This is a genomic window from Serratia montpellierensis (assembly GCF_020858655.1).
Lineage (GTDB): Bacteria > Pseudomonadota > Gammaproteobacteria > Enterobacterales > Enterobacteriaceae > Serratia > Serratia montpellierensis.
Genome location: NZ_VOSN01000001.1, coordinates 1 through 55995, shown reverse-complemented (window position 1 = coordinate 55995; position 55995 = coordinate 1). Strand labels below are relative to the sequence as shown.

Genomic DNA, 55995 nt, shown 5'->3' with positions numbered 1-55995 from the left:
CGTGAGGTTTTTGGCGCGGCGGCTTTGGCGGTCTGAGTGCCGAGCAGGGTAAAGCCGGCCTGGGCAACCGCGTCCTGGATCCGCAGGCTGATGTCGGACTGCGCGTCGACCACCAGTTTCTCGGTCGCAAACAGCACGCGCGCGCTGTCGACGCCGGGAAGTGCGGTGACGGCATTTTCGATTTTCTTGGCACAGCTGGGGCAGTCCATGCCGGTGACTTTCCAGCTGAAACGTTGGCTACCGGAAGGGGGGACGGCGGCCTGCCTGTCGCTTTCCTCGTCCGGATCGTCGGGCGCGGCGGTGCAGCAGCTGCTATCGCCATGATCGTGATGGTGGTGGGCGTGTTCGGCCTGTGCGGCGGCGTTTTTCGGCTCGCTGCTGCAGCCATGCTGAGTTTTGCTGTGGCTGTGGTTGCAGCCGCATCCGCCTTCGGCGTGGTGATGTTCCTGATGATTATGATTTTGCTGATTGTGCATAACGTCCCCCTTCGGGCTGTTAAACGGGTTTGCTCAGCTGACTCTACACCCTGGAGTCAACTCCAGAGTCAAGCGACGGATGAGAATTATTGCTAACGGCGTTCGAGCCTATAAAGGGGTATTCATTCAATAATGAATAATGCGAATTTAAATCTATAGGCTTTTCTTATCCTCTATTTGGGTGAAAAGGCTCACTGCCGTTAGTTTAAATAAGAAAATAATATTCCTATAGAAACTAAAAAGTCGCCCGACCTAATAATAAAGAGTTATTAACCTATAACGCTTTAGCAAAATTTACCTTTTTGCCCATCGCAAGCCAGCATGATTCGCTTGTGTCTGCAGGCCGCATTGTTATTGAAGTTTGGTGCCAACTTATCCTCGTTAAGTTTCATTTGTTTTGTAAAGAAGCCAAAAAAGCAGCATAACAAACTTTCGTTGAGACAATAAAAGGTTGATTATTTTATGTTCAGTTTCGTGACCCTGCCTATAATTGGAATCGATTACCATTTTTAATGGTGATCTTATTTGCTGATATATATGCATTAATTCTACCTAACACACTGCCGGCAACGGCGCATAAGCCCCTTCCAGCAAGCTTAAGGTTCATTAACCGTGGCTTACGGGGAGGTTATGTCTATCTGTCTGATTGATAACGATCAGATAATGAGTGGAATCGAACCAATGCAATCTACTAAAAAGGCAATTGAAATTACTGAATCCAACTTCGCGGCCGCCAAAACCGGCTACGATGCTGTAGCCGACCTGCTGCATTATCATGAGCGTGGCAACGGGATTCAGATTAATGGCAAGGATTCATTTTCTAACGAGCAAGCTGGGCTGTTTATTACCCGTGAGAACCAAACCTGGAACGGTTACAAGGTATTTGGCCAGCCGGTTAAATTAACCTTCTCCTTCCCGGACTATAAGTTCTCTGCCACCAACGTCGCCGGCGACACCGGGCTGAGCAAGTTCAGCGCGGAACAGCAGCAGCAGGCTAAGCTGTCGCTGCAGTCCTGGGCCGACGTCGCCAATATCACCTTTACCGAAGTGGCGGCCGGTCAAAAGGCCAATATCACCTTCGGCAACTACAGCCAGGATCGTCCTGGTCATTATGATTACGGCACCCAAGCCTATGCCTTCCTGCCGAACACCATTTGGCAGGGCCAGGATCTGGGCGGCCAGACTTGGTACAACGTCAACCAGTCCAACGTGAAGCATCCGGCGACCGAAGACTACGGCCGCCAGACGTTCACCCATGAGATTGGCCATGCGCTGGGTCTGAGCCACCCGGGCGATTACAACGCCGGTGAAGGCAACCCAACCTACCGCGACGTCACTTACGCGGAAGATACCCGTCAGTTCAGCCTGATGAGCTACTGGAGCGAAACCAACACCGGTGGGGATAACGGCGGTCATTACGCCGCTGCTCCGCTGCTGGATGACATTGCCGCCATTCAACATCTGTATGGCGCCAACCTGTCGACCCGCACTGGCGACACCGTGTACGGCTTTAACTCCAACACCGGTCGTGACTTCCTCAGCACCACCAGCAACTCGCAGAAAGTGATCTTTGCGGTCTGGGATGCGGGCGGCAACGATACCTTCGATTTCTCCGGTTATACCGCTAACCAGCGCATCAACCTGAACGAGAAGTCGTTCTCCGACGTGGGCGGCCTGAAGGGCAACGTCTCGATTGCCGCCGGGGTGACCATCGAGAACGCCATTGGCGGTTCCGGCAATGACGTGATCGTCGGCAACGCGGCCAACAACGTGCTGAAAGGCGGTGCGGGTAATGACGTGTTGTTCGGCGGTGGTGGGGCGGATGAACTGTGGGGCGGTTCCGGACAGGATACCTTCGTGTTCACCGCTGCCAGCGACTCTGCACCGGGTGCTTCGGACTGGATCCGTGACTTCCAGAAAGGGATCGACAAAATTGACCTGTCGTTCTTCAACAAAGAGGCACAGAGCAGTGATTTCATCCACTTCGTCGATCACTTCAGCGGCGCGGCCGGTGAAGCGCTGCTCAGCTACAACGCTTCCAACAACGTGACCGATTTGTCGGTGAACATCGGCGGCCATCAGGCGCCGGACTTCCTGGTGAAAATCGTCGGTCAGGTAGACGTCGCCACCGACTTTATCGTGTAACACAGCAACGAAACGCCCGGCGCAGTCTCGGCCGGGCGTGATGTGGGAGCCCGGTATGAAAGGTACTTTAACGCGCACCGCCCTGGCGGCGGGCGGCATGATGGTGACGAGTGCGGTCATGGCCGGCAGCCTGGCGCTGCCGACCGCGCAGTCGCTGGCGGGGCAATGGCAGGTTGCCGACAGCGAACGCCAATGCCAAATCGAGTTTTTGGCGAATGAGCAAAGTGAAACCAACGGCTATCAGCTGGTGGATCGGCAACGTTGTCTGCAAAGCGTGTTTGCGGCCGAGGTGGTGGGCTGGCGCCCGGCGCCGGACGGCATCGCCCTGCTGCGGGCGGATGGCAGCACGCTGGCGTTCTTCTCGCGCGACGGCGATCTGTATCGCAATCAGCTGGGCGCCGATGATGCCTTAACGTTGAAAGCGTTGGCTTGATGTGGAAACGGGTTCGGCGTGCCGAACCCGCGGCAGGTCGTTACAGGTAGAGTGAGCGCACGATCAGGAAGTGGCCGGAGAAGTAACAGAAAGCGACGATGGCGTCCGCTGCGCGGAAGGTGAAACGGTAGCGGTTGATCAGCCAAACCACGTTGGCCAGTAGCAATAGCGAGGTGCCGGTCAGCAGCGAGAAGCCGAAATCGGTGCTGCGCAGGAAATATTGTTCGCCCGCCAACCAGACCATCAGCAGCGTCATCGCCACATAGGTGACGATTGGCCAGCGCATCTCTTCCAGCCGGGTCCAAAGGGTGGCCAGCAGCAACGCACCTATCGCCAGCAGCGCCAGCGGCAGCGGCCAGAACAGACTGAACGTCATCTGGCTGGCAAAGCTCAGGGTATACAGCAGGTGCGAGAGGAAAAAGGCGCCGATGGCGTACAGCACCCGCTCGCGCGGCAACAGGAGCAGCGCGTCGCCGATCAGCGTCGCCAGCAGGCCGAGTACGATCAGATAACCTGCCGCGCTGAGCACCGGCGCCTGCCAAGCCAACAGCAACAGCAGCAGCAGCGTGACGGGTTTGAACACCCAGCGTTGCCAGCGCGGCCCACGGTATGAGGCGTCGACGAACAGCCAACCGGAAAAGAATACGGCAAGGAACGGCCAACTCATTGATGTCTTCCTTATGTATGAGGGAGCCGCAACCACCGGCTCCAAACTGTCACCCATGTCACTTCTTATTTCAGTGTAGGTAGCCTGCCGACGATCGACAATGCTTTCTTGAGAATGCTATGTTTACGCCGATTTGGCCGTGAAGGAAATGGGAAACCGATGAGCAAACCACCGTTATTTTTTGTCGCCGTGATTGCGCTGATCGCCGTACTGGCCACGCAACGCTACTTCAAACAGCGCCAGCAGGAGGCGGAAAACGACCGCGCGCCGATGCGCAGTCTGCAGGTGACGGTGAGCGACAAACGCGCGGTGCCGGTCACCAAGACCCGCGCGCCGCAGCGCGAGCCGTTGGTCAATGAACCGATGAATTACGAGGTGGTGTTCAGCCCGGTACAGGGCGGTGAAGACATCCAGCTGCGGCTGAAGCAATGGCAGTACAACCCGATAGAAAAAGGCGCGCAGGGCACGTTAAACATGCAGGGCACGCGCTTCGTCTCGTTCACCGCTCAGCCGTAGCGGTCACTTCTTCTTGATGGGCGGCTGTTTCTTTTGCCAGGCCAGCAGCTCGAACACGCCAAAGATAAAGATCTTGGCCTCTTGCCAGTAGCTGATCGGCTGATCCTTCGGCTGGGTGGATTTCAACAGCACCAACTGCAGGCCGTGCATCACCACCATAAAGAACAGCGCCACGTCGATGAAATACTTCAGCGGCTTGGGAAACGGATGGAACAGGTTAGAGAGCAGGAAGCCCCACACGCACAGCATCAGCAGGCGGCCCAGATTAATCAGCATGGTCGGTTTTCTCTTGCGAACGAATATAAAGGCGATAGGCCACCTGGCCGGCGACCTTTTCCCGGTGCAGCTGCCAGCTGGCAGGCACGTCTGCCGCGGCGCTTTCCGCCTCGGCTTCTACATAGATCCAGGCCTCGTCGGCCAGCCAGCCTCGCTGCTCCAGCAGCAGGGCGGTCTCCGCCAGCAGGCCTTTGCGGAATGGCGGATCGAGGAACACCACGTCAAACGGTTTGCCCTCGCCCGCCAGCCAGCTCAGCGCGTTGGTGTTGATAACCACGCCTTTGCCCTGCAGCAGCGCCAGATTTTTTTCCAACTGCTGCGCCACCGGCCGTTCGAATTCCAGCAGCGTGGCGCTGCCGGCGTAGCGCGACAGCGCTTCCAGCCCTAATGCGCCACTGCCGGCGAAGCAGTCCAGACAGCGCGCGCCCTGAATCACCGGCGCCAGCCAGTTGAACAGGGTTTCGCGCACCCGATCGGTGGTGGGGCGCAGCCCCGGGCTGTTCGGCACCGGAAGCTTGCGACCGCGCCATTGGCCGCCGATGATGCGGATTTGTCCGGCTGCGGCCTGGGGCGGTTTTTTGGCCGCCGCCCGTGGCGAGAGTCTTGTCATAAGCGTTGTTTGATTTCTTTTACGGCGCGGGGCCGCAGAGGTTAACGAAAAGTTGTCCCTATTCTACCGGTGACGGGCGTCGGGGGAAACGGTAAAACTTTGTTGTCTGATTTCACACCGGAAAGCATGCCGGATGCGTGTTGCTACGCGAGGGAAAGTGATAGACTCGGCGGATTATTGTCAGCATATATCCTTCAGGTATGTAGGGTAAGCGAGCCTTCGGTACGGAGTAGAGTCATAACATGGCAAAAGATAAGAAACGTGGGTTTTTCTCCTGGCTGGGCTTTGGCCAGAAGGAAAAGGAAGAAGAGCAACAGCAACCTGAGCAGCCGGTAGAGCAGGCAGAGCCTCAGGCCGCGGAGACGCCGGTTGAACCGGCCGCCGCCAAGCTGGATGACAAGCTCCCCGCCCAGGAATCTGAACCTGCCGCCTCCGTCGACACCCCGGGAGAGTGGGATAACGGTCAGGCCGGCGAACAAATCGCGGAAAACCTGCCGGCGGCGGGCGAACACCCGGCGGCGCAAGCGTTGGCCGAAGAGATTGTCAGCGTGACCGAGCAGGTAGTGGCGCAGCAGCAGCCGGTGGTTGAACCTGAGCCGGTCGTTGAACCTGAGCCAGTCGTCGAGCCTGAGCCGGTCGTTGAGCCTGAGCCGGTGGTTGAACCTGAGCCGGTCATTGAGCCTGAGCCAGTCGTCGAACCAGAACCCGAGCCGGAAGAAGAAGAGCTGCTTGAACCTGTGGTGCCGGCCGCTGCGCAAGAGCAGGAGCGCCCGACCAAAGAAGGCTTCTTCGCTCGCCTGAAGCGCAGCCTGCTGAAGACCAAGCAAAACCTCGGTTCCGGCTTTATGGGGCTGTTCCGCGGTAAAAAGATCGACGACGACCTGTTCGACGAGTTGGAAGAACAGCTGCTGATCGCCGATGTCGGCGTAGACACCACGCGCAAGATCATCACCTCCCTGACCCAGCACGCCAGCCGCAAGCAGCTGAAAGACGCCGAAGCGCTGTACGGCAAGCTGAAGGAGGAAATGTCCGAAATTCTGGCCAAGGTTGATCAGCCGCTGGATGTCAGCGGGAAAACGCCGTATGTCATCCTGATGGTCGGCGTGAACGGCGTGGGTAAAACCACCACTATCGGCAAGCTGGCACGTCAGTTCCAGGCGGAAGGCAAGTCGGTGATGCTGGCGGCGGGGGATACCTTCCGCGCCGCGGCGGTGGAGCAGCTGCAGGTGTGGGGTGATCGCAACCGCATTCCGGTGGTGGCGCAGCATACCGGGGCGGACTCCGCTTCGGTGATCTTCGATGCGGTGCAGGCCGCCAAGGCGCGCGGCATCGATGTCTTGATCGCCGATACCGCCGGCCGTCTGCAGAACAAATCGCACCTGATGGAAGAGCTGAAGAAGATCGTCCGCGTCATGAAAAAACTGGACGACCAGGCCCCCCATGAGGTTATGCTGACGCTCGATGCCAGCACCGGCCAGAATGCGGTCAGTCAGGCGAAATTATTTAATGAGGCCGTGGGCTTAACCGGCATCACGCTGACTAAACTGGACGGTACCGCCAAGGGCGGGGTGATCTTCGCCATCGCCGATCAGTTCGGTATCCCGATTCGCTATATCGGCGTCGGGGAAGGCATCGAAGATTTGCGGCCGTTTAAGGCTGACGATTTTATTGAGGCACTTTTTGCCCGAGAGGATTAATACGGATGATTCGCTTTGAACAGGTCAGTAAAGCTTATCTGGGCGGACGGCAAGCGCTGCAGGGGGTCGATTTCCATCTGCGCCCGGCGGAAATGGCGTTTCTGACCGGCCATTCCGGCGCGGGGAAAAGTACCCTGCTGAAACTGATTTGCGGTATCGAACGGCCCAGCGCCGGCCACATCTGGTTTGGCGGTCACGACATCAGCCGTTTGAAAAACCGCGAGGTGCCGTTCCTGCGTCGGCAGATCGGCATGATCTTCCAGGATCACCACCTGCTGCTGGATCGCACGGTGTATGACAACGTGGCGATGCCGCTGATCATCGCCGGCGCCAGCACCGAAGACATCCGCCGCCGCGTCTCTGCGGCGCTGGACAAGGTCGGTTTGCTGGATAAAGCGAAAAACTTCCCGATTCAGCTGTCCGGCGGTGAGCAGCAGCGCGTGGGCATCGCCCGTGCGGTGGTGAACAAGCCGGCGGTGCTGCTGGCGGATGAACCGACCGGCAACCTCGATGACGCGTTGTCGGAAGGCATTCTGCGCCTGTTTGAAGAATTCAACCGCGTCGGCGTGACCGTATTGATGGCGACGCACGACACCGGGCTTATCGCCCGTCGCAATTACCGCATCCTGACGCTGAGCCAGGGCCGCATGCAAGGGGGCGCTCACCATGGCCAATAACGCAAAAACCGCCAAGAGCAAGGCGCTGCGCGGCGGCTGGCGCGAACAGTGGCGTTACGCCTGGATGAACGCCATCAAAGACATGCTGCGCCAGCCGTTGGCGACGCTGCTGACGGTGATGGTGATCGCCATCTCCCTGACGCTGCCGAGCGTGTGCTACATCGTGTGGAAAAACGTCAGCACCGCGGCCAGCCAGTGGTACCCGACGCCGCAACTGACGGTCTACCTGGATAAATCGCTCGATGACGACGCGGCGCTGAAAGTGCTCGACGCCATCAAGGCGGAAGCCGGCGTGGAGAAGGTGAACTACCTGTCGCGTGAAGAAGCGCGCGGCGAGTTCCGTAACTGGTCGGGCTTTGGCGGCGCGCTGGACATGCTGGAAGAGAACCCGCTGCCGGCGGTGGCGATCGTCACGCCGAAGATGAGCTTCCAGAGTTCGGACACCCTCAACACCCTGCGCGATCGCGTAGCGGCGGTGCAGGGCGTGGAAGAAGTGCGTATGGATGACAGCTGGTTTGCCCGCCTGGCGGCGCTGACCGGGCTGGCGGGCCAGATCGCGGCGATCATCGGCGTGCTGATGATCGTGGCGGTGTTCCTGGTGATCGGCAACAGCGTGCGTCTGAGCATCTTCAGCCGTCGTGACACCATCAACGTGATGAAGCTGATCGGTGCCACCGACGGCTTTATCCTGCGGCCGTTCCTTAACGGCGGGGCGATGCTGGGCTTTGCCGGCGCGCTGCTGTCGCTGGTGCTCTCCGGCGCACTGGTGTGGCAGCTGGAGTCGGTAGTCGCCGGGGTCGCCAAGGTATTCGGCACCACCTTCACCCTGCACGGGCTGGGCTGGGATGAGGCGCTGCTGCTGCTGATCATCTCCGCCATGATCGGCTGGATCGCCGCCTGGCTGGCGACAGTGCAACATTTACGCCGATTTACACCACAGTAAGATTTTTTTGGTATACTCTTCTCCTGCTGCTTTTGATCGCGTTGCGGGAGAAGAGTGACCTCAAGCGAAGTCAGCACCATCCCTCTCTTCTTAGCGCACAAATTCCCTATCGGCCTTCACTCTCGTCACGTATTGTCAGCGACAATGCTTGCAAAAAAGGGTGAACTTTTAGGGCGAAGTACGGTCAAAAATTGCAGCAAATGTTAAGGTGCCCGGCGTGTGGAACCGCTTTTGCTTCAGCAACTGCCGTAGAATCAATCATTTCCCCGCTGTAATAATCACCTGCATGATTTTGTATTCTCATAGAGAGGGTTTGAATGACCAAAGAAATGCAAACTTTAGCCTTAGTACCCCAAGGTAGCTTGGAAGCCTATATCCGGGCAGCCAACGCCTATCCGATGCTGACGGCAGAGGAAGAGCGGGAGCTGGCTGAACGGCTGCATTATCAGGGCGATCTGGATGCCGCTAAGCAGCTCATCCTGTCTCACCTGCGCTTTGTCGCTCATATTGCCCGCAACTATTCAGGCTACGGTCTGCCGCAGGCAGACCTGATTCAGGAAGGCAATATCGGCCTGATGAAAGCCGTTCGCCGCTTCAACCCTGAAGTCGGCGTGCGTCTGGTTTCCTTTGCGGTGCATTGGATTAAGGCGGAAATCCACGAGTACGTATTGCGCAACTGGCGCATCGTGAAAGTGGCGACCACCAAAGCGCAGCGCAAGCTGTTCTTTAACCTGCGCAAAACCAAACAGCGTTTGGGCTGGTTCAACCAGGACGAAGTGGAACTGGTGGCCCGCGAGCTGGGCGTAACCAGCAAAGACGTGCGCGAGATGGAATCTCGCATGGCGGCGCAGGACATGACGTTCGATCCGACTCCGGACGATGAGGCCCGCGATGGCCAGGCGATGGCGCCGGTGTTGTACCTGCAGGACAAGAGCTCCGACTTTGCCGAAGGCATCGAGGAAGATAACTGGGAAAGCAACGCCGCAGACAAACTGGCCTATGCGCTGGAAGGTCTGGACGAGCGCAGCCAGCATATCATCCGTGCACGCTGGCTGGATGACGACAACAAGTCGACGCTGCAGGAGCTGGCCGATCAGTACGGCGTTTCCGCCGAGCGCGTGCGCCAGCTGGAAAAGAACGCCATGAAGAAACTCAAAATGGCGATCGAAGCCTGAGTCGATGCGATATTCGAAAAAAAAGCCCGGCTTGCCGGGCTTTTTCATGCCTGAAATTCGGCGTTATGGTGCGACCGCGGCGAAGTCCGGCGCCGGGCAGTCGTAGCCGAATTTCGCCGCCCACGGGTAGCGGGTGCCGGTGTTGATGTAGCGCTGATAAAGCGCCTGGCCGGTCTTGGCGTCGCGTTTGATAACCCAGCTGGCGGCGTTACACAGCACGGCGGCATAGGCCTGGCTTTTCGGCGGCAGCAGATCGGCCGCCTGTTGCGCCAGCCCCACCGCCTGCCAGCGATAGTGCAGGAAACGGTTGTCCTGCGCCGGCAGCGCCGCCTTGGCGCGCGCCGCTTCTGCGCTGTTTATCCAGCTTTTTTGCTTCAGCTCGCGAGTATCGAACGCATCCCCCAGATAGGAATAGCCGGCGCCATAGATGGCGTAGTCCGGCGTCATCTCATAACCGGTAAACTCCAGCCCCTGGGCACGCAGTAGGTTGGCGGCGCGATAGTAAGCCTGCGCTCGCGTCAGCGGCGCGGCGGATTTGTCCTTGGCGGCCTTCAGCTCATCAGCGTACTGCTGCGCGGCCTGGCGGTAGTTAGGGATATCGAAGTAGGCCAGCGCTTCCGGCGCTCGTCCGACGCGCATCAGCCGCCGCGCCAGCAGTTCGCGCAGCTGCACTTCCGGCGTGATCTGCTGGCCGCCGTAGTCATCCGGGTTAACCGGTTTGAGCGGCGTCGTCGGCGCCGGAGCGTGCTTATCGACAAAGCCTTTCAACTCATCGACGGTCAGCACGCGCTCCGCCACATCGGCCACGTCGGCCCAGTAGATCGCCTTGCCGCGATACAGCAGATCCATCGCCTGCAGATAGTCGCCGCGGTTCAGCGCCAGGATGGCCTGTTCACCGGCCACCCGGCACTCGGGCACGATGGTTTCCGCGACGAAGTCGGCGTTGCGCTGTTCGCCCCAGCTTTCGTCGGCGGGGAACGCGCTTGCCGCTTTGGCGTAGGCGGCGGTGGCGGCTTTCACGTCACCGTCACGCAGCGCCATTTTGGCACGCAGCCACCACGCCAGGCCGCTGTCGCCGGCGTTTTTCAGCAGGCTCGCCGCCATTGGGTACTGCCCGGAACGGTAGGCCAATGCCGCCAGCCGATCGCTGCCGGCGAAGCCGCTTTTCACCGTGCCGTCCAGCAGCGTCAGGATCTGGCTGATAATCTGGGCGGAGCGGCCGTTGCCGTCGGTATCCGCCATTTGCAGGTTGCCGCTGCGGGCGAACAGCTCAATGGTCACCAACTGCTGGATCAACGGATCGCCGATGATCTGTTTCAGCGTTTCCAGATGGTCGGGATTGACCAGGTAGCTGGAGACGTACTGTAGCGACTGCCCGCCGCTCGGATCGCCCTGCGCCGCCTGTAGCGCATAGAGGTGAGCGGCGGGGGCGACGTCACCCAACCACAGGTGGATGCGCGCCTGCTGCCCGAGGCTGCTCAGCGCCAGCTGATCGGGATCGGGGGCGCCGCTTTTCACCCGGTCGATCACCTGCTCGAACGCCGCCAGCGCCTGTTCAAGCGCGGCTTTTGGCGGATGCTCGGCGGCGGGCGCCGCTTCACCAGATTCATTCACCGGCGTACCGTGGTCAGCCATCAACACCCGACCAAGCGAATACTGCGCCCGCAGTCCCCAGTCGCCCTGTTCGGCGGCCGGTAGCTTCAGCACCTGTTGGAAATAGTCTGTGGCGCGCGGATCGTGGCTGGCGAAAGCGACGGCGCCCAGTTGATAAAGGCGCGCGGCGTTGGACAGACCCTGCGTATTGACGGCGTCAGCTTCTTCCACCGTTTTGGCGGCGCGCATTTTGCCGATCGCGATCGTTTCCGGCGATTGCGGCATCGGTTTCGGCGGCATCGGCGGCGGCGGGGCTTGCCAGCGCGGCAGCTGTTTATCTGCCGGCACCAGCCGGCCGGCTTCGAAGGCGAAATTGCCCTCCGGCATATACAGCAGGGTGCCGTTGCGGTCGATCAGCAGCCGGTTAGGAAAATCCGGGCCGCAGGCATAGCCGTTCAGCGGCAGCGCCAGCGCGGCGCCGATCAGCATGGCCAGCGGAAGAAGGCGGCGGGTATTCCGTGCCGCGCACGTATCAAGGTGTGACAAGGGTGCCTCCTGGCGTCAGTTGTTGGCAGCGCAGCCAGCCCAGCGGCCGGGATTGCCCGGCGCGCAGCTGGTCGCCGCTGATGCGAATAAAGCGTTGCCGTTGCGGTGCGGATTCCAGCCGGTAGTTGCCGACCGCGTCCGCCGCCAGGCAGTCGTCAGCGCGGATGACCACCTCTTGCGGCAGCGGGGCATCCACCGGCCCGTTGTTATGAATTATCAGATCATACAGCCCGTTTTGCTGTGGCTGAGGCCTAAATTTTACCTGCCAGTCGACGTTCAGCGGCCGGTGCTCGATCACCGCTCGCAGCGTGGCGAGCGACCAGGTGCGCCGATCGTCCGCCAGCGGCAAGCGGAACCAGATAATGCCGCGCAGCCGGGGCGGCGTTTGCTGCGCCAGCGTTTGCAGAAAATCGGCGATCTGCTGCGGCGCGACCGTCAGTTCGCGGCCGTTGCCCGCCACGCGCAGCGAGGATTCGCTCTCCACCTGCGCGCCCTGCGCATCAAAACCCAGCAGCGCCATGCCATAGGCCGGCAGCGCGACGCGAAACGGCTTCGGTGTGATGGCGGCGTACTGCCGCACCCAGCGCAGCGCTAAGGGGCCGTCAAACAGCCCTTGCTGCGGCGAGAGTACGGCATGCACCTGCAGGACGGAGCTGTCGGCCTGTTGCAGTACGCCGGGTAGATCGGGCGAACCGATCCAGGCGGGCAGGGCGGTGATGCCGAGTTGCAAAGCGGCGGGCAGCCGTTGGCGCAGCCGCTGTAGAAAGCGTTGGTAGTCCGGCAGGCGGGCGGTGGCGGCGTCATGATCGATCTCGACGCCGGTGACGGGCAGCCCGGCCGCCTGCCAGCGCTGGGTGATCGCCAGCAGACGCTGGATAATGGCTTCTTGGTCCAGCTGCGGCAGCTGGCCGTCGAGGCGTGCGACCAGCCAGAGCGGGCGGCCGTCCTGCTTCAGCAGGCTGAGATCGGCCGGGATTTCCCGCCAGCCTTCGCGCGGATGCACCTGCAGCGCCAGCACCCGCAACCCGGCGAACAGATCGCGGCTGTGCGCCAGCGCATCGGCGTGCTGCGGCGTCCAAACCCGCTGCCAGACATAAACCTGCTGATCCCAGCCTGAGGCCAGGCGCAGCGCCTGCTGGCGCCCGGCGAACCAGGCCGCCAGCCCCAGCGCAATCAAGACCAGCGCCGCCAGCCGGCGTTTCATTTTTGCCAGAGGTCGCCCTGCGGTGCGAAGCCGCAGGCGCGCATGAAGTTATCGACTTCCCCACGTTCGCGCGGCGCCAGGCCGGCGGTAGACAGCTGCCAGTGGACGACCTGCGGCAGCTGACGCTGCGCATCCTGCACCAGGTAAAGACCGACGCCGCGGCGGCGCGTCACTTCGCGCACCAGCAGGTCCTGCAGCTCGGCGCGGTCGTCCTGCAGCGCGATTTTCACCGCGCCCAGCAGGCGCTCGTTGAAACGGGCGGCGAACAGCGCCTTGCCGTCGCTCAGCCAGCGCTGCCACTGTTCCGGCTGCTGATGCGGCCAAATTTTACCGAGGTCGATAAGGTCTTGCGGGGACAGCGCGGTCAGGCGCTCGATGGTCAGTTTCATGCAGAATTTCCGCGCAGCTAAATGATGTCGACAGTGTAATAGATCTTGTGCAGAGCGTTGTGTAAGTTTTTCTGTACGATTACTGTGCAATATGTTTTTTGCATGGGGCATTTTCCGAGTAAATAGTTAGTAAAGGGTTTGTTAACCAGCACAACGCGCTGCGCCTCAAGGTAAACAGCGCAGATTTAATTCGAATTTTATCCTGTTTACACCGCTTGTTTCTGTCTGATGAAGTTGATTTGCAGAAGAAAATTCCTGTTTAATGACATGAAAAATAAAGTCTTATTAGAAAATAATGCCGACAAATCGCCTAAATCATTATTACTTATAACAAAAGCGGTCAATAACGATCGGGCGCAGGCAAACACAACAGGTACGTTCACAACGACAGATGGGGATTTGCGGATGAAATTAACAACAGGTAAGGCACTGCTGGCGGGTTGTATTGCGATGGCCATGAGCCAGGCGGCCATGGCGAAAGACATCAAGGTAGCGATCGTCGGGGCGATGTCCGGCCCGGTCGCGCAGTATGGCGACATGGAGTTTACCGGCGCGCGCCAGGCGATTGCCGACATCAACGCCAAGGGCGGCATCAAGGGCGACAAGCTGGTCGGCGTGGAATACGACGACGCCTGCGACCCGAAACAGGCGGTTGCGGTCGCCAACAAGGTGATCAACGACGGCATTCGCTACGTGATCGGCCACCTGTGCTCCTCGTCCACCCAGCCGGCGTCCGATATCTATGAAGACGAAGGCGTGATCATGATTACCCCGGCGGCCACCAACGCCGATCTGACCACCCGCGGCTACAAGATGATCCTGCGCACCACCGGCCTGGATTCGGATCAGGGCCCGACCGCCGCCAAATACATCCTCAGCGACATCAAGCCGAAGCGCATCGCCGTGGTGCACGACAAGCAGCAATACGGTGAAGGCCTGGCGCGCTCGGTGCGCGACAGCCTGAAAAAACAGGGCACCGAAGTGGCGATGTTCGAAGGCATCACCGCCGGCGACAAAGACTTCTCCACCCTGGTGGCGCGCCTGAAGAAAGAAAATATCGACTTCGTGTACTTCGGCGGTTACTACCCGGAAATGGGCCAGATCCTGCGTCAGGCCAAGCAGGCCGGGTTGACCACCCGCTTCATGGGGCCGGAAGGCGTGGGCAACTCCTCGCTGTCCAACATCGCCGGCGCCGCCTCGGAAGGCATGCTGGTGACGCTGCCGAAACGCTACGACCAGGTGCCTGCCAACCAGCCGATCGTCGATGCGTTGAAAGCCAAGAAGCTGGATCCGACCGGCCCGTTCGTCTGGACCACCTATGCCGCGCTGCAGTCGCTGACCACCGGCATGGAGCGCAGCGGCAGCCAGGAACCGGCGGACATCGTCAAGGATCTGAAAACCGGCAAGCCGGTGGAGACCGTGATGGGGCCGCTGACCTGGGATGACAAGGGCGATCTGAAAGGCTTCGAGTTCGGCGTGTTCGAGTGGCATGCCAACGGCACGTCCACACCGATCAAATAAGCCATAATGATTAGGGTGGGGCGCGGCTTGTTGCGCCCGGCGGGTCGGCTTGCCGGCCCCGTCTCCCTTTACCCGCCGGTTCTCCGCCGGCGGGTTTCGCAGCCAAGGGTTCAGAGTATGTCAGAGCAACTCCTCTATTTTCTGCAGCAGATGTTCAACGGCTTAACGTTGGGCAGCACCTATGCATTGATCGCCATCGGTTACACCATGGTTTACGGCATCATCGGCATGATCAACTTCGCCCACGGCGAGGTGTACATGATCGGCAGCTATGTCTCCTTTATCGTTATTGCCGCCCTGATGATGCTCGGCATCGACGTCGGCTGGTTACTGATCGGCGCCGCGTTCCTGGTCTCGATCGTCATCGCCAGCGCCTACGGCTGGAGCATCGAGCGGGTGGCCTACAAGCCGGTGCGCAACTCCAAGCGCCTGATTGCGCTGATCTCGGCCATCGGCATGTCGATATTCCTGCAAAACTACGTCAGCCTGACGCAGGGCTCACGCGATCTGGCGCTGCCCAGCCTGGTGACCGGCCAGTGGGTGCTGGGGGAAAGCAACGGCTTCGCCGCCACCATCAGCACCATGCAGCTGATCATCTGGCTCGTGACCTTCCTGGCGATGCTGGCGCTGACGCTGTTTATCCGCTATTCGCGCATGGGCCGCGCCTGCCGCGCCTGTGCGGAAGACCTGAAGATGGCCAGCCTGCTGGGCATCAACACCGACCGGGTGATCTCGCTGACCTTTGTCATCGGGGCGGTGATGGCGGCGGTGGCCGGGGTATTGCTCGGCCAGTTCTACGGCGTCATCAACCCTTACATCGGCTTTATGGCCGGTATGAAAGCCTTCACCGCCGCGGTTCTGGGCGGTATCGGCAGCATTCCCGGCGCGATGATCGGCGGCCTGGTGCTGGGCGTAGCGGAAGCGCTGACCTCCGCCTACCTCAGCACTGAATATAAAGACGTGGTGTCGTTCGCGTTGCTGATCGTGGTGCTGCTGATCATGCCGACCGGCATCCTCGGGCGTCCGGAGGTTGAGAAAGTATGAAACTCAATCTGCTCAATGCGCTGATCGCCACGGCGGTGCTGTTCGTGATGGCGTCTTTCCTGATGGGCATGCAGCTCAGCCTGGACGGCACCAAGCTGGTGGTGCACGGCGCGGCGGAAGTGCGCTGGATGTGGATCGGCATCGGCTGCGTCATCGTCTTTTTCTTCCAGCTGTTGCGCCCGCTGCTGCAGCAGGGATTGAAAAAAGTCTCCGGCCCGGCGTTCGTGCTGCCGAGCTTCGACGGCACCACGCCGCGGCAAAAGCTGCTGGCGGCTTTGCTCATCGTCGCGGCGGTCGCCTGGCCGTTCCTGGTGTCGCGCGGCACGGTGGATATCGCTACCCTGACGCTGATCTACGTGATGTTGGGCCTCGGCCTCAACGTGGTGGTGGGCTTGTCCGGTCTGCTGGTGCTCGGCTACGGCGGTTTCTACGCCATCGGCGCCTACACCTACGCGCTGCTGAATCACTATTACGGCCTCGGCTTCTGGGAGAGCCTGCCGTTGGCGGGTATCGTCACCGCCGCCTTCGGCTTCCTGCTCGGTTTCCCGGTGCTGCGGCTGCGCGGCGATTATCTGGCGATCGTGACGCTCGGTTTCGGTGAGATCGTGCGCATCCTGCTGCTGAACAATACCGAGATCACCGGCGGGCCGAACGGCATCAGCCAGATCCCGAAACCGACCTTCTTCGGCCTGGAGTTCAACCGCAGCTTGCGCGACGGCGGCTGGGATACCTTCCATAACTTCTTCGGCCTGAAATACGATCCGAGCGATCGCATCGTGTTCCTGTACCTGGTGGCGCTGCTGCTGGTGGTGCTGACGCTGTTCGTCATCAACCGCCTGCTGCGCATGCCGCTGGGGCGCGCGTGGGAAGCGCTGCGCGAAGACGAGATCGCCTGCCGCTCGCTGGGCCTCAGCCCGACGCGCATCAAGCTGACCGCCTTTACCATCAGCGCCGCTTTCGCCGGGTTTGCCGGCACGCTGTTCGCCGCGCGTCAGGGGTTCGTCAGCCCGGAATCCTTCACCTTCGTCGAGTCGGCCTTCGTGTTGGCGATCGTCGTACTGGGGGGCATGGGCTCGCAGTTCGCGGTCATTCTGGCGGCGATCCTGCTGGTGGTGTCGCGCGAACTGATGCGCGATCTGAATGAATACAGCATGTTGCTGCTGGGTGCGCTGATGGTGCTGATGATGATTTGGCGGCCGCAGGGGCTGTTGCCGATGAAACGGCCGCAGCTGAAGCTGCAGGCGGCGGACATTCACGCGGGCAAGGGGGAGCAGGCATGAGCGTTCAACCTTTACTGCAGGTAGAGGGCCTGTCGATGCGTTTCGGCGGGCTGCTGGCGGTCAACAACGTGGCGTTGACGCTGAACGAAGGCGAAATCGTGTCGCTGATCGGCCCCAACGGCGCCGGTAAGACCACGGTGTTCAACTGCCTGACCGGTTTTTACCGCCCGACCGGCGGCACCATCAAATTGCGCGATCGCCACCTGGAAGGGTTGGCGGGGCAGGCCATCGCCCGTATGGGCGTGGTGCGCACCTTCCAGCATGTCCGGCTGTTCCGTGAAATGACGGTGATCGAGAACCTGCTGGTGGCGCAGCATCAGCACCTGAAAAGCGGCGTGTTCGCCGGGCTGTTGAAAACCCCGGCCTTCCGCCGCGCTGAAGCCGAGGCGCTGGCGCGCGCGGCGGAGTGGCTGGAGCGCGTCGGCCTGCTGGAGATGGCCAACCGTTCGGCGGGCAACCTGGCCTACGGGCAGCAGCGACGGCTGGAGATTGCCCGCTGCATGGTGACCCGGCCGGAGCTGCTGATGCTGGACGAACCGGCCGCCGGCCTCAACCCGAAAGAGACCGACGAGCTGGATCACCTGATCGTCGAGCTGCGCGATCGGCATAAGGTCTCGGTGCTGCTGATCGAGCACGACATGAAGCTGGTGATGGGCATTTCCGACCGCATTTACGTGGTGAATCAGGGCACGCCGCTGGCGCAGGGCACACCGGCGGAGATCCGCAACAACCCGGACGTGATCCGGGCTTATTTGGGCGAAGAATAATATGTTGTCATTCAATCAGGTATCCGCCCACTACGGCAAAATTCAGGCGCTGCATCAGGTCAGTCTCACGATAAGCCAGGGCGAAATCGTGACGTTAATCGGCGCCAACGGCGCCGGTAAAACCACGCTGCTCGGCACCCTGTGCGGCGAGCCGCGCGCCAGCGAAGGCAGCATCGTCTTTCAGGATCAGGACATCACCCAGTGGCAAACCTCGCGCATCATGCGCGAAGCGGTGGCGATCGTGCCGGAAGGGCGGCGCGTCTTCTCGCGCATGACGGTGGAAGAAAACCTGGCGATGGGCGGCTTCTTCGCCGATCGCCGGCAGTATCAACAGCGCATCGAACGGGTGTTCACCCTGTTCCCGCGCCTGCTGGAGCGCCGAAGCCAGCGCGCCGGCACCATGTCCGGCGGCGAACAGCAGATGCTGGCCATCGGCCGCGCGCTGATGAGCCAGCCGAAGCTGCTGCTGCTCGACGAGCCCTCGCTCGGGCTGGCGCCGATCATCATCCAGCAGATTTTCGACATCATTCAGCAGCTGCGGGAAGAGGGCATGACCATCTTCCTGGTGGAGCAAAACGCCAATCAGGCGCTGAAATTGGCGGACCGCGGTTATGTGCTGGAAAACGGCCGCGTGGTGTTGGAAGATACGGGGGCTGCATTGTTAGCCAACGAAGCAGTGAGGTCGGCGTATCTGGGCGGTTAATCCGCCCCCCTACGAATTAAAATAATCAGGTACGAGAAGAATAAATGAAGACAGAAGGGTTACTCGCGCAGCGCATCGTTAACGTAAAAAGTTCGGCCATCCGTGAATTGCTTAAGCACAGCAAGATGGAACACGTCATTTCGCTGGCGGGCGGCATCCCCTCTGATGCGCTGTTCGATTTCGAAGGATTGAGCATCGCCACCCAGCAGGCGATCACCGAACAGCCGAAAAGCGCGTTCCAGTATGGCCTGACCGAGGGCAGCCCGCTGCTGCGTGAGCGCATTTGCGCGCTGTGCGCCGAGCGCGGCGTCACCGCTGGCGCGGAAGAGGTGATGGTCACCGCCGGCTCGCAGCAGGCACTGGATTTGGTGATGCGCGCCATCGTCAACCCCGGCGACGTGTTCGTGGTGGAGCGCCCGACCTACCTGGCGGCGCTGCAAACGCTGGAGCTGGCGGAAGCCAACATCATGTCGGTCTCGTCCGACAGCGACGGCATGGTAGTGGAAGAGCTGGCCGAGCTGCTGAAAACCCAGCGCATCAAGGGCGTGTACGTGGTGCCGAACTTCGGCAACCCCAGCGGCATCACCCTCAGCGCCGCGCGCCGCGAACTGTTGGTGAAGCTGGCCGCCGAACATAACTTCCTGATCATCGAAGACGATCCGTACGGCGAGCTGCGTTTCACCGAAGAGCGCCACCCGACGCTGCATCAGGTGTCGCAGCAGGTGCTGGGCAACACCGACCACATCATCTATACCTCGACCTTCTCCAAGATCCTGGCGCCGGGCCTGCGCTTGGGCTGGGCGATCCTGCCGCCGTTCCTGCTGCATAAAGTGGCGATCATCAAGCAGGCGGCGGATCTGCACGCCAGCGCGCTGTCGCAGAGCATCGTCGAATGCTATCTCGGCCTGGATCGCCTGCCGGCGCAGATCGACAAGATCCGCGCCGCCTACAAGCAAAAGGGCGAGATCCTGGCCGGTTTGGTGGAGCAGGAGTTGGGCGACTACATCACCTTCGATAAGCCGAAGGGCGGCATGTTCCTGTGGGCGCGTTTCCGCCAGCCGTTCAACGCCACCGAATGGCTGAACGCTACCCTGCAGCAGGGCGTGGTGTTCGTGCCGGGGGAATACTTCTTCTCCGACAACCCGGATCGTTCGACCTTCCGCCTGTCGTTCGCCACCGCCACTGAGCAGCAGATGCAAGAAGCGGTGGCGCGCCTGCGCCGTTCGCTGTAATCCTCGCGGCGGCGGAGCCCATGCCCGCCGCCGACATCAAACCGCCATCTTCACTTCACCTTGCCGTCATGTGGCTGTCATGTAACGGTTATTTTTCTGTCATCCGCGCATGGCATGTTATCCCCCGTCATCTTTCGAGCCGCAGCGTTGTTGGCTGCCCGGCTGCCCCCCTGTCACTTAGTTCGCTAAGCTCCAGGGTGCCAGCAGGTTGCCGCCTGGCTGCAACTCGAAAGCTATAGGGGGCACTCCCTCATCAAGAATTGACTCTTTTCGCTCACGCGCTTTTACACCAGCTTTTTTCAGGAGTTAGGCATGCTCACCTACGCTATTCGCAAAACCACGCTGTGCGTCGCGTTGACCCTGGCGGTCAGCACTCAGGCGCTGGCGGCGACCGAGATCCCGTTCTGGCATTCGATGGAAGGCGAACTGGGTAAGGAAGTGGATTCCCTGGCGGATCGCTTCAACCAGTCGCACAGCGACGTCAAGATTGTGCCGGTTTACAAAGGCAACTACGAACAGAGCCTGGCGGCGGGCATCGCCGCTTACCGCTCCGGCAAGGCGCCGGCGATCCTGCAGGTTTACGAGGTGGGCACTGCCACCATGATGGCCAGTAAGGCCATCAAACCGGTCTATGAAGTGTTTAAAGAGGCCGGCATCAACTTCGACGAGTCGGTGTTCGTGCCGACGGTGGCCGGCTATTACACCGACAACAAGAGCGGCCATTTGCTGTCGCAGCCGTTCAACAGTTCCACGCCGGTGCTGTACTACAACAAAGATGCCTTCAAAAAGGCCGGCCTGAACCCGGATCAGCCGCCGAAAACCTGGCAGGAGCTGGCGGCGGATACCGCCAAACTGCGTGAGGCCGGCATGAAGTGCGGTTACGCCAGCGGCTGGCAGGGCTGGATCCAGCTGGAGAACTTCAGCGCCTGGCACGGCGTGCCGTTCGCCAGCGAAAACAACGGGTTTGGCGGCACCAACGCCAAGCTGGAGTTCAACAAGCCGCTGCAGGTCAAGCATATCGAGCTGCTGGAGGCGATGAACAAGAAGGGCGATTTCACCTACTTCGGCCGCAAAGACGAATCCACCGAGAAGTTTTATAACGGCGACTGCGCCATCACCACCGCGTCATCCGGTTCGCTGGCGGACATCAAGCACTACGCCAAATTCAACTACGGCGTCGGTATGATGCCGTACGACGCCGACGCGAAAAACGCGCCGCAGAACGCCATCATCGGCGGGGCAAGCCTGTGGGTGATGAACGGCAAAGACGCCGCCACTTACAAGGGCGTGGCCGAGTTCCTGCAGTATCTGGCGCAACCGGAAATCGCCGCCGAATGGCACCAGAAGACCGGCTATCTGCCGATCACCACCGCGGCTTACGATCTGACCAAGCAGCAGGGCTTCTACGACAAGAATCCGGGTGCCGACGTCGCCACTCGCCAGATGCTGAACAAGCCGCCGTTGCCGTTCACCAAGGGCCTGCGTCTGGGCAACATGCCGCAGATCCGCAGCGTGGTGGATGAGGAGTTGGAAGGCGTGTGGACCGGCAAGAAAACGCCTCAGCAGGCGTTGGACGCCGCCGTGCAGCGCGGTGACGTGTTGCTGCGCCGCTTCGAAGCATCGACCAAGTAACCCTGCGTCGCGAGCCCGGCAGACCGGGCTCGCGTCTTCACGCCGATCCTTCCGTACCCGATTAATGGTTTAACTTCTATGTCATCTTCCCGTCCCGGTTTCGGCTGCAGCTGGCTGCCCTATGCGTTGGTGCTGCCGCAGTTGCTGATTACCGCCGTGTTCTTTTTATGGCCCGCCGGCGAGGCGCTGTGGTATTCGGTGCAGAGCCTCGATCCGTTCGGCCTGTCCAGCCAGTTTGTCGGGCTGGATAACTTTACGCAGCTGTTCCAGGATCCTTACTACCTCGACTCGTTCTACACCACGCTCATCTTCAGCTTCCTGGTGGCGGGCATCGGGCTGGCGGTGTCGCTGTTCTTCGCCGCGCTGGTGGACTACGTGCTGCGCGGCAGCCGCCTCTATCGCACGCTGATGATCCTGCCCTATGCGGTGGCGCCGGCGGTGGCGGCGGTGCTGTGGATCTTTCTGTTCAACCCCGGCCTGGGGTTGATCACCCATTTCCTCAACGGGCTGGGCTATAACTGGAACCATGCGCAAAACAGCGGCCAGGCGATGTTCCTGGTGGTACTGGCCTCGGTGTGGCAGCAGATAAGCTATAACTTCCTGTTTTTCCTCGCGGCGCTGCAGTCGATCCCGCGCTCGCTGGTGGAGGCGGCGGCCATCGACGGCGCCGGCCCGGTGCGGCGTTTCTTCCATCTGGTGCTGCCGCTGATCGCGCCGGTGAGCTTCTTCCTGCTGGTGGTCAATCTGGTGTACGCCTTCTTCGATACCTTCCCGGTGATCGACGCCGCCACCGGCGGCGGGCCGGTGCAGTCCACCACCACGTTGATCTACAAGATCTACCGCGAGGGCTTCGCCGGATTGGATCTCTCCAGCTCCGCCGCACAGTCGGCGATCCTGATGCTGCTGGTGATCGGCCTGACGGTGATCCAGTTCCGCTTCGTTGAACGTAAGGTGCGCTATCAATGATTGAGAATCGACGCGGGCTGGATATCTTCAGCCATGTGATGCTGATTATCGGCGTGCTGGTGGTGCTGTTCCCGCTGTACGTGGCCTTTGTCGCCGCCACGCTGGACGACAAGCAGGTGTTTCAGGTGCCGATGACGCTGGTGCCCGGTGGCCACCTGTGGGAGAACATCCGTAATATCTGGCAGGGCGGCGTGGGCAACCTCAAGGTGCCGTTCTCGCTGCTGCTGCTCAACAGCGTGATCATGGCGCTGGCGATCACCTTCGGCAAGATCGCGGTGTCGGTGCTGTCGGCTTACGCCATCGTGTATTTCCGTTTCCCGCTGCGCAGCCTGTTCTTCTGGCTGATTTTCCTCACCCTGATGCTGCCGGTGGAGGTGCGTATTTTCCCGACGGTGGAGGTGATCTCCAACCTCAACCTGCTGGACAGCTACACCGGCCTGACGCTGCCGCTGATGGCCTCGGCCACCGCGACCTTCCTGCTGCGTCAGTTCTTCATGACGCTGCCGGATGAGCTGCTGGAGGCGGCGCGCATCGACGGCGCCGGGCCGATGCGTTTCTTCTGGGACATCGTGCTGCCGCTGTCGAAAACCAATCTGGCGGCGCTGTTCGTCATCACCTTTATCTACGGCTGGAACCAATACCTGTGGCCGATCCTGATCACCAGCGACGCCTCGATGGGCACCGCGGTGGCGGGCATCAAGAGCATGATCTCCACTTCCGGCGCGCCGACCCAGTGGAACCAGGTGATGGCGGCGATGATTCTGACTTTATTGCCACCGCTGGCGGTGGTGCTTCTGATGCAGCGCTGGTTTGTGCGCGGTCTGGTTGATAGCGAGAAATAACGACGATGGCAGGATTAAAACTACAGGCGGTCACCAAGTCTTACGACGGTAAAACGCCGGTGATCAAACAGATCGACCTCGATGTGGCGGACGGCGAATTCATCGTGATGGTCGGCCCGTCCGGCTGCGGTAAATCCACGCTGCTGCGTATGGTGGCCGGGCTGGAACGCACCACCAGCGGCGATATCTATATCGATACCCGGCGCGTGACCGATCTGGAGCCCAAGGATCGCGGCATTGCGATGGTGTTCCAGAACTACGCGCTCTATCCGCACATGAGCGTGTACGACAACATGGCCTACGGCCTCAAGATCCGCGGTTTCGGCAAAGATCATATCCGCCAGAGGGTGGAGGAGGCGGCGCGCATCCTGGAGCTGGAGCCGCTGCTCAAACGCAAACCGCGCGAACTTTCCGGCGGCCAGCGCCAGCGCGTGGCGATGGGGCGCGCCATCGTGCGCGAACCGGCGGTATTCCTGTTCGATGAGCCGCTGTCCAACCTGGACGCCAAGCTGCGGGTGCAGATGCGCCTGGAGCTGCAACAGCTGCATCGTCGTCTGAAAACCACCAGCCTGTACGTCACCCACGATCAGGTGGAGGCGATGACGCTGGCGCAGCGGGTGATCGTAATGAACAAGGGCGTGGTGGAGCAGATCGGCACCCCGAGTGACGTGTACCAACGGCCGGCTTCGCTGTTTGTCGCCGGCTTTATCGGATCGCCGGCGATGAACCTGCTGCCCGGCACCCTCAGCGCCGACGGCGGCCAGCTGCTGCTGGCGGACGGCATGGCGCTGCCGTTGCCGGCGGCCAAGCCGCAGTGGGCGGGGCGGTCGTTGACGTTGGGCGTTCGGCCGGAGCATATTCAGCTGGTGGCGCAAGGCCAGGGCGTGCCGCTGCAGCTGCAGACGTTGGAACTGCTGGGGGCCGACAATCTGGCGCACGGCCAGTGGGGCGGGCACGGGGTGATCGCGCGGCTGTCGCATGAAACCTTGCCGGCGGCGGGCAGTACGCTATATTTGCAACTGCCTGCTCAGGCGCTGCACTTCTTTGACACCCACAGCGGATTACGGATGGATTGATGACTAGACCCTGGCCTTATCCTCATATCGTCGCCCACCGCGGCGGCGGTTCTCTGGCGCCGGAAAACACCCTGGCGGCGATCGACGTCGGCGCGCGCCACGGCCACAAGATGATCGAGTTCGACGCCAAGCTGGCGCAGGACGGGCAAATTTTCCTGCTGCATGACGACACGCTGGATCGCACCAGCAACGGCTGGGGCGTGGCGGGCGAGCTGCCGTGGGACAAACTGGTGCAGCTGGACGCCGGTAACTGGTACAGCTCGGCCTTCAAGGGCGAGCGGCTGCCGCTGTTGTCGGAGGTGGCGGAACGCTGCCAGGAACACGGCCTGATGGCCAATATCGAGATCAAGCCGACCACCGGCAGCGACGATGAAACCGGCCGGGTGGTGGCGCTGGCGGCGCGGTTGCTGTGGCAAGGGCAGACCGATCCGCTGCTCTCTTCCTTCTCGGTAGAAGCGCTGGCGGCGGCGCAGCGCACCGTGCCGGATTTGCCACGCGGCCTGCTGCTGGAGGCCTGGGACGACAACTGGCGCGAGCTGACCGAACGTCTGGATTGCGTCTCGCTGCATATCGATCACAAAGCGCTGACCGCCGAGCGGGTGAAAGCGTTGAAAGACGCCGGGCTGCGCATTCTGGTGTATACCGTCAACCAACCGGATCGCGCGCGCCTGCTGCTCGACTGGGGCGTTGACTGCATTTGCACCGACCGGATAGATTTGATCGGCCCGGATTTTTAATCCGGCACCGATGAATCCCGCGACGACAAGCCTTGCCGCCGCACCACCGGAAGGAATGCGATGCCTGGCTTTATCCTGTCACTGTGGCACCAGATCGTGCTGTCTTTACCGCTGTTTGTTCTGATCGCGTTGGGTTATGGGCTGATTCGCTGGGGGAAGTGGCCTGCCAGCATCACTGATGGCCTGACGCGTTTCGTGTTTTCCCTCGCCTTGCCCGCCATGCTGTTTCGCATGATGTGCGATTTCTCGCAGCGCCCGGCGGTCGATGCCCGGCTGCTGATCGCGTTCTTCGGCAGTTGCCTGATCGTGTTTGTGCTTGGCCGCCTCGTCGCCCGGCATCTCTTCCGGCTGGATGGCGTCGCCGGTTCGGTGTTTGCGCTGGGCGGTATTTTCTCCAATAACGTGATGCTCGGCTTGCCGATCGTCAGCGTGATGCTGGGGCAGGCGGCGATCCCGTCGGTGGCGCTGGTGCTGGTGTTCAACGGCCTGATCCTGTGGACGCTGGTCACGGTGTCGATCGAATGGGCGCGCAACGGCTCGCCGACGCTGAGCGGCTTCGCTAAAACCGCGCGCAGCGTGCTGACCAACCCACTGATCGTCGGCATCCTGTCCGGCACCCTGTTCAGCCTGACCGGCCTGCCGCTGCCGGCCTTCGTCGATCGGCCGGTCAGCATGCTCGGCCAGGTGGCGGCGCCGCTGTCGTTGGTGGTGCTTGGCATGGGGCTCGCGGAGTATCGCATCGGCGAAGGTTGGCGGCTGAGCAGCGCCATCTGCGTGCTGAAATTGCTGGTGCAGCCGCTAGTGATTTGGCTGCTGGCCTGGATGATGGATCTGCCGCCGATGGAGACCCGCGTTGTGGTGCTGCTGGGGTCGATGGCGGTAGGGGTGAACGTCTACCTGATGTCGCGCCAGTTCAATACGCTCACCGGCCCGGCCGCCACCAGCCTGGTGATGTCCACCGTGCTGGCGGCGATCACCACGCCGCTGATCCTCACCGTTATGGGCGTGCGGGCGTAGCCGGCATCGGCGCCTGCGGCACCGCCGGTGCGGTGCGGTTGAACGGATCGCGCGGCTGGTTGCCGTTAGGCAGCAGCTGCCCGCCGTTCGGCGTGGTTTGCAACAGCTGTTGCCGTTGATTGTCGAACTGTCGCTGCTGCTGCAGGCGGCGTTGATCCATCTGCCGGTTGTTCAACAAGCGCTGTTGCTGCGCCTGCTGGTTGTTTTGGTTGAGTAACTGCTGCTGTGAACGCAGGTCGGTTACGCCGTTGGCCGCCGCCGCCAACCCAGGCAGCAACAGAAGAGCGAACAGAATGTGAGAAGTTTTCATGATGGTTACCTCGTCTTTTTATTAAGCCTAACCCAGCGGTGAAATTTTGCCGGTAGTTTGTCTTTTGTTCAGATGTAAACCGCCTTTCATCCCCTTATGCGTCCATCTTCCGTTACAATCGCCCTTTCGGTCTTTTTAGGGTGAACCCATCGTGCTGCTTTTGGTTATAACCACCATCCTGTGGGCATTTTCTTTCAGCCTGATTGGCGAGTACCTGGCGGGCCATGTCGACAGCGGGTTCTCGGCGCTGGTGCGCATCGGGCTGGCGGCGCTGGTGTTTCTGCCGTTTCTGCGTTGGCGCAATATCAAACTCAAGGTGATCCTGCTGTATATGCTGGTGGGCGCCTTCCAACTGGGCATCATGTACCTGTTCAGCTTCCGTGCCTACCTGTACCTGACGGTGCCGGAATTCCTGCTGTTCACCGTGCTGACGCCGCTGTACATCACGCTGATCTACGACTTGCTGAGCGGCCAACGCCTGCGTTGGGGCTATGTCTTCAGCGCGTTGTTGGCGGTGCTGGGTGCGGCGATTATCCGCTATCACCAACTGAGTGAGCATTTCTGGTGGGGGCTGCTGTTGGTGCAGGCGGCGAATATCAGCTTCGCCATCGGCATGGTCGGCTATAAGCGCCTGATGGAAGTGCACCCCTTGCCGCAGCACACCGCGTTTTCCTGGTTCTACCTGGGGGCGGCGGTGGTGGCGGTGGTGGCCTGGTTCCTGTGGGGCAATCCGCAGCAGCTGCCGACCACCAATCTGCAGTGGGGCGTGCTGATCTGGCTGGGCGTGGTGGCGTCGGGGCTGGGCTACTTCATGTGGAACTACGGCGCGACGCAGGTGGATGCCGGCACGCTTGGCATCATGAACAATATGCATGTGCCGGCCGGTTTGTTGGTCAATCTGGCCATCTGGCAACAGCAGCCGCACTGGCCGAGCTTTATCATCGGTGGGGCGGTGATCGTCGCTTCGCTGTGGGTGCATCGCCGCTGGGTAGCGCCGAAACAGCTCGGTTAAGCGAGTGGGCCACCCCGGCACGGGGGGCCCGAATGTTTATACGCCGGCTGCCAATGCTTTGGCGCCGGTCGCGCCAGGGCGTGCGGCATCGCGTACAAACGGCAGATGATCGCAGGCGTGCTGGCGGGCCGAGCGGATAAAGGCTTCGGTCACCGCCTGGCGCTGTTCACCGTCGCGCACGGCGGCGTACAGCCGGCTCCACAGGCCGTCACCCAGGGTTTTGGTCACCACCAGCCCCTGCTGTTCGAAACTCTCCACCACCCAGTGCGGCAGCGCCGCAATCCCCATCCGCGCCGATACCATCTGGATCAGCAGCAGCGTGTTATCGACGTTCTTCAACGCCGGGCTAACGCCCGCCGGCTGCAGAAAATGCCGCCAGATATCCAGCCGTTGGCGCTGCACCGGGTAAATCAACAGCGTTTCGTCACTTAAGTCTTCCGGCTCGATGTGCGGCTTGCCAGCCAGCGGATGATCCGGCGCCATCACCAGACGCACCTCGAAATCGAACATCGGCGAATAGTGCAGGCCGCTGCGCGGCAGAATATCCGACGTCATCACCAGATCCAGTTCGCCCTGTTGCAAGGCCGGCTGCGGATCGAAAGTCACGCCGGAAGTAAAGTCCATCACCACCTGTGGGAAACGCCGGCGGAAGTTGTCCAGCGCCGGCGTCAGCCACTGTATGCAGCTGTGGCATTCGATGGCGATGCGCAGCGTGGTCTGATGCGGCTCGTGGCAGGCCTGCAACGCCTGTTGGATCTGCGGGAGGACCTGCTCCGCCAGCTGCAGCAGGATCTCGCCCTGGGCGGTGAAGCGCAGCGGCTGGCTCTTGCGCACGAACAGCTTGAAGCCCAGACGTTGCTCAAGATCGCTGAACTGGTGCGACAGGGCAGACTGCGTCTGGTGAAGTTGGGCCGCCGCCCCCGCCAGCGAACCGCTGTTGCGCAGGGCCTGCAGCGTCCGTAAATGTTTCAGTTCGATCATGAGAGTCCTTCACATTGACAGTGAATAAATTGCGCTTGTGGTTAATACAGTACCTGCTGATTATGGATGTGTAAACATCTGGACGGCTAAATGGGGAATATGACGATGGCAATTTTGAATCACACACTGGGTTTTCCTCGCGTTGGGCTACGACGTGAGCTGAAAAAAGCTCAGGAAAGCTACTGGGCCGGCAACTCAACGCAGGAAGAGCTGTTGGCGGTTGGCCGCGAGCTGCGTGCTCGTCATTGGCAGCAGCAACAGCAGGCCGGGGTGGATTTGGTGCCGGTCGGCGATTTCGCCTGGTACGATCATGTGTTGACCACCAGCCTGCTGCTGGGCAACGTGCCGGCGCGCCATCAGAATGCGGATGGCGCGATCGATCTGGACACGCTGTTCCGCATCGGCCGTGGCCGCGCACCGACCGGCGAGCCGGCGGCCGCGGCGGAAATGACCAAATGGTTCAACACCAACTACCACTACATGGTGCCCGAATTCCAGCAAGGCCAGCAGTTCAAGCTGGGCTGGACTCAGCTGCTGGACGAAGTGGACGAAGCGCTGGCGCTCGGCCATCGCATCAAACCGGTGCTGCTGGGCCCGGTGACCTATTTGTGGCTGGGTAAGGTGAAGGGCGAGCCGTTCGATCGCCTGTCGCTGCTGAAAGAGATTCTGCCGGTTTACCAACAGGTGCTGGCCGAGCTGGCGAAACGCGGCGTCGAGTGGGTGCAAATTGACGAGCCTGCGCTGGTGCTGGAGCTGCCGCAAGCCTGGCTGGATGCGTTCAAACCGGCTTACGACGCGCTGCAGGGGCAGGTGAAGCTGCTGCTGACCACGTATTTCGACAGCGTCGGCCACAACCTCGATACCGTCCGCACGCTGCCGGTGCAGGGTCTGCATGTCGATCTGGTCGCCGGTCATGACGATATCGCCGCGCTGAGCGCCGCATTGCCGCAAGATTGGCTGCTGTCGCTGGGGGTGATCAACGGCCGCAACGTTTGGCGCGCCGATCTGAGCCGCTGGTTCGAACGTCTTCAGCCGCTGGTGGGCACCCGCCCACTGTGGATCGGCAGCTCCTGTTCACTGCTGCACAGCCCGATCGACCTGAGCGTGGAAAGCCGTCTGGACGAAGAAGTGAAAAGCTGGTTCGCCTTCGCGCTGCAAAAATGCGCCGAGCTGGCGCTATTAAGCTCGGCGCTGAACGCGCCTGACGCGACGAAACAGGCTGAACTGGACGCCTACAGCGCACCGATCCGCGCTCGCCGTCAGTCGAGCCGCGTGCATAACTCACAGGTTGAGCGCCGGCTGGCCGCGATCACCGCGCAGGACAGCGAACGCCACAGCGCTTACGCCGAGCGCGCCAGAGCGCAGCGCGAGCGTTTCAACCTGCCGGCCTGGCCGACCACCACCATCGGTTCATTCCCGCAGACCACCGAGATCCGCGGCCTGCGTCTGGACTTCAAACAGGGCCGTTTGGACGGCAACAACTACCGCACCAGCATCGGTGAGCACATCAAACAGGCGATCGTCGAGCAGGAACGCCTCGGGCTGGACGTGCTGGTGCACGGTGAAGCCGAGCGCAACGATATGGTGGAGTATTTCGGCGAGAACCTCGACGGCTTCGTGTTTACCCAGAACGGCTGGGTGCAGAGCTACGGCTCCCGCTGCGTGAAGCCGCCGGTCATCATCGGTGACGTCAGCCGTCCGGAAGCCATCACCGTCGAATGGGCCAAATTCGCCCAGTCGCTGACCGACAAGCCGGTGAAAGGCATGCTGACCGGGCCGGTGACCATCCTGTGCTGGTCGTTCCCGCGTGAAGACGTGACCCGTGAAGTGATTGCCAAGCAGATTGCGCTGGCGCTGCGCGACGAGGTGGAAGATCTGGAAAAAGCCGGTATCGGCATCATCCAGATCGACGAACCTGCGCTGCGTGAGGGGCTGCCGCTGCGTCAATCCGACTGGGCCGCGTACCTGAACTGGGCGGTGGACGCCTTCAAACTGAACGCCGCCGTGGCGCGGGATGATACCCAGATCCACACCCACATGTGTTACTGCGAGTTCAACGACATCATGGACTCCATCGCCGCGCTGGACGCCGACGTGATCACCATCGAGACCTCGCGTTCCGATATGGATCTGCTGGAAGCCTTCAAAGAGTTCGAATACCCGAACGAAATCGGGCCGGGCGTCTACGATATCCACTCGCCGAACGTGCCGAGCGTGGAATGGATTGAAGCGCTGCTGCGTAAAGCGGCGCAGAACATCCCGGCGGAACGCCTGTGGGTTAACCCGGATTGCGGCCTGAAAACCCGCGGCTGGCCGGAAACCCGGCAGTCGCTGGCCAACATGGTATTGGCGGCGCAGCGCCTGCGCGAGCACGCGTGATGCCGTGCGGCGGATAAACCGCCGCTTATAGATTTACTGGTGTGATGATTGGGCGCTTCGGCGCCCTTTTTTATGCGAGGGAAATTATTTGACGCCGTGCTGGGCGAACCACGCCAGCATGCGCTGCCAGCCGTCCTCCGCCGCTTCGGCGTTGTAGCTGGGGCGATAGTCGGCGTTGAACGCATGCCCGACCTCGGGGTATACCACGATTTCGGCCTCGGCGTTGGCGGCGCGGATCGCCTGACGCATGGTTTCCACCGTCTCCAGCGGAATGCCGCTGTCCTGCCCGCCATACAGCCCCAGCACCGGCGTTGACAGGTGGGTGGCGACATCGACCGGATGCTTCGGTGAGTTCAGCGTTTTCTCGCCGACCAGTTTGCCGTACCAGGCGACCGCCGCCTTCAACTGCGGGTTGTGCGCCGCGTACAGCCAGGTGATGCGGCCGCCCCAGCAGAAACCGGTGATCGCCAGCTTGCCGGCGTCGCCGCCGTGGCGGATAGCCCAGTGCGCGGCGTGATCCAGATCCGACAGCACCTGACGATCCGGCACCTTGGTCACCAACTGCTGGAACAGCTCGCTGATATCGGTGTAGTCGTTGGCGTCGCCCTGGCGGAAATAGAGCTCGGGCGCGATCGCCAAATAGCCCTGCTTGGCCAGGCGGCGGCACAGATCCTGAATGTGCTCATGGACGCCGAAGATTTCCTGCACCACCAGCACGATGGGGAAAGGGCCGTTATGGTCGGCGGGTTTGGCGACGTAGGCCGGCAGCGCGTCGCCCTGAGAAGGGATGGTCGTTTGCCCGGCGTGAATGCCCTGTTCGTCGGTGATAATCGCGGAGGCGGCCAACGGCGCGGCGGCCGGGGCGAATCCCCCCTGAGCCTGTTCTAATGTCATCACATGTTCGGTTTTCATTGCGGTCTCCGTGCAATAGAAAAAAGCGCTGAGATTAACTATAGGAAAGATTACCCATTATTGGCGCTGCGTGGCGCACTTTCGGACAAGTCGATAAAAAACGGCTAATTGTCTGGCTTTGCGGCATTTTTAAGCGCTTTTTATCATGTTATTACGCGTTTTGACCCGCGTAAGTGCCATAAGGTGCGTTAGAGGGCTTTTTTGTCCCTAAGCAACCGATAAGATGGGGGTATTTCGGATTGATGAGTTAGATAGTTTCAACGAGTAACCAATCGGCAGAGAGACAGCAAGATTTGTCGGCTAGACTGAGGTTCAGCGGTGCACAGAGGGCCATTAATGGGTTTTTTGTGACTAAATTCACAAAAAATATGTAGCATGTAATTTGTTTCTCTTTTCATAGTGACTATCGTCACGAAATTAAGCGGCGATTTTCAGTAGAGTGCTTTTTTGTTCCTCCCAATAAACATGATCCATGAGGAGTCTCGTATGTCTCAGTCTGACGTTTTTCATCTCGGCCTCACCAAGAACGATTTACAAGGGGCCCAGCTTGCCATCGTGCCGGGCGATCCGCAGCGCGTAGAGAAGATTGCCAAGCTGATGGAAAATCCGGTGCATCTGGCCTCCCATCGTGAATTCACTACCTGGCGCGCAGAGCTGGACGGCAAGGCGGTGATCGTCTGCTCCACCGGTATCGGCGGCCCGTCTACCTCTATCGCGGTGGAAGAGCTGGCGCAGCTGGGCATTCGCACCTTCCTGCGCATCGGCACCACCGGTGCCATTCAGGCCAATATCAACGTCGGCGACGTGCTGGTCACCACGGCGGCGGTACGTCTCGACGGCGCCAGCCTGCACTTTGCGCCGATGGAGTTCCCGGCGGTCGCAGACTTCGCCTGCACCACTGCGCTGGTGGAAGCGGCCAAGGCCAGCGGCGCCACCACGCACATTGGCGTGACCGCGTCTTCCGATACCTTCTATCCGGGCCAGGAACGTTACGATACCTACTCTGGCCGCGTCGTTAGCCGTTTCAAAGGCTCGATGGAAGAATGGCAGGCGATGGGCGTGATGAACTATGAAATGGAATCCGCGACGTTGCTGACCATGTGCGCCAGCCAGGGCCTGCGTGCCGGTATGGTGGCCGGGGTGATCGTCAACCGTACCCAGCAAGAGATCCCGAACGCCGAGACCATGAAAAACACCGAAAGCAAAGCGGTGCAGATCGTAGTGGACGCCGCCCGCCGCCTGCTGTAATCGCCTTCCCCCTCAACGGGCCGCCGACGCGGCCCGTTGAGGTTGATGACAAACTTCATGCCATTGCAGGGTTTGCAAAGAGCAGCGGATAACAAACAGGGAAAATCAATTTATTGATTTTCGGCTGATGACCACAAAGGAGGAAAAACCACGTTTTTTCCTCCTTTGTCAACGAACTGAACGGGCCGCCGACGCGGCCCGTTTTTCCATTCGCGGCTAATCTGTTACGGTGATACTCATCAGCGCTGCGCCGATGGCCGCCGCGCGTTGTCATAACAAAAACAACGAGGACGTTTATGACCGCCCAGATCCTGCTTCATCCTTCGCTTGCGCCGCTCGACGGCGGCATTAATTTCCGCGACTTCGGCGGCAACGGCGTGGCCGACGGGCGCCGCATCAAACGCGGCCTGCTGTTCCGCTCCGGTTCTCTCGAGCGGCTGACGGAAAACGACTGTATTTTCCTCGCTGGGGTGCCGGTGCGTTCGGTGCTGGACTACCGCGATGCCGACGAAGTGCAGGCAAAACCAGATATTCTGTGGAATGGCGCCGACTATCACCACGTGCCGGCTAACCCGCTGAGCAGCGAAGTTAACGCCAACCTGGAAAAGCTCACCAATGAAACGCTGGCCGCTTTCGACGCCCGGGCGTTCATGCTGGAGTTGTATCGCCGTCTGCCGTTCGGCAATGCGGCCTATCAGCGGCTGGCGCAGCTGTTGAGCAACCCTGGCGGCGGCGCGATCGTGCAGCACTGCGCGGTCGGCAAGGATCGCACCGGGGTCGGTTCGGCGCTGGTGCTGTTTGCGCTGGGGGCCGACGAAGCGACGGTGCTGGAAGACTATCTGCTGACCGAAACCACGCTGGCCGCTTTCCGCGAGCAGATGCTGGATCAGCTGTCTATCAAGCTGAATGCGGCGGCGCTGGAGCAATTCGCCTACGTGCTCAGCGCGCGCGAGGAGTTCCTGATGACGGCGTTGGGCTGCATCCGCCGGCAATATGGCTCCACTGACCGCTGGCTGGAAGCGGAATACGGCCTGGGCGCGGCCCAGCGCGAAGCGCTGCAGGCGTTCTACCTCGAGTAAATTGCCGCGTGTTTAGCCGGGGTTTAACTCGCCCCGGCTTATCCTAGACGGCGAACCATCGCGTATCAGGAGCCCTGCATTGAGCCTCAATGACGTTATCAACTGGGTCAGCGACGTCGTGCGTCAGCACGAAGGCTGGGCAATTCCCATCATCTTCTTCCTGGCGTTCGGCGAGTCGCTGGCGTTTTTGTCGCTGCTGCTGCCGGCCACGGTGATCCTGCTGGCGCTGGGCGCGCTGATCGGCGAAAGCGGCATCGCTTTTTGGCCGATTTGGGCCGCCGCCGCCGCCGGGGCGTTTTTCGGCGACTGGCTCTCTTACTGGATCGGCTATCACTATCAGGATCGCGTGGCCCATATGTGGCCGCTGTCGCGCAATCCGCAGCTGCTGGCGCGTGGCCATGCCTTCTTTGAGCGCTGGGGCGTGCTGGGCATTTTCATCGGCCGCTTTTTCGGCCCGCTGCGCGCCGTGGTGCCGCTGGTGGGCGGCATTTGCGGCATGCCGCAGCGCTATTTCCAACTGGCCAACGTCACGTCGGCGATGATCTGGGCGTTCGGCATTCTGGCGCCGGGGGCGTTCGGCATCAAGTGGCTCAGCCAGTGGCTGGGCTGATTTCTCGCTAAATTGCGCAGCGCCGCGCAATATTGTGCGCGGCGGGCAAAATCAGGCTGGACATCCATACAGCCTCCCCTTAACGTGACGGGCAATGGGCGTGCGAAACGCCGGAACGGCAAGGTGCAACAGGAGGCAGGGTGGATACCAGTCTGATTTATGGGATTGGCGGCGTAGCGATCGGCATGCTGTTGGGGTGGCTGATCGCCAGTCTGCGGGTGCAGCAGACGAATGCGCAACATGAAACCGAGCTGCGGTTGCTGGAGCAAGCGTTGCAGCAGGCGCAGCAGGAAATGGCCGCGCGGCAGGAGACTCTGCAGCGCCACGAGCAGCAGCTGCGGCAGAGCGAGCTGGAGCTGCGTAACCTGCACAGCCAACTGGCGGCCGGGCATGAAAAGCTGCAACAGCTCAATCATTGGCGCAACGAATGCGAGCTGCTTAACCAGGAGCTGCGCGCCCAACGCGAGGTTAACAGCGCGCAGGAGGCCGAGCTGCGCGAAGTCACCATCCGTCTGGAAGAGACGCGTATGGCGGCGGAGGAGAAGCAACGCCTGCTGATCAACAGCGAACAGCGCCTCACCACCCAGTTTGAAAATCTCGCCAACCGCATTTTTGAACACAGCGGCCGCAAGGTGGACGAGCAAAATAAGCAAAGCTTGGATCGTTTACTGCTGCCGCTGCGCGAACAGCTGGACGGTTTCCGCCGCCAGGTTCAGGACAGCTTTGGCCAGGAAGCGCGGGAGCGCCACACGCTGACGCACGAGATACGTAATCTACAGCAGTTGAACGCGCAGATGGCGCGCGAGGCCATTAACCTCACCAAGGCGCTGAAAGGCGACAACAAAACGCAGGGCAACTGGGGTGAGGTGGTGCTGAGCCGGGTACTGGAGGCCTCTGGCCTGCGCGAAGGGCACGAGTATGAAACGCAGGTCAACGTGCGGGTGGATCACCAGAGCCGCATGCAGCCCGATGTGATCGTGCGCCTGCCGCAGGGCAAGGATGTGGTGATTGACGCGAAGATGTCGCTGATCGCCTACGAGCGCTATTTCAACGGTGAAGACGAGGTGGAGCGCGAAGCGGCGCTGAGCGAACATATCGCCTCGCTGCGCGGCCACATTCGCATGCTGGGCCGCAAGGACTATCAGCAGCTGCCGGGGCTGCGCTCGCTGGACTATGTGCTGATGTTCATTCCGGTCGAGCCTGCCTTCCTGCTGGCTATCGATCGCGAGCCGGAGCTGATCAGCGAAGCGCTTAAGCACAACATCATGCTGGTCAGCCCGACCACGTTGCTGGTGGCACTGCGTACCATCACCAACCTGTGGCGCTATGAGCATCAGAGCCAAAATGCCCAGCGCATCGCCGATCGCGCGGCGAAACTGTATGACAAGATGCGGCTGTTCGTGGACGATATGTCCGCGCTGGGGCAGAGCCTGGACAAGGCGCAGGGCAGTTATCGTCAGGCGATGAACAAACTGAGCGAAGGCCGTGGTAATCTTATCGGCCAAATTGAAGGTTTCCGCGCGCTGGGGGTTGAGGTCAAACGGCCGATCAACCCGCTGCTGGCGCAGCAAGCCGGCGCGCAACACGATGACGCGGAAGAGGCGAACGACGATGATGTCGCCGCGCTGCCGCAGACGAAAGACGATGACGATACCGCCGGGGAACCGGGCTTCGTTTCGCACGGCTGAGGCCGTGGCGAGGTGGGGTATTCCCCAGGCTTCTGGTACACTCATCCACACAAAATTGACTGAATAGCAGGCAGGACAATGGCAGATCAACCGCAGGAAACCACCGATTTCGGTTTTCGCACCGTCGCTAGAGACGAAAAACAGGCCATGGTGGCGGACGTTTTTCATTCGGTAGCGGCAAAGTATGACGTGATGAACGACCTGATGTCGTTCGGCATCCACCGTATCTGGAAGCGTTTCACCATTGACTGCAGCGGCGTGCGCCGTGGGCAGCGCGTGCTGGATCTGGCCGGCGGCACCGGCGACCTGGCGGCCAAGTTCTCCCGCATGGTTGGCGAGCAGGGGCAGGTGGTGCTGGCGGACATCAACGATTCGATGCTGAAGATGGGGCGCGAGAAGCTGCGCGATCGCGGCATCGTCGGCAACATCAATTACGTGCAGGCCAACGCTGAAGCGCTGCCGTTCCCGGATAACTACTTCGATTGCATCACCATCTCCTTTGGCCTGCGCAACGTCACCGACAAAGACAAAGCGCTGCGCTCGATGTTCCGCGTGCTGAAGCCGGGCGGCCGCCTGCTGGTGCTGGAATTCTCCAAGCCGCTGCTGGCACCGCTGAGCAAGGCTTACGACGCCTACTCCTTCCACGTGTTGCCGAAGATCGGCGAGCTGGTGGTGAAAGATCCGGACAGCTACCGCTACCTGGCGGAATCGATCCGTATGCACCCCGATCAGGCAACCCTGAAAGGCATGATGGGCAACGCCGGTTTTGAAAACGTCACCTATTTCAACCTGACCGGTGGGATTGTCGCCCTGCATCGCGGCTTCAAGTTCTGAGAGGGAGATGCCGATGCTGTTTACCCCTCTGCTGACCGGTGCGCTGGAAACCTCGCTGAATAACCTGCTGTTTCGCGATCGCAGCATGAAAGCTGCTCGCCAACGCCTGGCGGGCAAGGTGCTGCGCATCGAACTGGAAGAACTGGCTTCACCGCTGGTACTGGTGTTCAGCGAACTGCGTGTGGACGTGCTGGGGCAGTCTGAAGACAGCGCCGATTGCACCGTGCGCAGCCGCATTCCCGCCTTACTGAAGCTGCGCGATCGCCAGCAGTTGCCGGTGCTGATGCGCAGCGGCGAATTGACGGTGGAAGGCGATATTCAGGTGGTGCAACAGCTGGTTGGTTTGCTCGATCTGGCGGAGTGGGATCCGGCGGAATGGCTGGCGCCCTATATCGGCGATATCGCCGCCCAGGGCATTACGCAGGCGCTGGGAAAAGGCGCCTCGCTGTTGAAAAGCAGTTTTATGCGCCGGCAGCAGGACGTGGCGGAGGCGCTGACGGAAGAGTGGCGCCTGGCGCCGGGGCCGCTGGAAGTGGTGTGGTTCAATGAAGAAGTTGATGCACTCGCCCGCAGCGCGGAAGCGCTGATTGCTCGCATGGATAAGTTGGAGGGCAAGCGATGACCCCAGGCGAACTGCGTCGTTTGTATTTTATCGTCCGCGTTTTTCTCAGCTATGGATTGGACGAGCTGATCCCGACAATGCGTTTGACGCTGCCGCTGCGCTTTGGCCGCCGGCTGCTGTTCTGGATGCCGAATCGGCATAAGGACAAACCGTTGGGCGAACGCCTGCGGCTGGCGCTGCAGGAACTGGGGCCGGTCTGGATCAAATTCGGCCAGATGATGTCGACCCGCCGCGATCTGTTTCCGCCGCAGATTGCCGATCAGCTGACGCTGCTGCAGGATCGGGTAGCGCCTTTCGACGGTGCGCTGGCACGTAAGCATATCGAGCTGGCGATGGGTGGCCCACTGGAAACCTGGTTCGACGATTTCGATCAGCAGCCGCTGGCCTCTGCCTCGATCGCGCAGGTGCATACCGCGCGGCTCAAAACCACCGGCCAGGAAGTGGTGCTGAAGGTGATCCGGCCGGATATCGGGCCGATCATCAAGGCCGACGTGCGCCTGATGTACCGGTTGGCCGGCTGGGTGCCGAAGCTGTTGCCGGACGGCCGCCGTTTGCGCCCGCGCGAAGTGGTGCGCGAGTACGAGAAAACCCTGCTGGACGAACTGAACCTGCTGCGCGAAGCGGCCAACGCCATTCAGCTGCGCCGCAATTTCGACGGCAGCCCGATGCTGTACGTACCGGAAGTTTATTCCGACTACTGCCGTGAAAGCGTATTGGTGATGGAGCGCATCTACGGCATTCCAGTCTCGGACATCGCCACGCTGGAGCAGCAGGGCACCAACATGAAACTGTTGGCGGAACGCGGTGTTCAGGTGTTCTTTACCCAGGTATTCCGCGACAGCTTCTTCCATGCGGACATGCATCCCGGTAATATTTTCGTCAGCTACGAACATCCGGAAGATCCTTGCTACATCGGCATCGACTGCGGCATCGTCGGCTCGCTGAACAAGGATGATAAACGCTACCTGGCGGAAAACTTCATCGCCTTCTTCAATCGCGATTACCGCAAGGTGGCGGAGCTGCACGTCGACTCCGGTTGGGTGCCGCGCGACACCAATGTGGAAGACTTCGAATTCGCTATCCGCACCGTGTGCGAGCCGATTTTCGAGAAGCCGCTGGCGGAGATTTCCTTCGGCAACGTGCTGCTCAACCTGTTCAACACCGCACGCCGCTTCAATATGGAAGTGCAGCCGCAGCTGGTGTTATTGCAGAAGACCTTGCTGTATGTTGAAGGGCTGGGGCGTCAGCTCTACCCGCAGCTGGATCTGTGGACCACCGCCAAGCCGTTCCTCGAGAGCTGGCTGCGCGATCAGGTCGGCATTCCTGCCGTGGTGCGCGCGCTGAAAGAGAAAGCGCCGTTCTGGGCGGAGAAGCTGCCCGAACTGCCCGAGCTGTTTTACGACAGCCTGCAGCAGCATAAACTGTTGCAACAAAGCGTTGATAAGCTGACCAACCAAATGCAGGCTCAGCGGGTTCGTCAGGGGCAGTCACGTTATTTGTTCGGCGTTGGCGCTACACTCTTGGTAAGCGGCACGCTGCTGCTGCTGGGGCAAGTCGAGGTGTTTCCCGCCTGGATGATGGCCGCCGGCATCGTATGCTGGGTGATTGGCTGGAAGCGAACCACCTGATTTAATTCGTCACTCTGGTAAAGTCGGCCCTATAATGCGGGCTGTCTTTGAAAGACCCTTTAAAATTAGAGGTAATTAAAATGGGCGGTATTAGTATTACGCAATTGTTGATCATCGCAGTGATCGTGGTGCTGCTGTTCGGTACCAAAAAACTGCGCACGCTGGGCTCCGATCTCGGTGCCTCGATCAAGGGCTTCAAGAAGGCGATCGGCGACGACACGCCGTCGACCCCCAACACGGCTGAGAAAAGCAGCCTGGATGACGCTGACTTCTCGGCCAAGCCTATTACCGATAAGCAGCCGGAAGTGAAACCGGAAGAGTCGAAGAACAAAGAGCAGGTATAAACCGTGTTTGACATTGGGTTTAGTGAGCTGCTGCTGGTGCTGGTGATCGGCCTGGTTGTCCTGGGGCCGGAACGGTTGCCGGTCGCGGTCAGAACGGTGTCGGGCTGGATCCGCGCGCTGCGCTCGCTGGCGGCCTCGGTGCAGCACGAACTGTCTCAGGAACTGAAGCTGCAGGAGCTGCAGGACAGCCTGAAAAAAGCGGAACAGGCCGGCCTGCAGAACCTGACGCCGGAACTGAAGGCGTCGATGGATGAGCTGAAAGACGCGGCGGAATCATTGAAACGCACCTACCGGGGCGAGAAAGAAGAGCTGGCGAACACCATTCATAACCCGCAGGCCATCGATCCGGAAGCCTTGCACGACGGCGCGACGCCGGCGGAAGCGGCAACCAGCGCCAGCGCGCCCGCCGCGGTGCCAAAACCGGCTGTGGAACCTGAAACCGTTGCGGCTGCGCCTGTGGCGGCGCAACCGGCTAAAGCGCCGGTGGAAACCGCGCCTGCTCCTGTCGAACCTGTTGCGGATAAAACCCCAGCGTCTCACCAACCTAGTGGCGATCGTTAATACATGGCTGTTGAAGATACCCAACCCCTTATCAGTCATCTGATAGAGCTGCGCAAGCGGCTGTTGAACTCGATTATTTGCGTGCTGGCGGTGTTCGTGGTGCTGGTGTTTTTCGCCAACGACATCTACCAGCTGGTCTCTGCGCCGCTGCTCAAGCAGCTGCCGGCCGGGGCGAGCATGATCGCCACCGACGTGGCGTCACCGTTCTTTACGCCGATCAAGCTGACCATGATCGTCTCGGTGTTCGTCTCCGCGCCGATGATTCTGTATCAGGTGTGGGCATTCATCGCGCCGGCGCTGTATAAGCATGAACGCCGCCTGATGATGCCGCTGCTGGTGTCCAGCAGCCTGCTGTTCTACCTCGGCATGGCTTTCGCCTACTTCATCGTGTTCCCGCTGGCCTTCGGCTTCTTTGCCAAGACCGCGCCGATGGGGGTGACCATTGCGACCGACATTAAAAACTACCTCGATTTCGTCATGGCGCTGTTTATGGCGTTTGGCGTCGCCTTCGAAGTGCCGGTCGCCATCATTCTGCTGTGCTGGAGTGGCGTCACCTCGCCGGAAGATCTGAAGAAGAAACGGCCGTATGTGTTGGTCGGCGCGTTTGTGGTCGGCATGCTGCTCACGCCACCGGACGTGTTCTCGCAAACCCTGTTGGCGATCCCGATGTATCTGCTGTTTGAAGTGGGGGTGTTCTTCGCTCGCTTCTATACCGGAAAACGTCGTCCACAGGCGGAAGAAGAAGACGAGGGTGACGAACCCCCAGCCCCCTGATCCATCTTGATTGCGAAGCCGCCCATTGGGCGGCTTTTGCTTTGGAAAAAACCATGTTTGATATCGGCGTTAATCTCACCAGCAGCCAGTTCGCCAAAGACCGCCAGGCGGTGGTGGAACGCGCCCGCGCCGCGGGCGTGACGGGGATGTTGATCACCGGCACCGATCTGCCGGAGAGCCGTGAGGCCTCCAAACTGGCGCAGCAACATCCGGGTTATTGCTGGTCCACAGCCGGCGTGCATCCGCATAACGCCAGCAGTTGGGATGAACACGCCGCCGAGCAGATTTATGCCCTGGCCGCGTGCTCAGAAGTGGCGGCGATCGGCGAATGCGGCCTGGATTTCAACCGCAACTTCTCGACGCCCGTGCAGCAGGAAGCGGCGTTCACCGCACAGCTGGCGCTGGCGGCGGAGTTGGCGCTGCCGGTGTTTCTTCATTGCCGCGACGCACACGCACGTTTTGCCGAGCTACTGACGCCGTGGTTGGATACACTGCCCGCGGCCGTGGTGCACTGCTTCACCGGCACCGCCGAAGAATTAACAAGCTGCCTGTCGCTGGGCCTGTCGATCGGGATTACCGGTTGGGTCTGCGACGAGCGGCGCGGCCTGGAATTGCGTGCCCTGTTGCCGCAGATCCCGGCCGAGCGTCTGCTGCTGGAAACTGACGCCCCTTATCTGTTGCCCCGGGATTTACAGCCTAAACCCGCATCTCGCCGCAACGAACCCTGTTTCCTGCCCCATATCGTGCATCAGGTCGCCGTCTGGCGACAGGAAGAGCCGCAATGGCTGGGGCAAAAAACCGATGAGAACGCCCGCCGGCTATTCCGGCTGGTTTGAGCTAGGAGAAAACTATGAGCTATGCATTTCCGGGTACCTTCCCTGGTCGCCGTATGCGCCGCGTGCGCCGTCATGACTTCAGCCGCCGCCTGGTCGCCGAGAATCAACTGACGGTCAACGACCTGATTTATCCGGTGTTTGTCATGGAAGGCAGCAATCGCCAGGAAGAAGTGGCCTCGATGCCGGGCGTATCGCGCATGACGATCGATCTGCTGGTCAAGGAAGCGGAAACCATCGCCAAACTCGGCGTGCCGGTGATCTCCCTGTTCCCGGTAATCGAACCGGGCCTGAAATCGCTGCATGCGGAAGAAGCCTATAACCCGGAAGGGCTGGTACAGCGCACGGTGCGTGCGCTGAAAGACGCGGTGCCTGAGCTGGGCATTCTGACCGACGTAGCGCTCGATCCCTATACTACCCACGGGCAGGACGGGATCATCGATGAGCAGGGCTATGTGATTAACGATGTGACCAAAGACATTCTGGTGCGTCAGGCGCTGTCCCATGCCGAAGCGGGTGCGGAAATCGTGGCGCCGAGCGACATGATGGACGGCCGCATCGGGGCGATCCGCGATCGTCTGGAATTGCAGGGCCTGGTGAATACCCAGATTATGGCCTATTCCGCCAAGTATGCTTCCTGCTACTACGGCCCGTTCCGCGATGCGCTGGGCTCCAGCGGCAACCTGAAGGGCGGCAACAAGAAGACCTATCAGATGGATCCGGCCAACAGCGATGAAGCGCTGCAGGAGATTGCACAGGATCTGCAGGAAGGCGCGGACATGGTGATGGTGAAACCGGGCATGCCGTACCTGGACGTTGTGCGCCGCGTGAAGGATACCTTCGGCGTGCCAACCTTCGCTTATCAGGTGTCCGGCGAGTACGCCATGCATATGGCGGCGATTCAGAACGGCTGGCTGCAGGAGCAACCTGCGGTGATGGAGTCGTTGATGTGCTTCAAACGCGCCGGCGCCGACGGTGTGCTGACCTACTTCGCCAAGCGTGTCGCCCAGTGGCTGCACGACGACGCGATGCGTCGTTAAGCGCAAAGTGAGCCAACAAAAAGGCGCCTGAGGGCGCCTTTTGCATTACATCTTCTGGAACTGTCGGTTGTCGATGCTTTGGCTGACCTGTTTGTTGATCAGATTCAGCAACAACATGGAACGCGCCTCGCCGTCCGGCTCGGTGTAGATCGCCTGCAGCCCTTCGAACACGCCGTCAACGATCAGAACGGTATCCCCCGGCTGCGGGGTTTCCGGATCGACATAGGTTTCGCTGGCGTGCGTGCGCAGCTCATCGATCACCTTGTTCGGGATCACGCTCGGCAACGCACCGAAACGCACGAAGTGGCTGACGCCGCGGGTGGCGCTGATGGTGGTGGTGTGAATGCGCTCCGGGTCGAACTCCACAAACAGATAGTTGGGAAACAGGGGTTCGCTGACCGCGATGCGCTTGCCGCGCACGATCTTTTCCAGCGTGATGATCGGGCTGAGGCAGTTTACCTGCTGCCGTTCCAGATGTTCCTGCGCTCGCAACAGCTGACCGCGTTTGCAATAAAGTAGATACCAGGATTCCATAATTTCACATGCCTTTCTGCCAGCCGGTAAGCATATCAAAAGCTATTCCGGATACATAGTGATGCAAGTTTCAGCGTGTAACATCACCTATCTCTATGAATATGCGGCTATTAGCGAGGGGTCACACACTTTTCGATACGGCGCTGGTATAACAGAGAGCTAAAAATTTGTTACCGTCACAGTATGACAAGGCGTTGTGCTACCGGCTGTGACGCTATTCATCGTTTTTGACCGAGGGGGAAAGAAATGGAGCTGTTTCTGTTGAGCAACGGCAAGCTGTCTGGCGAAGCCGAGCTGCTGGGGTATGCCAAAAGCCAACTGCTGGCGATGATTGCGCGTCGCGGCATCAAATCCGCCGTCTTTATCCCTTACGCCCTGATCCGCTACGACTACGACCAGCGTGCGCAGGAGCTGGCGCAAACGCTGGGCATCGACGTCACCAGCATCCACCACGCCGCTTCGCCGGCGGCGGCGATCGCGCAGGCGGAGTGCATTTTGGTCAGCGGCGGCAATACCTGGTTGCTGAACCAAATGCTGCACGAACAAGGCCTGATCGTGCCCATCCAGCGCGCGGTGCGCGAGCGTGAAGTGCCTTACGTCGGCTGGAGCGCCGGTTGCAACGTGGCCACGCCGAGCATTCGTACCACCAATGACATGCCGGTGCGCTGCAGCGTGGTGCTGCCGGCGCTGGGGCTGTTCCCGGTGCAGATCAACCCGCATTACATCGACGCGCATATCAGCGGCCACATGGGCGAAACCCGTGACGAGCGCCTGGCGGAGTTCTGCGCGATCAACCCGAGCGAATCGGTGGTGGCGCTGCGTGAAGGCAGCCTGCTGCACGTTGAAGGTAATGCGCTGCGTTACTTCAGCGCCAACGGGCAGGGCTTCAAGGTGTTCCGCCACGGTGAGGAGACGCGTGAATACCAGGATACGCGTGCGCTGGCCACGCTGGTGCCGTTCAACTGCGGCTGAGGGCCACCCCGCAGAGGGCGGCGTTAACAAAATTGCAGCAACAACCGTGAAGAGGGCTTATAATGCCCTCCCCACTGGCCGTTATAATGATCAGCATGAAATACCGTGACTTACGCGATTTCCTCTCGTTGCTGGAGAAGAGAGGGGAACTAAAACGCATCAGCCAGCCGATCGATCCTTACCTGGAAATGACGGAGATTGCCGATCGCACCCTGCGGGCGGGCGGCCCGGCATTGCTGTTTGAAAACCCGAAAGGCTACGACATGCCGGTGCTGTGCAACCTGTTCGGTACCGCCAATCGCGTGGCGATGGGTATGGGGCAGGAAGACATCAGCGCGCTGCGCGAAGTTGGCAAACTGCTGGCGTTCCTCAAAGAGCCGGAGCCGCCGAAAGGCTTCCGCGATCTGTTCGACAAAATGCCGAAGTTCAAGCAGGTGCTGAACATGCCGACCAAGGTGCTGGGGTCCGCGCCTTGTCAGGAGCAGGTATGGCAGGGTGAGGATGTCGATCTGGGCCGTATTCCGGTGATGCACTGCTGGCCGGAAGACGCCGCGCCGCTGATCACCTGGGGGCTGACGGTGACCCGTGGCCCGCATAAGGAACGGCAAAACCTCGGCATCTATCGTCAGCAGGTGCTGGGCAAGAATAAAGTGATCATGCGCTGGCTGTCGCATCGCGGCGGCGCGCTGGATTATCAGGAGTGGTGTCAGGCGCACCCCGGCGAGCGTTTCCCGGTTGCGGTGGCGCTGGGCGCCGATCCCGCCACTATCCTCGGTGCAGTCACGCCGGTGCCGGATACCCTGTCTGAATATGCCTTTGCCGGGCTGCTGCGCGGCAATAAAACCGAAGTGGTCAAGTGTCTTTCCAACGATCTGGAAGTGCCAGCCAGCGCCGAAATCGTGCTGGAAGGTTATATCGAGCCGGGTGAAATGGCGCCGGAAGGCCCCTACGGCGACCACACCGGTTACTACAATGAAATCGACCAGTTCCCGGTGTTCACCGTCACCCACATCACCCAGCGCCGCAACGCGATCTACCACTCGACCTATACCGGCCGCCCGCCGGATGAGCCGGCGATCCTGGGCGTGGCGCTGAATGAAGTGTTCGTGCCGATCCTGCAAAAACAGTTCCCGGAAATCGTCGATTTCTATCTGCCACCGGAAGGGTGCTCGTACCGCCTGGCGGTAGTGACCATGAAAAAACAGTACGCCGGCCACGCTAAACGCGTGATGATGGGCGTCTGGTCGTTCCTGCGGCAGTTTATGTACACTAAATTTGTTATCGTCTGCGATGACGACGTCAATGCGCGCGACTGGAACGACGTGATTTGGGCGATCACCACACGAATGGATCCGGCAAGGGATACCGTTCTGGTGGAGAATACGCCGATCGACTATCTGGACTTCGCCTCGCCGGTTTCCGGTCTGGGTTCGAAGATGGGGCTGGACGCCACCAATAAATGGCCGGGTGAAACCGATCGCGAATGGGGCCGTCCGATTCAGATGGATGAAAAGGTACGTGCGCGCGTCGACGAAATCTGGGATGAGCTCGCAATCTTCAGTGACAGGGAACCGACGCTGTAGCGTCAGGCTCTGTTCTCAGCTTTGCATTGATGACCCGACAGAGGGAACGCATGACAATATTGAGCTGTAAAGTGACCTCGGTAGAGGCCATTACCGATACGGTTTATCGGGTACGTCTGGTGCCCGAGCAGCCGTTTTCTTTCAAGGCAGGGCAATATCTGATGGTGGTGATGGACGAGCGCGACAAGCGCCCGTTCTCGCTGGCATCAACCCCGACGCAGCAAGATTACATCGAGCTGCATATCGGTGCTTCGGAGCTGAATCTGTACGCCATGGCGGTGATGGATCGCATCCTGAAAGAGCAGGCGATCACCGTTGACGTGCCGCATGGCGACGCCTGGCTGCGGGAAGAGGGCAGCCGTCCGCTGGTGCTGATCGCCGGCGGCACCGGTTTCTCTTACGCGCGTTCAATCTTGTTGACCGCGCTGGAGCAGCAGCCCGATCGCGACATTTCGATCTACTGGGGCGGGCGTGAGCTGAAGCACCTGTACGATTTGAGCGAGCTGGAAGCGCTGTCGTTGCAGCATCCGAATCTGAAGGTGATCCCGGTGGTCGAGCAGCCGGAAGCCGAATGGCGCGGCCGTAGTGGTACCGTGCTCAGCGCGGTGCTGCAGGATTTCGGTACGCTGGCGGAGCACGACATCTACATCGCCGGGCGTTTCGAGATGGCGAAAATCGCCCGTGAGCGTTTCTGCGCCGAGCGCGGCGCGCAGGAAGCGCATATGTTCGGCGACGCGTTTTCGTTTATCTGACCGAGGCGATACGCAGTGAACGGGGTGGCCGAGGGTCGCCCCGTTTTTATTTGGGCGCCGGCAAACTTCAGGCATAAAAAACCCGCCCCTGACAGGCGGGAAGAACGGCAACTAAACTTGGCGGGATGCCGCGATTTGAAGTGGTGACGCGGTCATCCCAAGATAGACACAGCTAAACGCGTTCAAAGACGGTGGCGATGCCCTGGCCCAGGCCGATGCACATGGTCGCCAGGCCGAACTGTGCGTCGCGACGTTCCATGTTGTTCAACAGGGTGGTCGAGATGCGGGAGCCTGAACACCCCAGCGGGTGGCCGAGCGCGATGGCGCCGCCGTTCAGGTTGATCTTGTCGTCGATGCTGTCCATCAGCCCCAGATCCTTGATGCATGGCAGCGACTGGGCGGCGAACGCTTCGTTCAGCTCGAACAGATCGATGTCCTGCACGCTCAGACCGGCGCGTTTCAGCGCCAGCTTGCTGGCCGGCACCGGGCCGTAACCCATGATGGAAGGATCGCAGCCGACGACCGCCATCGAGCGGATGCGGGCGCGAGCCTTCAAACCGAGCGCTTTGGCGCGCGATTCGCTCATCAACAGCATGGCGGAAGCGCCGTCCGACAGGGCGGAGGAGCTGCCGGCGGTGACGGTGCCGTTGACCGGATCGAACGCCGGGCGCAGGGCCGACAGGCTTTCGACGGTGGTTTCCGGGCGAATGACTTCGTCAAAATCGTAACGGGTCAGCACGCCGTCGGCATCATGGCCGTTGGTCGGAATGATCTCGTTTTTGAAGTAACCTGCCAGCGTCGCCGCATGCGCGCGCTGGTGGGAGCGGGCGGCGAACTCATCCTGCATCTGGCGGCTGATATTGTGCATCTTGGCCAGCATTTCGGCGGTCAGTCCCATCATCCCGGCGGCTTTGGCCACGCTGCGGCTCAGGCCCGGATGGAAATCCACGCCGTGGTTCATCGGCACATGGCCCATGTGTTCCACGCCGCCGATCAGGCTGACGTGTGCGTCGCCAACCATGATGGCGCGCGCCGCGTCGTGCAATGCCTGCATCGAAGAGCCGCACAGGCGGTTGACGGTCACCGCCGGCACGCGGTGCGGGATCTCGGCCAGCAGCGCGGCGTTGCGGGCAATGTTGAAGCCTTGTTCCAGCGTCTGCTGCACGCAGCCCCAGTAAATGTCATCGATCTCGGCGGCGTCCAGCGCCGGGTTGCGGCTCAGCACTTCACGCATCAGGTGAGCGGAGAGATCTTCGGCGCGTACCTGGCGGAAGGCGCCGCCCTTGGAGCGGCCCATCGGCGTGCGTACGGCATCAACAATAACTACGTTTTCCATCTTTATGACCTCATGCCGGTTGGCGGGTTGCGACGTCGGACAGCGGTGTCGCCACCGGGTAGTAGCTTTCATTGCGCTCGGCCTTGGCGCGCAGACCGGCCGGCACCTGGTACAGGGCGCCGAGGTGTGCGTAACGCTGGGCCAGCTCAACGTAGTTGGCGGTGCCGAGCGTATCCAGGTAGCGGAACGCACCGCCGTGGAACGGAGGGAAACCGATGCCGTAGACCAGTGCCATATCGGCTTCGGCCGGGCTGGCGACGATCTTCTCTTCCAGGCAGCGAACCACTTCGTTGATCATCGGGATCATCATGCGCGCGATGATCTCTTCGTCGCTGATGGTCTGGCGCGGTTGGCTCACTTCGGTCAGCAGCGCATCAGTCTGCTCGTCGTTGTCCTTGCGCGGCCTGCCTTTGTTGTCCTGGCTGTAGCGGTAGAAGCCCAGCTGATTTTTCTGACCGAAGCGCTGGTTGTCGAACATCACGTCAATGGCGTCGCGATAGTCTTTGCTCATGCGATCCGGGAAGCCGGCGGCCATTACCGCCTGCGCATGGTGCGCGGTGTCGATGCCCACGACGTCGAGCAGGTAGGCCGGGCCCATCGGCCAGCCGAACTGTTTCTCCATCACTTTATCGATCTGACGGAAGTCGGCGCCGTCGCGCAGCAGCAGGCTGAAGCCGGCGAAATACGGGAACAGCACGCGGTTGACGAAGAAGCCCGGGCAGTCGTTCACCACGATCGGCGTTTTGCCCATGCGGCTGGCGTAGGCCACCACTTTGGCGATGGTGTCGTCGCTGGTCTGTTCGCCGCGGATGATTTCAACCAGCGGCATGCGGTGTACCGGGTTAAAGAAGTGCATGCCGCAGAAGTTTTGCGGGCGCTTCAACGATTTTGCCAGATGGTTAATCGGAATGGTCGAGGTGTTCGACGCCAGAACGGTGTCCTCACCGATCAGGTTTTCCACTTCCGACAGCACGGCGGCTTTGACCTTCGGATTCTCGACGACCGCTTCAACGATCACCTGCGCGCGCTCGATGCCGGCGTAGTCCAGCGTCGGCTGAATGGTCGACAACACCTGCGCCATTTTCAGGCCATCCAGCTTGCCGCGTTCCAGTTGCTTATTGAGCAGCTTGGCCGCTTCGTTCATGCCCAGCGTCAGCGATTTGTCGCTGATGTCTTTCATGATCACCGGCACGCCTTTCAGCGCCGATTGGTAGGCGATACCGCCGCCCATGATGCCGGCGCCCAGCACCGCCGCCTGTTTCGGCGCATCCACATTCTTGGCCAGCTTTTTCGCCTGGCCTTTCACGAACTGATCGTTAAGGAAGATGCCGACCAGCGCACGCGCTTCGTTGGAGCGCGCCAACGGCACGAAGCTGGCGGTTTCCAGTTTCAGCGCCTCATCGCGGCCCAGCTTGGCGGCGGCTTCAATGGTTTTCACCGCGGTCATCGGTGCCGGGTAATGTTTACCGGCGGTCTGCAGCACCATGCCTTTGGCGGTGGTGAAGCTCATTGCCGCTTCGATCGGGCTGAGCTTCAGCGGCTCCAGCTTAGGTTGACGCGCGGCGCGCCAGTCCAGCTTGCCGTCGATCGCCTGTTGCAGCATTTTCAGCGCCGCTTCGGCCAGTTTTTCCGGTGCTACCACCGCATCCACCAGGCCGACTTTCAACGCGTCTTTGGCGCTGACGTCTTTGCCGGCGGCGATGATTTCCAACGCGCTGTCGTTACCCAGCAGGCGTGGCAGGCGGACGGAACCGCCGAAGCCCGGCATGATGCCCAATTTGGTTTCCGGCAGGCCGATGCGCGCGTCCGGTGAGGCGACGCGGAAATCGGTCGCCAGAATGCATTCGCAACCGCCGCCGAGCGCATAGCCGTTAATGGCCGAAATGGTCGGTACCGGTAAATCTTCCAGCCGGTTAAAGACGTTGTTGGCGAACACCAGCCATTCTTGCAGCTTTTCAGCCGGTGCGGCGAACAGAGAAAGGAATTCGGTGATATCGGCGCCGACGATAAACGCGGCTTTGGAGGAGCGCAGCAGCAGCCCCTTCAGCTCAGGCTGGTTTTCCAGCACGGTGAGCGCTTCGCCCAGGCTGGCGACGGTGCGGGTGTCCAGCTTGTTGACCGAGCCCGGTGCGTTGAACACCAGCTCGGCGATACCGTTATCGAGCCAGTGCAGTTGTAATGTTTCGCCTTGGTAGAGCATGTCTATCTCCTGAATCAGCGTATGATCTGGTATGACCAGATGAAGAGGAGTGTGGTTTTTATGTTAAAAATATGCAAATGAGAGATTGCATATTTGCTGGTCTGATCACATGTCGCCAAGTTAGTTTTTTGATTTGAAACGAAGTTATATTTTATGTGCTATCGGCATTTGCTGGAGTTTGTCGGCACTCATACACTTGCCTGCAGCGATTGATCATTCAGACGAGGTAAGGCATGACTAAGGCGGCTTGTGTCAAACGCAGCGGCTTATGGAGTATTCCCGCCAGAACCATGACGCTGGCGTGTCTGTTGGTGTTTATGGCGCAGATGGCGACGACCGTGTATTTGCCTTCGCTGCCGACGGTGATGCGGGAGTTGGCGATGAGCCGACGCGCCACCGAGCTGTCCATTTCGATCTTCGTCATCGGCGCCGCTTTGCCGGTGCTGTTCTGGGGCGCGGCCGCCGATCGCTTTGGCCGCCGTGCGCCGCTGACGCTGTCTTTGTTTCTTTTCATTGGCTGCAGCGGGCTGTTGGCGCTGTGCAGCAACGGCACCCAGCTGTTGGCGCTGCGTGCGCTGCAGGGGGTGGGCGCCGGTGGCGCGGCGATCATTGCGCGTATCATCGTGCGGGATAACTGGAGCGGTGACGAGCTGGCGCGACGGCTGTCGGTGCTGTCCATCGCTTTTATCACCGCGCTGGGCGGCGGCCAGTTCGTCGGCGGCCTGCTCAGCCAATATTCACACTGGCAGATGGGCTTCGTCTTGATGGGCACCACCGGTTTGGCCATTCTGGCGCTGATGGCGACGCTGCCGCTGGAGGCAGGGCGCGCCCGCGGGCCACGCCCGGCGATGGTGGCCACCTACTTCGCCATCCTGCGGCGGCCGGGATTTTTTTGGCCGGCCTGCGTCGGCGGGCTGGGTTTCGCCACCACGGTGACGCTGCAGGAGGTGAGCCCGTTCGTCATGCAGCAGGGGTTTGGGCTCAACGTCACGGCGTTCGGCGCGCTGGGGCTGGTGATCGGCATCGCCTACTTTAGCGGCGCGTTGACAGTGAACCGCACGGTGGCGCGTGTCGGCGGGAAAAAACTGATGCAAACCGGTAGCGGCATCGTGGCTCTGGCGACGGTGGCGATCCTGATATTGTGGTGGAGCGGCATTTTGGCCGGCCTTTCCGGTATGGCGCTGTTCATCGCGCTGTATTGCCTGACCATTTTTGGCCAGGCGGTGCTGTTTCCCAACAGCATGGCGATGGCGGTCAGCGACGCTAAAGAGTACGGCGCCTATGCGATGGCGCTGTGCGGCTTTCTGCAGCAGTGTCTGGCGGGCGTTGCTGCGGCCGGCGCGGTGTTGTTGGAGCACCATGGTCTGTGGACGCTGGCGATAGCGTTGCTCGGCCTGGCCGGCTGGCTCATGGTTAAACTGCGGATGTAACGGCATTTGCAGGGAATTGCGAGCTGCTCCGCATGCCCAACGCGATGAGGTTGGAGCGTCGGAGCGCTGTGTTAAGATGACTTCTTTCGTGCTAAGGCATAAGGGTACTGTGATGGAAACGCTGGCTTCTTTGTATAACGACCACCTGGCAGAGCTGCAAAAACGCGCGCGCGAAGTGCTGGAGCGCAACAAGTTGGATGCGCTGCTGATTCACTCTGGGGAACTGCAAAAGGTATTTTTGGACGACCATAGCTATCCGTTCAAAGTGAACGCGCATTTCAAAGCCTGGGTGCCGGTGACGTCGGTGCCGAACTGCTGGTTGTGGATCGACGGTGTCAACAAGCCGAAGCTGTGGTTCTACTCCCCGGTCGACTACTGGCACAGCGTAGAACCGCTGCCGGACAGTTTCTGGACCAAATCCCTTGAATTGATGCCGTTGGCCAACGCCGACGCCATTGCCCAGCAGCTTCCGCCGCAGCGCGAGCGCGTGGGCTATATCGGTTATGCGCAACAGCGCGCCCGCGATCTCGGCATCCCTTCTGAGAACATCAACCCGAAAGCGGTGTTGAATTACCTGGATTTCCACCGTTCGATCAAAACCGGCTATGAGCTGGCCTGCATGCGCGAAGCGCAGAAGACGGCGGTAACCGGCCATCGTGCGGCGCATGAGGCCTTCCTCTCCGGCATGAGCGAGTTCGACATCAACCTGGCCTACCTGACGGCGACCGGCCACCGCGATACCGACGTGCCTTACGACAACATCGTGGCGCTGAACGAACATGCTTCGGTACTGCACTACACCAAGCTGGATCATCAGCCGCCGGCCGAATCCCTGAGTTTCCTGATCGACGCCGGTGCGGAATATAACGGCTACGCCGCCGATCTGACCCGCACCTACGCGGCGCAAAGCGGTAGCGAGTTCGCCCACCTGGTGAAAGATCTCAACGGTGAACAGCTGGCGTTGATCGACACTATCAAGACCGGCGTGCGCTACACCGACTACCATGTGCAGATGCACCAGCGCATCGCCAAGCTGCTCAAGAATCACAAGTTGGTGAACGGCCTCAGCGAAGAGGCGATGGTTGAAACGGGTATCACCACGCCGTTCCTGCCGCATGGGCTGGGCCATCCATTGGGTCTGCAGGTGCACGACGCCGCTGGCTTTATGCAGGACGAGCAAGGCACCCATCTGGCGGCGCCGTCCAAGTATCCGTTCCTGCGCTGCACCCGAGTGTTGCAGCCGGGCATGGTGTTGACCATCGAGCCGGGTCTGTACTTCATCGACTCTCTGTTGGCGCCGTGGCGCAGCGGTGAGTTCAAGCAGCACTTCGCCTGGGATCGCATCGATGCGCTGAAGCCGTACGGCGGCATCCGTATCGAAGACAACATCGTGATCCACGAAAAGCGCATCGAGAACATGACGCGCGATCTGAACCTGGCCTGATGCGGCCGTACCCGATACCGGCGGAAGTAACCCGCTTTACCGAAGAAATAAAGAAGAGCCGTTTTATCACCCTGCTGGCGCCAACCAGCGGGGTAGAAGCGGCAAAGGCGTTTATTCAGCAGGTGCGGGATGAGCACCCGGCGGCGCGGCACCATTGTTGGGCCTTCGTCGCCGGTAGCCCCGATGATTCACAGCAGCTGGGGTTCTCCGACGATGGAGAACCGTCGGGCACCGCCGGCAAACCGATCCTCGCGCAGCTGATGGGCAGCGGTATCGGCGAAGTGACCGCCGTGGTCGTTCGTTACTATGGCGGCGTAAAATTGGGCACCGGCGGGCTGGTGAAAGCCTATGGCAACGGTGTTCAACAGGCGTTGAAGCAGTTGGCGTTGGCACAAAAGGTGCCGGAAGCCGAATATATCTTGCAGTGCGACTATGCGCAGTTGGCGCTGGTGGAGAACTTGCTGCAGCAAACCGCAGGTCGGATCCAGCAGGGCGAATACGGTGTCGCCGTCGTGCTGCATCTGGCGTTGCCGGCCACCGAGGTCGAGCTGTTTGGGAATAAATTGCGTGATCTCAGTCGCGGTAATTTGCAATTAACCCCCATTTCGCAATAATTCCTCCCAATTGAATTGCTAAGGATCGTGCTGAAATGCATTTTCGCGCCATAACCCGTATCGTTGGTCTGCTGGTCATCCTGTTCTCCGGGACGATGTTTATTCCCGGCCTGGTGGCATTGATTTATCGCGATGGGGCGGGGCGCGCGTTCAGCCAAACCTTCTTCGTGGCGCTGACCATCGGGCTGATGCTGTGGTGGCCGAACCGCAAGCAAAAACACGAGCTGAAGCCCCGAGAAGGCTTCCTGATCGTCGTATTGTTCTGGACCGTGCTGGGCAGCGTAGGGGCATTGCCGTTCCTGTTTTCGGAACGGCCCAACCTGTCGCTGACCGACGCCTTCTTTGAATCCTTCTCGGGATTGACGACCACCGGTGCGACGACGCTGGTGGGGTTGGACTCGCTGCCGAAGGCTATTCTGTTCTATCGCCAAATGCTGCAATGGATGGGCGGCATGGGGATCATCGTGTTGGCGGTGGCGATACTGCCGATACTCGGCGTCGGTGGCATGCAGCTGTATCGGGCGGAAATGCCCGGGCCGCTGAAAGATAACAAGATGCGTCCACGCATCGCCGAAACCGCCAAAACCCTGTGGCTAATCTATGTGTTGCTGACCGTCGCCTGTGCGCTGGCGCTCTGGGGGGCTGGGATGTCGGTGTTCGACGCCATTGGCCACAGTTTCTCGACCATCGCCATCGGCGGTTTTTCTACCCACGACGCCAGTATCGGTTATTACGCCAGCCCGACCATCAACACCATCATCGCCGTGTTCCTGCTGATTTCCGGCTGTAACTACGGCCTGCACTTCGCTTTGCTGAGCGGCCGCAGTCTGAAGGTGTATGGGCGCGATCCTGAATTCCGCATGTTCATCTTCGTTCAGTTGACGCTGGTGGTGGTGTGTACGTTGGTGCTCTGGGGACATGGCGTCTATAAGAGCGGTATGGAAACGCTCAATCAGGCGTTCTTCCAGGTGGTATCGATGGCGACTACGGCCGGTTTTACGACCGACAGCATCGCCAAGTGGCCGCTGTTCCTGCCGATGTTGTTGCTGTGCTCGGCGTTCATCGGCGGTTGCGCCGGCTCGACCGGCGGCGGCCTGAAGGTGATCCGTATCCTGCTTCTGTACCTGCAAGGTTCGCGCGAGTTGAAAAGGCTGGTGCACCCCAACGCGGTCTATACCATCAAATTGGGCAACCGTGCGCTGCCGGAACGCATTCTGGAGGCGGTGTGGGGATTCTTCTCTGCTTATGCGCTGGTGTTTATCGTCAGCATGCTGGCGATCATTGCCACCGGCGTTGACGACTTTTCCGCGTTCGCCGCAGTGACGGCAACGCTCAATAACCTCGGCCCCGGTCTGGGCGTAGTGGCGGATAACTTCACCACGATGCCGGCGGCGGCCAAGTGGGTCCTGGTGGTGACGATGCTGTTCGGGCGCCTGGAAGTGTTTACATTGCTGGTGCTGTTCACGCCAACCTTCTGGCGTGAGTAAGCCTAATATAAGGAGTACGCCATGAAGGCATTGATACTTTATTCGAGCCGTGACGGGCAAACACGTGCTATCGCTTCTTATATAGCAAGCAAGTTGCAGGACACGCTGCGTTGTGAGGTGATCGATCTGCTGCAGGCAGAACAGGTCGATCTTAGCCAGTATCAGCAGGTGATGATCGGCGCTTCTATCCGTTACGGGCACTTTAACCCGGCGCTGGATAAATTCGTCAAGCGTCATGCTGAGCAGTTGAATCGGATGCCGAGTGCATTCTTTGCCGTCAACCTGACCGCGCGCAAACCGGAAAAGCGTTCGCCACAAACCAACGCCTATACCCGTAAGTTCCTGTTGGCTTCGCCGTGGCAGCCAAAACAGTGCGCGGTGTTTGCCGGCGCATTGCGTTATCCGCGCTATCGCTGGTTCGATCGCATCATGATTCAATTCATTATGCGTATGACGGGCGGTGAAACGGATACCAGTAAGGAAGTGGAGTACACAGATTGGCAACAGGTCGACCGCTTTGCCCAGGAATTTAGCCAGATCCAGTACGAAAAGTGACAAAAACGCGGGTTTGGCCAGCGTTTTGCCGAAAAAATCCGCGCTTGAAAAGTTTTTTGCATTTAGGGG

General features: G+C 60.5%; 54 protein-coding genes (1 of these 54 only partly in view). 41 read left to right on the top strand and 13 right to left on the bottom strand.

Annotated features, from left to right (window positions below):
• Positions 1 to 476, bottom strand: the beginning of a protein-coding gene (locus FUU19_RS00270; RefSeq protein WP_230489486.1) for a zinc/cadmium/mercury/lead-transporting ATPase. It extends 1843 nt beyond the left edge of the window; 476 of the gene's 2319 nt are visible here — the first part of the coding sequence; the start codon lies at positions 474 to 476; its stop codon lies beyond the left edge, outside the window.
• Between the two features lie 681 nt (positions 477 to 1157).
• On the opposite strand from FUU19_RS00270, the gene FUU19_RS00265 reads away from it, so the two are divergent.
• Both FUU19_RS00265 and FUU19_RS00260 read left to right on the top strand, forming a co-directional pair.
• Entirely contained in the window at positions 1158 to 2621 is a 1464-nt protein-coding gene (locus FUU19_RS00265) for a serralysin family metalloprotease (RefSeq protein ID WP_141971664.1), read from the top strand.
• 55 nt (positions 2622 to 2676) lie between these two features.
• Positions 2677 to 3054, top strand: coding sequence for an AprI/Inh family metalloprotease inhibitor (locus FUU19_RS00260; RefSeq protein WP_038874139.1), 378 nt, complete (start codon positions 2677 to 2679; stop codon positions 3052 to 3054).
• 40 nt (positions 3055 to 3094) lie between these two features.
• Here the strand turns inward: FUU19_RS00260 and FUU19_RS00255 are convergent, their stop codons facing one another.
• Positions 3095 to 3721: a lysoplasmalogenase gene (locus FUU19_RS00255; RefSeq protein ID WP_049200035.1), complete on the bottom strand. Its 627-nt coding sequence runs from the start codon at positions 3719 to 3721 to the stop codon at positions 3095 to 3097.
• A 159-nt stretch (positions 3722 to 3880) separates the two neighbouring features.
• On the opposite strand from FUU19_RS00255, the gene FUU19_RS00250 reads away from it, so the two are divergent.
• Positions 3881 to 4237, top strand: coding sequence for a DUF2500 domain-containing protein (locus FUU19_RS00250; protein ID WP_015376283.1), 357 nt, complete (start codon positions 3881 to 3883; stop codon positions 4235 to 4237).
• Between the two features lie 3 nt (positions 4238 to 4240).
• Here the strand turns inward: FUU19_RS00250 and FUU19_RS00245 are convergent, their stop codons facing one another.
• Positions 4241 to 4513 carry a DUF1145 family protein gene (locus tag FUU19_RS00245; protein WP_004934327.1) on the bottom strand — a complete coding sequence of 91 codons (273 nt, stop codon included), beginning with the start codon at positions 4511 to 4513 and terminating at the stop codon, positions 4241 to 4243.
• On the bottom strand, positions 4503 to 5123 hold the full coding sequence (rsmD, locus tag FUU19_RS00240) for a 16S rRNA (guanine(966)-N(2))-methyltransferase (protein WP_141971659.1): 621 nt from the start codon (positions 5121 to 5123) through the stop codon (positions 4503 to 4505). The genes FUU19_RS00245 and rsmD overlap by 11 nt, the downstream gene beginning before the upstream one ends.
• Positions 5124 to 5365: 242 nt before the next feature.
• On the opposite strand from rsmD, the gene ftsY reads away from it, so the two are divergent.
• The 4 genes from ftsY (at position 5366) to rpoH (ending at position 9615) form a co-directional block, all read left to right on the top strand.
• Positions 5366 to 6820, top strand: coding sequence for a signal recognition particle-docking protein FtsY (gene ftsY, locus FUU19_RS00235; RefSeq protein WP_230507050.1), 1455 nt, complete (start codon positions 5366 to 5368; stop codon positions 6818 to 6820).
• 5 nt (positions 6821 to 6825) lie between these two features.
• Positions 6826 to 7497: a cell division ATP-binding protein FtsE gene (gene ftsE, locus FUU19_RS00230; protein WP_004934337.1), complete on the top strand. Its 672-nt coding sequence runs from the start codon at positions 6826 to 6828 to the stop codon at positions 7495 to 7497.
• Positions 7487 to 8440: a permease-like cell division protein FtsX gene (ftsX, locus tag FUU19_RS00225; protein ID WP_033636680.1), complete on the top strand. Its 954-nt coding sequence runs from the start codon at positions 7487 to 7489 to the stop codon at positions 8438 to 8440. The genes ftsE and ftsX overlap by 11 nt, the downstream gene beginning before the upstream one ends.
• A 317-nt stretch (positions 8441 to 8757) precedes the next feature.
• Positions 8758 to 9615, top strand: a complete 858-nt coding sequence (gene rpoH, locus FUU19_RS00220; protein ID WP_038874147.1) for an RNA polymerase sigma factor RpoH — start codon at positions 8758 to 8760, stop codon at positions 9613 to 9615.
• 63 nt (positions 9616 to 9678) lie between these two features.
• Here rpoH and FUU19_RS00215 read toward each other — a convergent pair whose 3' ends face one another.
• Genes FUU19_RS00215 through panM form a run of 3 tightly spaced genes read right to left on the bottom strand, consistent with a single transcriptional unit; the run spans position 9679 to position 13347 of the window.
• Positions 9679 to 11697: a hypothetical protein gene (locus tag FUU19_RS00215; protein ID WP_230489531.1), complete on the bottom strand. Its 2019-nt coding sequence runs from the start codon at positions 11695 to 11697 to the stop codon at positions 9679 to 9681.
• 43 nt (positions 11698 to 11740) lie between these two features.
• Positions 11741 to 12958: a DUF3142 domain-containing protein gene (locus FUU19_RS00210; RefSeq protein WP_230507049.1), complete on the bottom strand. Its 1218-nt coding sequence runs from the start codon at positions 12956 to 12958 to the stop codon at positions 11741 to 11743.
• Complete coding sequence (gene panM / locus FUU19_RS00205; RefSeq protein ID WP_141971652.1) at positions 12955 to 13347, bottom strand: aspartate 1-decarboxylase autocleavage activator PanM; 393 nt, start codon at positions 13345 to 13347, stop codon at positions 12955 to 12957. Before panM ends, FUU19_RS00210 begins: the two co-directional genes overlap by 4 nt.
• A gap of 405 nt (positions 13348 to 13752) precedes the next feature.
• Between panM and FUU19_RS00200 the strand changes: the two genes are divergently transcribed.
• From FUU19_RS00200 to FUU19_RS00145, 12 genes are all read left to right on the top strand, one after another.
• Positions 13753 to 14868, top strand: a complete 1116-nt coding sequence (locus tag FUU19_RS00200) for a branched-chain amino acid ABC transporter substrate-binding protein (protein WP_025304902.1) — start codon at positions 13753 to 13755, stop codon at positions 14866 to 14868.
• Positions 14869 to 14985: 117 nt separating this feature from the next.
• Positions 14986 to 15912, top strand: a complete 927-nt coding sequence (gene livH, locus FUU19_RS00195; protein ID WP_038874154.1) for a high-affinity branched-chain amino acid ABC transporter permease LivH — start codon at positions 14986 to 14988, stop codon at positions 15910 to 15912.
• Positions 15909 to 17192 (top strand): high-affinity branched-chain amino acid ABC transporter permease LivM, encoded by a 1284-nt coding sequence (locus tag FUU19_RS00190; RefSeq protein ID WP_025304903.1) that lies wholly within the window; start codon positions 15909 to 15911, stop codon positions 17190 to 17192. The genes livH and FUU19_RS00190 overlap by 4 nt, the downstream gene beginning before the upstream one ends.
• Positions 17189 to 17959, top strand: coding sequence for a high-affinity branched-chain amino acid ABC transporter ATP-binding protein LivG (gene livG / locus FUU19_RS00185; protein ID WP_025304904.1), 771 nt, complete (start codon positions 17189 to 17191; stop codon positions 17957 to 17959). Before FUU19_RS00190 ends, livG begins: the two co-directional genes overlap by 4 nt.
• 1 nt (position 17960) lies before the next feature.
• Positions 17961 to 18662 carry a high-affinity branched-chain amino acid ABC transporter ATP-binding protein LivF gene (livF, locus tag FUU19_RS00180; RefSeq protein ID WP_033649661.1) on the top strand — a complete coding sequence of 234 codons (702 nt, stop codon included), beginning with the start codon at positions 17961 to 17963 and terminating at the stop codon, positions 18660 to 18662.
• A gap of 44 nt (positions 18663 to 18706) precedes the next feature.
• A complete protein-coding gene (locus FUU19_RS00175; protein ID WP_230489484.1) occupies positions 18707 to 19894 on the top strand; it encodes an aminotransferase-like domain-containing protein in 1188 nt (395 codons plus the stop codon).
• Between the two features lie 312 nt (positions 19895 to 20206).
• Positions 20207 to 21526: a sn-glycerol-3-phosphate ABC transporter substrate-binding protein UgpB gene (gene ugpB / locus FUU19_RS00170; RefSeq protein ID WP_049195230.1), complete on the top strand. Its 1320-nt coding sequence runs from the start codon at positions 20207 to 20209 to the stop codon at positions 21524 to 21526.
• 78 nt (positions 21527 to 21604) lie between these two features.
• Positions 21605 to 22492: a sn-glycerol-3-phosphate ABC transporter permease UgpA gene (gene ugpA, locus FUU19_RS00165; RefSeq protein ID WP_230489483.1), complete on the top strand. Its 888-nt coding sequence runs from the start codon at positions 21605 to 21607 to the stop codon at positions 22490 to 22492.
• Positions 22489 to 23334, top strand: a complete 846-nt coding sequence (gene ugpE / locus FUU19_RS00160) for a sn-glycerol-3-phosphate ABC transporter permease UgpE (protein ID WP_019455301.1) — start codon at positions 22489 to 22491, stop codon at positions 23332 to 23334. The genes ugpA and ugpE overlap by 4 nt, the downstream gene beginning before the upstream one ends.
• A gap of 5 nt (positions 23335 to 23339) precedes the next feature.
• Complete coding sequence (locus FUU19_RS00155; protein ID WP_230489482.1) at positions 23340 to 24410, top strand: sn-glycerol-3-phosphate import ATP-binding protein UgpC; 1071 nt, start codon at positions 23340 to 23342, stop codon at positions 24408 to 24410.
• Positions 24410 to 25147 carry a glycerophosphodiester phosphodiesterase gene (gene ugpQ / locus FUU19_RS00150; RefSeq protein ID WP_141957700.1) on the top strand — a complete coding sequence of 246 codons (738 nt, stop codon included), beginning with the start codon at positions 24410 to 24412 and terminating at the stop codon, positions 25145 to 25147. Before FUU19_RS00155 ends, ugpQ begins: the two co-directional genes overlap by 1 nt.
• 60 nt (positions 25148 to 25207) lie before the next feature.
• The gene (locus FUU19_RS00145) at positions 25208 to 26164 is read left to right on the top strand and encodes an AEC family transporter (protein WP_230489481.1); all 957 of its coding nucleotides are present in this window, start codon (positions 25208 to 25210) and stop codon (positions 26162 to 26164) included.
• On the opposite strand, the gene FUU19_RS00140 is transcribed toward FUU19_RS00145, so the two are convergent.
• Complete coding sequence (locus tag FUU19_RS00140) at positions 26145 to 26474, bottom strand: hypothetical protein (RefSeq protein WP_141971644.1); 330 nt, start codon at positions 26472 to 26474, stop codon at positions 26145 to 26147. The genes FUU19_RS00145 and FUU19_RS00140 overlap by 20 nt on opposite strands.
• 151 nt (positions 26475 to 26625) lie before the next feature.
• Between FUU19_RS00140 and FUU19_RS00135 the strand changes: the two genes are divergently transcribed.
• Positions 26626 to 27486: a carboxylate/amino acid/amine transporter gene (locus FUU19_RS00135; protein WP_230489480.1), complete on the top strand. Its 861-nt coding sequence runs from the start codon at positions 26626 to 26628 to the stop codon at positions 27484 to 27486.
• Between the two features lie 36 nt (positions 27487 to 27522).
• On the opposite strand, the gene metR is transcribed toward FUU19_RS00135, so the two are convergent.
• Positions 27523 to 28467, bottom strand: a complete 945-nt coding sequence (gene metR, locus FUU19_RS00130) for an HTH-type transcriptional regulator MetR (protein WP_141971643.1) — start codon at positions 28465 to 28467, stop codon at positions 27523 to 27525.
• Positions 28468 to 28557: 90 nt separating this feature from the next.
• On the opposite strand from metR, the gene metE reads away from it, so the two are divergent.
• Positions 28558 to 30846, top strand: coding sequence for a 5-methyltetrahydropteroyltriglutamate--homocysteine S-methyltransferase (metE, locus tag FUU19_RS00125; protein ID WP_185742337.1), 2289 nt, complete (start codon positions 28558 to 28560; stop codon positions 30844 to 30846).
• A gap of 84 nt (positions 30847 to 30930) precedes the next feature.
• On the opposite strand, the gene FUU19_RS00120 is transcribed toward metE, so the two are convergent.
• The gene (locus tag FUU19_RS00120; RefSeq protein WP_197833932.1) at positions 30931 to 31758 is read right to left on the bottom strand and encodes a dienelactone hydrolase family protein; all 828 of its coding nucleotides are present in this window, start codon (positions 31756 to 31758) and stop codon (positions 30931 to 30933) included.
• A 486-nt stretch (positions 31759 to 32244) separates the two neighbouring features.
• Between FUU19_RS00120 and udp the strand changes: the two genes are divergently transcribed.
• From udp to hemB, 12 genes are all read left to right on the top strand, one after another.
• Positions 32245 to 33006, top strand: coding sequence for a uridine phosphorylase (gene udp, locus FUU19_RS00115; RefSeq protein ID WP_004934432.1), 762 nt, complete (start codon positions 32245 to 32247; stop codon positions 33004 to 33006).
• A 296-nt stretch (positions 33007 to 33302) separates the two neighbouring features.
• Positions 33303 to 34085, top strand: coding sequence for a tyrosine-protein phosphatase (locus FUU19_RS00110; RefSeq protein WP_230489479.1), 783 nt, complete (start codon positions 33303 to 33305; stop codon positions 34083 to 34085).
• Between the two features lie 79 nt (positions 34086 to 34164).
• The gene (locus FUU19_RS00105) at positions 34165 to 34695 is read left to right on the top strand and encodes a DedA family protein (protein WP_004934438.1); all 531 of its coding nucleotides are present in this window, start codon (positions 34165 to 34167) and stop codon (positions 34693 to 34695) included.
• A 140-nt stretch (positions 34696 to 34835) separates the two neighbouring features.
• On the top strand, positions 34836 to 36383 hold the full coding sequence (gene rmuC / locus FUU19_RS00100) for a DNA recombination protein RmuC (RefSeq protein ID WP_230489478.1): 1548 nt from the start codon (positions 34836 to 34838) through the stop codon (positions 36381 to 36383).
• 78 nt (positions 36384 to 36461) lie between these two features.
• Positions 36462 to 37217, top strand: coding sequence for a bifunctional demethylmenaquinone methyltransferase/2-methoxy-6-polyprenyl-1,4-benzoquinol methylase UbiE (ubiE, locus tag FUU19_RS00095; protein ID WP_230489477.1), 756 nt, complete (start codon positions 36462 to 36464; stop codon positions 37215 to 37217).
• A gap of 13 nt (positions 37218 to 37230) precedes the next feature.
• Positions 37231 to 37839, top strand: coding sequence for a ubiquinone biosynthesis protein UbiJ (gene ubiJ, locus FUU19_RS00090; protein ID WP_230489476.1), 609 nt, complete (start codon positions 37231 to 37233; stop codon positions 37837 to 37839).
• Positions 37836 to 39467, top strand: coding sequence for a ubiquinone biosynthesis regulatory protein kinase UbiB (ubiB, locus tag FUU19_RS00085; RefSeq protein WP_141971629.1), 1632 nt, complete (start codon positions 37836 to 37838; stop codon positions 39465 to 39467). Before ubiJ ends, ubiB begins: the two co-directional genes overlap by 4 nt.
• A gap of 80 nt (positions 39468 to 39547) precedes the next feature.
• A complete protein-coding gene (tatA, locus tag FUU19_RS00080; RefSeq protein WP_004934452.1) occupies positions 39548 to 39811 on the top strand; it encodes a Sec-independent protein translocase subunit TatA in 264 nt (87 codons plus the stop codon).
• Positions 39812 to 39814: 3 nt separating this feature from the next.
• Positions 39815 to 40372, top strand: a complete 558-nt coding sequence (gene tatB / locus FUU19_RS00075; protein ID WP_230489475.1) for a Sec-independent protein translocase protein TatB — start codon at positions 39815 to 39817, stop codon at positions 40370 to 40372.
• Between the two features lie 3 nt (positions 40373 to 40375).
• Complete coding sequence (gene tatC, locus FUU19_RS00070) at positions 40376 to 41146, top strand: Sec-independent protein translocase subunit TatC (protein ID WP_004934456.1); 771 nt, start codon at positions 40376 to 40378, stop codon at positions 41144 to 41146.
• A 53-nt stretch (positions 41147 to 41199) separates the two neighbouring features.
• On the top strand, positions 41200 to 41982 hold the full coding sequence (tatD, locus tag FUU19_RS00065; RefSeq protein ID WP_230489474.1) for a 3'-5' ssDNA/RNA exonuclease TatD: 783 nt from the start codon (positions 41200 to 41202) through the stop codon (positions 41980 to 41982).
• A 14-nt stretch (positions 41983 to 41996) separates the two neighbouring features.
• The gene (gene hemB, locus FUU19_RS00060) at positions 41997 to 43019 is read left to right on the top strand and encodes a porphobilinogen synthase (RefSeq protein ID WP_141971623.1); all 1023 of its coding nucleotides are present in this window, start codon (positions 41997 to 41999) and stop codon (positions 43017 to 43019) included.
• Positions 43020 to 43064: 45 nt separating this feature from the next.
• Here hemB and rfaH read toward each other — a convergent pair whose 3' ends face one another.
• On the bottom strand, positions 43065 to 43553 hold the full coding sequence (rfaH, locus tag FUU19_RS00055) for a transcription/translation regulatory transformer protein RfaH (RefSeq protein WP_039568044.1): 489 nt from the start codon (positions 43551 to 43553) through the stop codon (positions 43065 to 43067).
• Between the two features lie 246 nt (positions 43554 to 43799).
• On the opposite strand from rfaH, the gene pepE reads away from it, so the two are divergent.
• The 3 genes from pepE to fre all read left to right on the top strand — a co-directional run bounded on the left by pepE (position 43800) and on the right by fre (position 46860).
• Positions 43800 to 44525, top strand: coding sequence for a dipeptidase PepE (gene pepE, locus FUU19_RS00050; RefSeq protein ID WP_141971621.1), 726 nt, complete (start codon positions 43800 to 43802; stop codon positions 44523 to 44525).
• 86 nt (positions 44526 to 44611) lie between these two features.
• On the top strand, positions 44612 to 46108 hold the full coding sequence (gene ubiD, locus FUU19_RS00045) for a 4-hydroxy-3-polyprenylbenzoate decarboxylase (RefSeq protein ID WP_025304926.1): 1497 nt from the start codon (positions 44612 to 44614) through the stop codon (positions 46106 to 46108).
• 50 nt (positions 46109 to 46158) lie between these two features.
• Positions 46159 to 46860 carry an NAD(P)H-flavin reductase gene (gene fre / locus FUU19_RS00040; RefSeq protein WP_048795490.1) on the top strand — a complete coding sequence of 234 codons (702 nt, stop codon included), beginning with the start codon at positions 46159 to 46161 and terminating at the stop codon, positions 46858 to 46860.
• A 172-nt stretch (positions 46861 to 47032) separates the two neighbouring features.
• Here the strand turns inward: fre and fadA are convergent, their stop codons facing one another.
• Both fadA and fadB read right to left on the bottom strand, forming a co-directional pair.
• Positions 47033 to 48196 (bottom strand): acetyl-CoA C-acyltransferase FadA, encoded by a 1164-nt coding sequence (fadA, locus tag FUU19_RS00035; protein ID WP_025304928.1) that lies wholly within the window; start codon positions 48194 to 48196, stop codon positions 47033 to 47035.
• A 10-nt stretch (positions 48197 to 48206) separates the two neighbouring features.
• On the bottom strand, positions 48207 to 50396 hold the full coding sequence (gene fadB, locus FUU19_RS00030; RefSeq protein ID WP_141971620.1) for a fatty acid oxidation complex subunit alpha FadB: 2190 nt from the start codon (positions 50394 to 50396) through the stop codon (positions 48207 to 48209).
• Between the two features lie 233 nt (positions 50397 to 50629).
• On the opposite strand from fadB, the gene FUU19_RS00025 reads away from it, so the two are divergent.
• The 5 genes from FUU19_RS00025 to hemG all read left to right on the top strand — a co-directional run bounded on the left by FUU19_RS00025 (position 50630) and on the right by hemG (position 55926).
• A complete protein-coding gene (locus FUU19_RS00025; protein ID WP_230489473.1) occupies positions 50630 to 51826 on the top strand; it encodes an MFS transporter in 1197 nt (398 codons plus the stop codon).
• A gap of 112 nt (positions 51827 to 51938) precedes the next feature.
• Positions 51939 to 53270 (top strand): Xaa-Pro dipeptidase, encoded by a 1332-nt coding sequence (gene pepQ, locus FUU19_RS00020; protein ID WP_049299746.1) that lies wholly within the window; start codon positions 51939 to 51941, stop codon positions 53268 to 53270.
• On the top strand, positions 53270 to 53884 hold the full coding sequence (locus FUU19_RS00015; RefSeq protein WP_230489472.1) for an IMPACT family protein: 615 nt from the start codon (positions 53270 to 53272) through the stop codon (positions 53882 to 53884). Before pepQ ends, FUU19_RS00015 begins: the two co-directional genes overlap by 1 nt.
• 35 nt (positions 53885 to 53919) lie before the next feature.
• Positions 53920 to 55371 (top strand): Trk system potassium transporter TrkH, encoded by a 1452-nt coding sequence (gene trkH, locus FUU19_RS00010; RefSeq protein ID WP_025304932.1) that lies wholly within the window; start codon positions 53920 to 53922, stop codon positions 55369 to 55371.
• A 21-nt stretch (positions 55372 to 55392) separates the two neighbouring features.
• Positions 55393 to 55926 (top strand): menaquinone-dependent protoporphyrinogen IX dehydrogenase, encoded by a 534-nt coding sequence (gene hemG, locus FUU19_RS00005; protein ID WP_025304933.1) that lies wholly within the window; start codon positions 55393 to 55395, stop codon positions 55924 to 55926.
• Positions 55927 to 55995: the final 69 nt, after the last annotated feature.

What these genes read in the sequence shown, in the direction of transcription:
- FUU19_RS00265 (WP_141971664.1), top strand. Translation starts at nt 1,158, where the DNA reads ATGCAATCTACTAAAAAGGCAATTGAAATTACTGAATCCAACTTCGCG.
- FUU19_RS00260 (WP_038874139.1), top strand. Translation starts at nt 2,677, where the DNA reads ATGAAAGGTACTTTAACGCGCACCGCCCTGGCGGCGGGCGGCATGATG.
- FUU19_RS00255 (WP_049200035.1), bottom strand. Translation starts at nt 3,721, where the DNA reads ATGAGTTGGCCGTTCCTTGCCGTATTCTTTTCCGGTTGGCTGTTCGTC.
- FUU19_RS00250 (WP_015376283.1), top strand. Translation starts at nt 3,881, where the DNA reads ATGAGCAAACCACCGTTATTTTTTGTCGCCGTGATTGCGCTGATCGCC.
- FUU19_RS00245 (WP_004934327.1), bottom strand. Translation starts at nt 4,513, where the DNA reads ATGCTGATTAATCTGGGCCGCCTGCTGATGCTGTGCGTGTGGGGCTTC.
- rsmD (WP_141971659.1), bottom strand. Translation starts at nt 5,123, where the DNA reads ATGACAAGACTCTCGCCACGGGCGGCGGCCAAAAAACCGCCCCAGGCC.
- ftsY (WP_230507050.1), top strand. Translation starts at nt 5,366, where the DNA reads ATGGCAAAAGATAAGAAACGTGGGTTTTTCTCCTGGCTGGGCTTTGGC.
- ftsE (WP_004934337.1), top strand. Translation starts at nt 6,826, where the DNA reads ATGATTCGCTTTGAACAGGTCAGTAAAGCTTATCTGGGCGGACGGCAA.
- ftsX (WP_033636680.1), top strand. Translation starts at nt 7,487, where the DNA reads ATGGCCAATAACGCAAAAACCGCCAAGAGCAAGGCGCTGCGCGGCGGC.
- rpoH (WP_038874147.1), top strand. Translation starts at nt 8,758, where the DNA reads ATGACCAAAGAAATGCAAACTTTAGCCTTAGTACCCCAAGGTAGCTTG.
- FUU19_RS00215 (WP_230489531.1), bottom strand. Translation starts at nt 11,697, where the DNA reads ATGCTGATCGGCGCCGCGCTGGCGCTGCCGCTGAACGGCTATGCCTGC.
- FUU19_RS00210 (WP_230507049.1), bottom strand. Translation starts at nt 12,958, where the DNA reads ATGAAACGCCGGCTGGCGGCGCTGGTCTTGATTGCGCTGGGGCTGGCG.
- panM (WP_141971652.1), bottom strand. Translation starts at nt 13,347, where the DNA reads ATGAAACTGACCATCGAGCGCCTGACCGCGCTGTCCCCGCAAGACCTT.
- FUU19_RS00200 (WP_025304902.1), top strand. Translation starts at nt 13,753, where the DNA reads ATGAAATTAACAACAGGTAAGGCACTGCTGGCGGGTTGTATTGCGATG.
- livH (WP_038874154.1), top strand. Translation starts at nt 14,986, where the DNA reads ATGTCAGAGCAACTCCTCTATTTTCTGCAGCAGATGTTCAACGGCTTA.
- FUU19_RS00190 (WP_025304903.1), top strand. Translation starts at nt 15,909, where the DNA reads ATGAAACTCAATCTGCTCAATGCGCTGATCGCCACGGCGGTGCTGTTC.
- livG (WP_025304904.1), top strand. Translation starts at nt 17,189, where the DNA reads ATGAGCGTTCAACCTTTACTGCAGGTAGAGGGCCTGTCGATGCGTTTC.
- livF (WP_033649661.1), top strand. Translation starts at nt 17,961, where the DNA reads ATGTTGTCATTCAATCAGGTATCCGCCCACTACGGCAAAATTCAGGCG.
- FUU19_RS00175 (WP_230489484.1), top strand. Translation starts at nt 18,707, where the DNA reads ATGAAGACAGAAGGGTTACTCGCGCAGCGCATCGTTAACGTAAAAAGT.
- ugpB (WP_049195230.1), top strand. Translation starts at nt 20,207, where the DNA reads ATGCTCACCTACGCTATTCGCAAAACCACGCTGTGCGTCGCGTTGACC.
- ugpA (WP_230489483.1), top strand. Translation starts at nt 21,605, where the DNA reads ATGTCATCTTCCCGTCCCGGTTTCGGCTGCAGCTGGCTGCCCTATGCG.
- ugpE (WP_019455301.1), top strand. Translation starts at nt 22,489, where the DNA reads ATGATTGAGAATCGACGCGGGCTGGATATCTTCAGCCATGTGATGCTG.
- FUU19_RS00155 (WP_230489482.1), top strand. Translation starts at nt 23,340, where the DNA reads ATGGCAGGATTAAAACTACAGGCGGTCACCAAGTCTTACGACGGTAAA.
- ugpQ (WP_141957700.1), top strand. Translation starts at nt 24,410, where the DNA reads ATGACTAGACCCTGGCCTTATCCTCATATCGTCGCCCACCGCGGCGGC.
- FUU19_RS00145 (WP_230489481.1), top strand. Translation starts at nt 25,208, where the DNA reads ATGCCTGGCTTTATCCTGTCACTGTGGCACCAGATCGTGCTGTCTTTA.
- FUU19_RS00140 (WP_141971644.1), bottom strand. Translation starts at nt 26,474, where the DNA reads ATGAAAACTTCTCACATTCTGTTCGCTCTTCTGTTGCTGCCTGGGTTG.
- metR (WP_141971643.1), bottom strand. Translation starts at nt 28,467, where the DNA reads ATGATCGAACTGAAACATTTACGGACGCTGCAGGCCCTGCGCAACAGC.
- metE (WP_185742337.1), top strand. Translation starts at nt 28,558, where the DNA reads ATGGGGAATATGACGATGGCAATTTTGAATCACACACTGGGTTTTCCT.
- FUU19_RS00120 (WP_197833932.1), bottom strand. Translation starts at nt 31,758, where the DNA reads ATGAAAACCGAACATGTGATGACATTAGAACAGGCTCAGGGGGGATTC.
- udp (WP_004934432.1), top strand. Translation starts at nt 32,245, where the DNA reads ATGTCTCAGTCTGACGTTTTTCATCTCGGCCTCACCAAGAACGATTTA.
- FUU19_RS00110 (WP_230489479.1), top strand. Translation starts at nt 33,303, where the DNA reads ATGACCGCCCAGATCCTGCTTCATCCTTCGCTTGCGCCGCTCGACGGC.
- ubiE (WP_230489477.1), top strand. Translation starts at nt 36,462, where the DNA reads ATGGCAGATCAACCGCAGGAAACCACCGATTTCGGTTTTCGCACCGTC.
- ubiJ (WP_230489476.1), top strand. Translation starts at nt 37,231, where the DNA reads ATGCTGTTTACCCCTCTGCTGACCGGTGCGCTGGAAACCTCGCTGAAT.
- ubiB (WP_141971629.1), top strand. Translation starts at nt 37,836, where the DNA reads ATGACCCCAGGCGAACTGCGTCGTTTGTATTTTATCGTCCGCGTTTTT.
- tatA (WP_004934452.1), top strand. Translation starts at nt 39,548, where the DNA reads ATGGGCGGTATTAGTATTACGCAATTGTTGATCATCGCAGTGATCGTG.
- tatC (WP_004934456.1), top strand. Translation starts at nt 40,376, where the DNA reads ATGGCTGTTGAAGATACCCAACCCCTTATCAGTCATCTGATAGAGCTG.
- tatD (WP_230489474.1), top strand. Translation starts at nt 41,200, where the DNA reads ATGTTTGATATCGGCGTTAATCTCACCAGCAGCCAGTTCGCCAAAGAC.
- hemB (WP_141971623.1), top strand. Translation starts at nt 41,997, where the DNA reads ATGAGCTATGCATTTCCGGGTACCTTCCCTGGTCGCCGTATGCGCCGC.
- rfaH (WP_039568044.1), bottom strand. Translation starts at nt 43,553, where the DNA reads ATGGAATCCTGGTATCTACTTTATTGCAAACGCGGTCAGCTGTTGCGA.
- pepE (WP_141971621.1), top strand. Translation starts at nt 43,800, where the DNA reads ATGGAGCTGTTTCTGTTGAGCAACGGCAAGCTGTCTGGCGAAGCCGAG.
- ubiD (WP_025304926.1), top strand. Translation starts at nt 44,612, where the DNA reads ATGATCAGCATGAAATACCGTGACTTACGCGATTTCCTCTCGTTGCTG.
- fre (WP_048795490.1), top strand. Translation starts at nt 46,159, where the DNA reads ATGACAATATTGAGCTGTAAAGTGACCTCGGTAGAGGCCATTACCGAT.
- fadA (WP_025304928.1), bottom strand. Translation starts at nt 48,196, where the DNA reads ATGGAAAACGTAGTTATTGTTGATGCCGTACGCACGCCGATGGGCCGC.
- fadB (WP_141971620.1), bottom strand. Translation starts at nt 50,396, where the DNA reads ATGCTCTACCAAGGCGAAACATTACAACTGCACTGGCTCGATAACGGT.
- FUU19_RS00025 (WP_230489473.1), top strand. Translation starts at nt 50,630, where the DNA reads ATGACTAAGGCGGCTTGTGTCAAACGCAGCGGCTTATGGAGTATTCCC.
- pepQ (WP_049299746.1), top strand. Translation starts at nt 51,939, where the DNA reads ATGGAAACGCTGGCTTCTTTGTATAACGACCACCTGGCAGAGCTGCAA.
- FUU19_RS00015 (WP_230489472.1), top strand. Translation starts at nt 53,270, where the DNA reads ATGCGGCCGTACCCGATACCGGCGGAAGTAACCCGCTTTACCGAAGAA.
- trkH (WP_025304932.1), top strand. Translation starts at nt 53,920, where the DNA reads ATGCATTTTCGCGCCATAACCCGTATCGTTGGTCTGCTGGTCATCCTG.
- hemG (WP_025304933.1), top strand. Translation starts at nt 55,393, where the DNA reads ATGAAGGCATTGATACTTTATTCGAGCCGTGACGGGCAAACACGTGCT.